Here is a 57671-nt window from a genome sequence, read left to right as displayed (position 1 = left end):
ACTTCTCTATATCCTTAGCAATTTGCTGATATTTCGTAAATACAGCTTTATATCTTTCATGGTTTTTCATATTTGGTTTGACAACCTGATCAATTGGTATATTCTCTTTAATTTGTTCGAATGATTCTACTTTACCAATTGCTACAAGTGCTGTCCAGCTTGCTCCCCATGCCGCTCCATGGTGAGTGTCAGCTAATTGAATTTCCTTGCCAAACACGTCTGCTAAAATTTGCACCCATAGAGGAGATTTCGATAATCCCCCATTCACGGAGATTGTCGTTGGAGCTCCGGCAATTTCCTCTAATGATTGACCGATTTGATACAAATTAAAAACGATTCCTTCTAGCACAGCTCGAACTAATTGTGGGCGGCGATGGGTGACACTTAAACCATAAAAATTACCTCTCGCATTTTGATTCCAAACTGGTGCTCGTTCACCGTTCACATATGGAACAAAAAGCAATCCATCTGCGCCAATTTCTACATTTTCTGCACCTGCTAAAAATTGTTCATGACTACCTCCAAATTCCATCATATCCTTCAACCATTGTAAAGCAATCCCGCCATTGTTTGTCGGACCACCAATGATCGAAGTGTCAGAAGTAAAGGCGTAACTAAAAGTTTCACCATTGTCATTTACTTGTTGACCGGAAATTAATTGTCGGATGGCACCACTAGTGCCGACGGTTACAGCAACTTCTCCAGGCTTAATGGCTCCATTTCCAAGATTAGCAAGCTGTCCATCTGCAGCACCAATTACTAATGGTGTGCCTTTAGGCCAACCTAACTCGGCTGCGATATCCTGGTTTAAGCCTTCAACAACCGCAGTTGGTCCAACAATTGTTGATAGTTGTGAACGTTTCACTCCAGCAAGATCTAATGCTTCGTCTTCCCAATCTAATGATTTAACATTCATTAAACCGGTTGCAGATGCCATTGAATAATCTATCACACGTTTACCAAACCATTTAAATAGTAGATATTCTTTCAATGACATAAAATAGACTGCCTGCTGATAAGGCTGATAATCATTTTCTTTCATCCACATTAATTTTAATAATGGTGACATCGGATGAATCGGTGTCCCCGTTTTACTATAGACACTCTTTTTAACAGCAGGATCCAGATTCGCTACTAATTCACTGCTTCTACCATCAGACCAGATCGACATATCTGATAGTGGTGTACCCTCCTTATCTACACATATCAATGAGTGCATGGCACAAGAGATACCTACTGCTAATACTTTTTTATCTTTCGTTTTCGCAAAAACATCTTTTAGTACTTCTCGAGTACTAGCTTCAATCTCATTTGGCTTCTGTTCGACAAAAGATGGCTCTGGATAATACGTTTCAATTAATTGTTCTGCTTCTACTTTTACCTTGCCTTGTAAATCGAATGCTACTGCTTTTACACTTGTCGTCCCGAAATCAAGACCGATTACTACTTCCTCCATAATATCCCCCTTCAACCAGCGAGTAAAAGCTTTGGAAAAATCCAAAGCTTTTACTCGTTTGCTATGATAGAGCGCGATTCATACTACCGCTTTTATAACCTACTAAATCCATTGTAACAAATTTATAGCCATAGCTCTGTAATTTTTCCGTTACTCTTTGGTGATTTGCTAATAATTCCTGCATATCTTGTGGTTCTACTTCAATTCGCGCAATGTCTTCATGGGTACGAACTCTTACCTGACGAAGACCAATTGTTTTTAGGAAGGCTTCAGATTTCTCCACTTTCGTCAACTTCGCCTTTGTAATAGTTTCGCCATACGCAATCCTTGAAGATAAACATGCAAAAGATGGTTTATCCCATGTTGGTAAGCTCATTTGTTTAGACAATTCACGAATTTCTTCTTTATATAAATCGGCTTCTTGTAATGGTCCACGTACACCTTGTTCCTTTGCAGCTCTCATCCCTGGACGATACTCGCTCATATCATCGGCAATAACACCATAGACAATGTTCTGAAATCCTTTCTCCTTCATAATGGGTACGAGATGATCGAATAAACTATTTTTACAGAAGTAGCAACGGTTTTTATCGTTTTCTGTATAACCAGGAATCGCTAACTCACTCGTTTCAATCACCTGATGTCTAGCACCAATATGCTCAGCTAGTCGTTTCGCTTCTTCTAATTCACTAGTTGGGTATGTTTCAGAGTCAGCCGTAACTGCCAGAACGTTATGGACACCTAATGTATCCACCGCTACTTTCAGCAAAAAGGTACTGTCTACACCACCGGAAAAAGCCACCACTACTTGCTTCATTTCCTGGAGAATAGATACTAACTTTTGATGCTTTTGTTCATGCATGTTCTATCTCCCTCCCATACGCGGTTTGTTAATAACTTAGTCACCATCTCTTTTTATTATATCGTCATGCTCCCAAATCCACCATCAACACGTAGTAATTCACCAGTAACAAAACCACTTGCTTTATCAGACGCAAGATAGACTGTTGCACCTTGTAATTCTTCTGGATCACCAAAACGTTTAATCGGTGTATGATTCATAATAGACTGAACACGATCTTCACTAAGAATTTTACGATTTTGTTCAGCAGGGAAGAACCCAGGAATAATCGCATTTACTCGAATATTATGTGGAGCAAATTCACGTGCTAAGTATTGTGTTACACTATTAATCGCTGCTTTTGATGCAGAATACGTAAACACTTTAGATAATGGCGTGGTAGATGATACAGAAGAAATATTAATAATACTTCCACCTCGCTGCTGTTCGACCATTTTCTTGGCAAAAATTTGCGTAGCAAAGACAATTCCTTTTAAATTCACATCCATAATTTTATCCCATTCTTCTGTCGTCAGTTCTAAATAGGGAGTAGTACTATTCATACCCGGCGCATTAAGGAGGATATCCCATCCACCAGACCATTCTTCAATTTCTGTTGCTACGCTTTCTACTGTAGAAAGATCGCTTACATCTGCCTTGAAAGCTTTTGCTTCACCGCCAGCATTTTCTATTTCCTTTACAACTTCCTCTGCTGTATCAAGGTTACGACCAACAATAGCAACTTTGGCACCATGTTCAGCTAATCCTTTTGCCATGGAACCACCTAACGTGCTATTACCTCCTAGTGCAACTGCTACTTTACCCGTCAAATCAAATAGTTTACTCATTAATATCCTTTCCCCTCTCCTGTTATTTTAGATTCCCTTCCTCATCAAATGACAAGTCATATAAGTCTGACAATTTCTCGATACTCTCATGCTTTTCTATATCTTCCAACATATTTTCTGATACTTCGATCTCACCGATTTCTAGTGTGTTTTTAATACGAACTACTCTAGCTTTGGTAAAATCTAAAATATTACATGTTTTAATTGCTGCTTGAATCGCTGTTTTGTCATTAGGCATGGCTGTCGAAATATGTGTTGGGCCAACAACGGTAGAAGTTAATCCGTTGGCATACGTTGCCTCACGATTCATTTTGTCTACTAATTTTTGTGTTGTAAAATCAGCAGTACCGACACCATTGGCATTCCCTTCTGTTTCTGGGGTCAGATCGAGAACGACCATTTTCGTTACATCAGGACCACCATACGCATATGGTGTTGGATAGCGACCAGTAATATTCGGATCCATACCATCACCACTGATGTTTTTACCGATTTCATCGATAATCAATACATCAATCTGGTCAAAGAAAAGCTTTGGTAGGGACTTTTTAGCAAGCTTTTGTAATTCTGGTTCCCGTTCTTCAATTTCTTCTGGTAATAGCACTTCTAATTTCGCTACTTTATCAAATGCATTTTCCACTGTCGCAACACTAAACATAATTGGCATTTGATCGAGAATAATTTTTGCCATTGCTGGTACGTGCTCTGCCATATGTTTAAAACCTAATTGATGACAAGCTTCTGCACCTTTTTGCTTCCCTAATCCAATACTAATCATTTTCATAATGCCACTTTCAACTGGGCCACGAAATGCAGTATGTGGTTTCACACGATTAATGACAACAATACCATCTGCCTCAGATGCTATCTTATCAATGTAAATTGGTAATCCATTTTCTAACTCATCAATTTTTATGACTTCCATTGATGAACGAATTTCTGCTCCAACCACTTCTTCTTTAACACCAAGATGCTCGAGAACCGCTTTTTGGCCTGGACCTGTTGCACCACCATGACTTCCCATACAAGGCACTATAAAAGGTTTGGCACCATGTTCTTTTAGAAAATCTATCGTCACTTTTGTCGTCTCCACCAGACGATCAAGTCCACGACTACCTACTGCAACTGCCACTTCCATTCCAGGTTTAATTTGATTCGCAATATCTTTTTGTTTCAATTGCTTATTCAATTCTGCACCTAAGTCATCTATTAGTTGATCATCAAAATATTGCTTCACTTTCATCATTTTAGGAATTGGAATATCTTGCACTAATTCATGTAAAATCCCCATCTGGTTCACTCCTTTTTTTGATTAAAATGATACCGCTTTATTATTTGGTTTAACACGCCATTCATTATTTCCCTCGTGCGCTATCAATCCGCCGTGTAACTGGCTACGCAAACAGTAACTGCGCAACATAGACGGTTGCTGTGACAGTAAGCATGCTTGCGATAGTGGAGAACAATACAGTTTGGGCAGCTAAGTCTGGATGGCTTTTGTATTCTTCTGCGATAACGGCACTGTTAACGGAAGTAGGCATCGCTGAAGCAATCAATAAGGCTTGTGCCATCATTCCATCCAATTGAAACAAACTAATAATGATAAATGCTACAACCGGACCACCAATCAAACGTAAGGTAATACTTGCATAAACTGTATATAGCCCCTTTTTAAACTTCATTCTAGCTACTTGTGCACCTAATGTTATTAATGCAAGTGCTATCATCGCATCAGCTATGTAATTGGCTGATACCCAAATTGGCTCAGGAATCGGAACCTCCCATGCATTCAACAAAACCCCTGAAAGCATCGCATATAACACAGGCATTTTAAAATAACCCATAGCCGCCTTCCATTTTCCATCTTTAGCTGCTCGCAAGGAGAAAATTCCATAGGAGAAAAGAAAAATATTTTGTAAGGTTAACACAATAACTTGAATCGACATGGCATAAGGATCAGCACGAAAAACTAAATCGTTTACTGGTACACCATAATTGCCTGAATTGAAAAACATCACACTATTAGCAAATGTTGTCCTTTTTCCTCCATTTATCTTCATTAACTTGGCAATGGTTATCGCTGCTAAATAGAGCAAAAAAACAAGTAATAAGAAGAACGCCAATACAAGTGCGAAAAGCTGGAGGCTAAAGGTTGCCTCATATAATCTCACAAAAATAAAACCTGGTACAACAAAATAAATATTTAATTTTGCTAAGGTTGCTAAATCCAATGTGAATTTAAGATGTAAATAAAACCCAATCGCTAATAAAATAAAAATAGGGAGAATTACATCTATAAAGATGACTAGAAACTCTGCCAAATGCTCACTCCCTTTTTATAACAACGTTGTTATTTTGATTTTATCACATAATTTTGGAAAAAGGAATATGATTTTTTGATTATAGTCAGTAGTTATTTTTTTCGAGAAAAAAGTAAGGTACGATGAGGTGTGAACGATTCGTCACTTTTTTCTTATGTAAGAAACGAAAAGGACTGCCCAAAAGTTATATACGATAACTTATGGAACAGCCTCTTCGAAAACCTCCACATTTTCTTTATGTTACCTTTATCGCTTGTTCTTGAGCTTTCAGACATAATTCAGCTGCTTTGAATGCGTGTTTTTGTGTCATCGCATTCTCAGTACGATGCATACAATCTTTAATCAATTCACCAAAGAATGGGAAGCCTACCTTTCCATTCAGGTCAAAGTGTTTTTCTCCTTCTTGATTCACAAGATAAAGCTGATTTCCACCTTTATCTGTTGCTAAATCAACATACTTGCGAATTTCGATCGTTCCTTCTGTACCAACGATAAACATTCTTCCATCTCCCCAAGTACTTAAGCCGTCAGGGGTGAACCAATCGACACGGAAAAATTGTGTAGCTCCATTATCTCCCCGTAATGTGGCATCACCGTAATCTTCCAACTCAGGGTAATCAGGATTATCATAATTGCCAACTTTACTGTGCAATACTTCTGCATCCTCACAGCCAGTATAAAATAAAAATTGCTCAATCTGGTGGCTACCTATGTCGCATAAGATGCCGCCGTACTTCTCTTTTTGGAAAAACCAATCTGGTCTACTTGGTGCATTTAAGCGGTGTGGTCCAAAACCGGTAACTTGAATCACTTTACCGATCGCACCCTGTTCGATTAGTTGCCCGGCAAAAACAGCACTCTCCACGTGCAACCGTTCACTATAATAAACCATATATTTTTGTCCAGTTTCTTCTACTACCTTTTTGGTTTCTTCTAATTGTTCAAGGGTTGTGAATGGTGTTTTGTCTGTGAAGTAATCTTTCCCCGCTCTCATAACACGATTGCCTAAGGTACTTCTCTCAGATGGAATGGCGGCGGCTGCAACAAGCTTCACCTCTTGATCGTCTAACACTTGTTCTAAAGACTCTGCTTGTTGGGCTTGTGGAAATTTTTTCAGAAAATTATCTACCTTTTCTTGATCTGGATCATAAACCCACTTTAAAGTAGCGCCAGCTTCCAATAGTCCATTACATTGTCCGAAAATATGTCCATGGTCTAAACCTGCTGCTGCAAAGACAAATTCCCCTTCTTTGACAACTGGATTCGGCTTTCCTTTTGGTGCATAATTCATACCATCTGCTTTACTCATTCCACTAACACTCCTTACATCTATTAATCTACTATCTATTGTAAGTGTTTTCAGGTAATTTTCCTAATAAAAACATTTATCATGGTGCTAAACGTCTTTAAACCCGCACTGATCATTGTCTCCCATTAAGTTTGATCATGAAAAAGGTTCATTTTCATTGTTTGTTTCGCATCTGAGGATTCCCGAATTAAATGAATCATTTCCATCGAAGTTTGCGCTTCTCTAGCATGAATATAATCATTACTATCCTGGATAATTGCTTGGTAAAATTGATCGATCAATTTTACATGGCTTGCTCCATAATAAAATTTCGTGCCTGGTAATTTTCGGTCTTCCACCAATCTCACTTCCTTACCATTATCATTCATCATCGTTAAAATACTGTCTTTTATCGTCAGTTTTGCGTGTTCAAAGATAACTTGCAACTCAACAGATGAGTTCTCGGCATGAGAATTAGTCGCAAAGAAGAGACCTGTTGCACCATTTTGATATTTTATATGAGCTGTTGCAGTATCCTCCACCTCATAACCATAATCTAGTAAACAATCGATTGAGCCTCGAATACTATCTATCTTACCGCCAAACCATTGTAAAAGGTCTAGTGTATGAATGGATTGGTTGATCATGACACCGCCTCCGGCCAATTCCATCGAACCACGCCATGGCTTTACGTCGTAGTAGGATTTAGGACGATGCCATGTGACAATTCCCTTTAACCCATTTAATTCCCCGTATTTACCACTAGCAATAATGGATGCCAGTTCTTCCACGGTTTCATTCAGTCGATTTTGAAGACTGACACATATTTTCACATCAGGGTGTTTCTCTTCCAACTCTACGATGGCACGGCTGTCTGTTACTTGATGTGCAAGAGGCTTCTCTAACATAACATGCACGCCGTTTTCTACCGCAGCTTTTGTTGCTGGATAATGTAAATAGTGCGGCAAACAAATATGAACACAATCAAGGACTATTTCGTCTAACATAGCGTGATAATCTGTAAAAAAAGGAACTCCTTTCACACTATTTTCTAATGATCGATCTATATCACAAACTGCTGCTAATTCAGCATGTGCATTTTCGTTAATCGCCTCTATATGAATCTTTGAAATATCACCGAGGCCAATAATTCCAACTCGCAGCACAATATCACACCCTTTGTCATGAATGAATGTTTGATCTGATTTCTTTCTCTCTTAATTTGTTTAATTCTTCTAGATATTGATTTTCATCAATTGGCAAGGTTATTTCTTTATTCAACCAGCTCGATAGGTGCATGGCATTTGCTAGTTCCACTCCATGAATTCCATCACTTCCTGGTGCAATCAATGGGGTTCCATCTAAAATATTGGCAGCGAAATTCTCTAGAACAGCAATGTGCTGCCCGCCCCACACACTATCAAAATTTAACACTTCCTCTTGATAAATTGCTCCCGGTCCTTCACCTTGGAATAATTTCGATACTTCTTGCATCGACATGGTGTCGCTCATTTCTTTTTCCGGTTTATTTAATCGTTTAATCGTTACTTTTTTACTGTCGTCCACAATAATTTTTCCTCGATCACCATGAATTTCTAAACGATCTGTCCCCATTACATCATGGGTACAAGTAATAAATACACCTGTTGCACCGTTACCGTAATCTAATATCGTTGTGACATCATCTTCTACAGGAATGTTTCGTTGGTAGCCATATTGTGCCTTCGTGTAGACTTTTTCTGGCATCCCGCAAATCCATTGCAATAAATCAATTTGGTGTGGTGCCTGGTTCACTAATACACCGCCACCTTCACCATCCCATGTCGCTCGCCATGAACCCGCATCATAATAACCTTGCGGACGCCACCAGGTCGTAATAATCCAGTTTGTCCTTCTAATATTTCCAATTTCTCGATTATCAATGATTTCTTTTACTTTTTGATAAAGAGGATTGGTGCGCTGATTAAACATAATTGCGTAAGTTACATCTGGTTTAGTTTTTGCGAATTGATTGATTTCCTTGACTTGTTTAGTATATACACCTGCGGGCTTCTCCAAGAGTGCGTGAATATCACGTTCAAGGGCTTCGATTCCCATCTCTGGATGTAAGTAATGTGGAACACAGGTTACAATCGCGTCAACATTTCCGCTATTTAACATTTCGATATAATCTTGATAAAAAGGGACTCCAGGAAATTCCTGATCTGCGCGTTTTTTCTTTTCAGGATCGTTATCACAGATAGCGCCAATCTCGATATTGCTAATACGACCTTCTTTGATCATATTTCCATAAGCTCCACCTTGCTGACCTAAACCAATAATCCCCAATCTCACTTTTGCCATTTGTTTGTCACTCCTTCTATATAGTGTTAGAAAAATAATAAAACGTTTTCAACTTTAACTTTACACCGTTGTAATATGATGATGCAATTTTCCTACTTCATCTCGAGAAGTGGTAAACAGATCATCGTCTCACTTTATTGTATGGTAAGCGTCAGATTAATAAAATAGCTCATATTGTTTTATTTTGGAATGATTTTGACTGAGAGTGTACTTGATTAGACAACTAGAAATTTTGGTTTCGCAATAAAAGAGTGGGATTTCGCAATAAAGATGCTTCATTTCGCAATAATCAGACGCGTTTTCGCAATAAAGGGGCTTCATTTCGCAATAATCAATCCACTTTTCGCAATAAAGAAAAGTAGTAACATTTGAACTGAAGCTGTTTATAAATTGTACGAAGGTTTACATGTGATATTTTTTATTTTTTTCTTATAATTTTCAAACTGTGTCCGATATAATAAATACCGTTTCTATTATTCATTCAATTAGATATTCTTACACATGGCATGTGATTAGCCATACTAACTCCTTTGTGACATGTTCCGTGTTTTCCACAAGGAGTTTTCTATTAATAAAGCATAAAACAATTTAAATAGATAAATAATAATGAAGGATATTTCCATCTACTTCCTGTATCACAGATTGCCTAAAAAATCATAAAAAGGAGTAACAAAAGTGCCGAACGAGACTTTTTTTAACTTGCCAAAGGAAAAGAAACAAAAATTACTAGACGCGCTTCATCAAGAATTTACGAAAGCTCCATTAGCTTCAGCGTCGATTGCTAAGATTATTGCATATGCGGAAATTCCCCGAGGCAGCTTTTATCAATATTTTACAGATAAAGAGGATGCTTATTTCTATATTTTTAATCAACAAACAAGTTTAGCTATGGAAAAATTTTTATGTATTCTTCAAAGTAATAATGGGGATCTATTTGACACTTGCATTGAATTTTACCGATTAATTGTGGAAGAACAATTTACTTTTTTCCGAAATGCACTATTAAACATGAATTCTAAAATTGAAGAGTCATTATCAGGTATTTTTGCTAGTAAGGAAAAGCTTGATCATTTTCATCAAGTGCAAAGCAAATTAGATTTAGCTTCTTTAAAAATTGAAAATGAAGAAGAATTATTTCAATTAATGAAAATGATTTCAGCTATTACATTTCATAATATTATTGAAAAGTTCTCGAAAGACCTTCCATTAGACGAATCGATTCATAATTACCAAGCACAATTACAATTCATCAAACATGGTGTACTACAGCAAGATGTTTGCTATAATAATAATGAAAATCAGCAAACTCCGCCGGTCCATTATTAAATGCTCATTAGAAGGAATCATATAGTAAGGTGTTTCATGAAATTGCCTAGTTTCTGAGTGCTCATACTCTATTAAATAATAGTATGAAATTGCACCATGATAAAGGACTAAGGGAGGGTATAGAAGGACATTGAAGGATATTAAACGTTTCCGAATACTTGGTATTATAGAAGGTGCATCACTAGTAATCTTACTCTTTCTTGCAATGCCATTAAAATATTGGGGTGGTTTACCAGAAATCGTTACTGTTGTCGGAAGTATTCATGGAGCTTTGTTTATTGTATACATACTCTTTACATTGTACACCACATTCAAAGTACGCTGGTCATTTATTTGGTTATTTAGTGCCGTTGCAGTCGCCTTTATTCCATTTGGAAATTTTGTATTAGACAGACGTATCCAAGCAAAGTATAGTTAGAGCGAGGGAATCGTTCTCGCTTTAACTATATCTTGTGAACTGCAAAATCGTTAACAGTTGATTGGACATATAGGTAGCACTATATTTAAACTCTTGGTTAATCCATTCCATAATTAACCCCCATATCGCATATGCCTGATAGCTCGCCAATAAATTGAGTTCAATTCCCTTTATTTCGTGCGCCTGTTCTACTACCTCTCTCATTAAATCTGTTAACTGTATGCAAATCCGGCTCTGTAATCCAACAAGTGCATTGGATTTTGCTATAATCGTATAGAAATCCGCGTGATTTTCTACATGATCAAATATTTTTATGGCAGACACATTTAAATTATTGATCGAAATCTTCTCCCCTTCTTTTAATGGTTCACGATAAGAATCAATTAAATCAACAATAATATCGTCTACCATTTCTTCTAATAATTCTTCTTTATATTGATAATGTTTATAAAAAGTACCACGGTTAACGTCGGCAGCTTGGACAATTTCTGTCACTGTAATTTGTTGAAGATTCTTCTGTTGTAACAGCGATATTAATGCATTCTTCAGAGCAATTTTCGACTTTCGCACTCTTCTGTCATGGTAATTATCCATCAACAATTCCTCTCCTTTTGTTTATTAATTTGCCAAACGTATACAAATTGGTAGAAAGCGTACAGTAATGAACAAATACACATCAATTGATGATTGTGTTCATTGTTTTTTCTATATTATACTGTAAACAAATGTTGATTAACAAACATCTGTTCAATAATGAGGAAACGTTATCAAATTATCAAGGAGGATTAAGAATGAAGTTAAAAGACAAAGTTGCTGTTATTACTGGTGCTGCTTCTGGTATGGGAAAAGCTATCGCGGAACGATTTTCAAGTGAAGGGGCAGCGGTTGTACTAGCAGATTTAAATGCTGATGGTGTGAATAATCTTGCCACAGAAATCGAAAAAAATGGTAGAAAAGCTAAAGCACTTGAAGTAAATATTGCAAATGCCAACGATATTGACCTGATGATAGAAACGGCTGTTCATGAATTTGGCACATTAGATATTTTAGTAAATAACGCCGGTATCATGGACGGGTTCGAACCGGTTGGTGAAATTGACGATGATCGTTGGGATTTAATTTTTGATGTGAATACAAAGGCTGTAATGCGTGCAATGCGTAAAGCTGTTCCTGTTTTCTTGGAAAAGGGACAAGGAATCATCATTAATACTGCATCTTCTGGTGGTTTAAATGGGGCACATGCTGGTGCTACCTATACAGCTTCTAAGCATGCTGTCATTGGTTTAACTAAAAATACAGCGCATATGTATGCACAAAAAGGGATTCGCTGTAATGCGATAGCACCTGGAGCAGTCCAAACAAACATCCAGGGGTCTATGAAAAATGTAAGTGAATTTGGTCTGGAGCGAGCAAAATTGTCCCAAAGTCTGATTCCCAACGTCGGAACTCCAGAAGATATTGCAAATGTTGCCCTATTTTTAGCATCTGAAGAATCTAAATTCGTAAATGGAACGACGATTACCGCTGATGGTGGCTGGACTTCTGCTTTCTAGATATAGTGAAATTATGTCCGTTTAAGACCGAGATATAAATCGTCATTTCATATGGTGATGGAATGGCGATTTGTCATGATTCCAGACTTTCGATCATAGGATGAAATAGCAGCTAAGAACGGAGGTCATGTTGATGAAAATTCAAGTTATACAAGGGGATTCTTTCTGGTACTACAGTCAATTATCCGGAATCCCTCTTCCTTTAATTATTGCTTCTAACCAGCAACTTAACCCTAATCAACTTATGATAGGGCAAGAGGTAAGCATTCCAGGCTACCAAGCTGTGGCCTATACGATACAAGCGAACGATACGTTATGGTCGATCGCTCAAAGCAATCAAATTCCAGTTGATCTTTTACTACGAATAAATCCAAATGTCCAACCTACACAACTTCAAATTGGGCAAACAATTAGTCTTCCTCAACGAATTACAACTCCAATTATTACCGATGTAAATAACTACACATACGAAAAAATGGTTACAGATCTCCAACGACTTATTGAACTTTACCCTTTTATCCAGCAACAATCGATTGGAAATTCGGTATTAGATAAAGAGATAATTGAATTACAAATAGGTAGTGGATCAAGGCAAAAACATATTAATGGATCTTTTCACGCTCAGGAATGGATCACTACCCCTGTTATTATGCTATTCCTGAATGATTATGCATTAGCATTGACCAATCATTCACCAATACGTGGGTTAGATATGCTAACCTACTTTGAAACGAATACGCTCTCTCTTGTACCGATGGTTAATCCAGATGGTGTTAACCTTGTCATCAACGGTGCAGAGGCTGCAGGATCACAACAAGATTTTGTACTGTCACTCAATAATGGAAATACCGATTTCTCGGGATGGAAGGCTAATATTAATGGGGTGGATCTGAACAATCAATATCCGGCATTATGGGAAACAGAAGCAGCCAGAAAACCGGATTCACCAGCGCCACGAGATTTCCCAGGTTACGAACCATTATCAGAACCTGAAGCAATTGCCATGGCTGATTTGGCGAGAGCGCGACCATTTGAAATAATGAACGCTTTTCATACACAAGGCGAAGTGATTTTTTGGGGATATCAAGGAATGGAGCCACCAGCCTCTGAAACGATTGTTCAAGAATATAGTAGTGTTAGCGGATATGAGGCCGTTCAATATGTTGATAGCTTTGCAGGATACAAGGATTGGTTTATACAGGAGTTTCGCAGGCCTGGTTACACTGTCGAGTTAGGATCAGGTATGAACCCACTTCCTATTAGTCAATTTGATGAGATTTACCAAGAAACATTAGGGATTATGTTGGCCACCCTTTATATGTGAAGAAAGCCGTGGTATCACCACGGCTTTACATATTATACAAATTTCACAATATCATCAAACGGACGTCTGCTTTTCTCTGGAGCATCCTGCACACGGTAGCCGAATGCTGCCATCACAGAAATCGAAAAGCTGTCATCGTCTAAAAGTCCCTCTTCACGAAGTAAGTCGTTCATTTCTTTCATTGGGAAACCTTCAATTGGACAAGAGTCAACACCTATTTGGGCAGCAGCTGTCATCATATTAGCCAGTGCTATATATGTTTGCTTAGATGACCAGTCTAGCATACGACGATCATCGACCAATAAATCAAAATCTTCTTTCTGGAAGTTTTCAATCATCGGTAATAATCCTTGTAATGCTTCATCAGGGTATTGATGTACGTTTTTATAATGGTCAAGCAGATATTCAGCATCATACTTCGTATCCTTTGCTGTTCGAGCTAAGAATATAACGAAATGACTAGCATCCATTACTTTCCCTCTTGCTCCCCATGACGTATTTTTAATTTTTTCGCGCAATTCCGGACTTTGAATAACTAAAAATCTCCATGGCTCGATACCAAATGAACTTGGAGATAAGTATCCTGTTTCAAGTATGAATTGGAAATCCGCTTCCTCTATTTTTTTATTCGGATCGAATTTTTTCGTTGCATGACGAAAATGCAGCGCATTGATGATATCCTTTTTAATTTGATTTTTATCCATATTCTGTCACCTCCAAATTACTTCCCCTTTATTATACGAACTCTAGGGAAAAACACATAATATTCTGCCTCATATATTCCTTAAATTCTTTTATACGACACGAACGAGTAGTGAAGCATAACTCCTCTCTTCCCTACCTCCAATTACAGCTTTATTTTCCACAACATTTTTTATATTTCTTTCCACTACCACAAGGACACGAGTCGTTTCTACCTATTTTCTTACTCGTCACGCTTGGTTTATTGACTGCCTTTTCACCAGGCAACGGTTGTAAGTGCTTGTCTTCTTGTGGACGTAATTCCATCGAGGTGTGACCCTTCAAGATCCACTCTCTTGTATTATTAAACAAGCCCATAACCTGATCCATAAACGGTTGTACTTCCGCAAAACTAGTGAATTCAAAACGTTCTGATAACCTACTGACTAAATCAGGTGGATTCAATCCTAGTTTGATATCCACCACACATTCTGACACGATCTCATCAGCATCTTCGTGATCTATCTCATAATTCTCTGTCAGAAACTTGACAAAACTTCGATAATGCTTATTTCGATCTACGAATGCGTCATCACTAGCTTTTAGGATTGCTTGTTTGGAAAAAGGATAGAAAGGTATATCCGGTCGCTTCTTATGTTCCTGTGCAACCCAACTTGGATTTAACACTAAAAGATCAGAGAAGCCGTACTGATCAAAAATAAGATCAGCATGGAAAGCTCTTGCTTCAAAGATTACGCTAATATAATCATCCATTTCCGTTGGATAATCCGTATAAGAGGCTATTAAATCAATCAGTTGGGAAACTTGCAGCGTACCATAATAATGTAACATCCCCAATGTTAGCTGATGCCATTCTTGATTTCTTTTTGCGATACGATGCACTTCTAAATGGTCGATTAAGCCTTGAAAGCTCACCATTACTTCATGTGGCATCAAAAATTGGTTTCCGTTCTCTATTTCGTATATAATGGCATGATCCAACAAGTAACTAATGTTTTCCATGGATATCTCTTCAGACTTGATCATACCGTTATTTGCCACCATCTTCTTTGCTATTTGTAATAAATCAAGATCCCACACTCTCGAATGGTGCTCAATCATCTGTGGGACAGCAATTGTTAATGCATCAATTAAGTCTGCTTTATTAAAGTGACTGATTCGCTTAACATTCCACACTCTTCTCATATGGTCTAGCTTTGCCTTTGTATAACTCTGAAGTACATGTTTCAGAGGTAATAACTCTAACTGGTTTTTTTTAATATCATCCATTATGCAACACTCCATTTTTAAAACAGTTCTCTTGTTTCTTGTTCAGAATTCTTATAAGTATTTGTCACTTGTGCTCAAATACTTATATCTTAAAACTTCAATTCAATATATCTTTAAGTTTTTCTTGAATCACTTGCTTTTCTCTACTACCAGTAGTTTTTAATCTTAATACTGGTATTTCGTATTTTTGTAAGATTTGATCCTTCATTTCATCTCGCTTTAATTGCTTCTTATTCTCTTCATGGAAGGCATGTCCATCCACCTCAATAACTAGAACGGGTGATTTGTCCATTTTATTAAAGATTAAAAAATCTGTGTGTGTTAATATATTCATAGCAAATGTATATTCATCATGAGATAACAGCTCCGTATCCTTAATCAACATTCTTAGTGGTTGATGCATAATAAAATCTAAACTTTGGAATGAATCTCCCCTTAAAAGTTGTTCTAACAAATGATTAATTAAATTCTCAGATTTATTTGCGGATACACTGCGGATTCCTTTCTCCATTTCCGCTAACTCATTGGCATAGTTCTTATATAATAGATCAAAGACAGAATATATTTTACTTTCTCTTATCTCAAAGTTGTTATATTTAATATACTTTATAAGATCACCTATATTGGTTCTGTGCCAGTTCTCCCCACTATCTGCTGTCACAACGACTAATTGATCAACAGCTCTCGAAATAGCAACATTAATTAAATTATCATCATCAGCAAAATCATTACTACGCATGTTGTTTAAAACAGTAGATAAAATAATAATGCTTTTTTCTCGTCCTTGATATTTATGTACCGTATCAACTTCCATTTCCTCGTCATTAATCGTAGTATGAATAGAATCTACTTGCTTACGAAAAGGAGAAATTATCCCTAACGATCCCTCATTTCCTTTAGTTACTTCTGGAATTATTTCTTCTTTAATCACATCTATTTGCCTTTGATTAACGGTACCTCTTGCATGATTTCCTTTTACTGTTTTATATAATAACAAAGGATTAGTGTGTGGTTCTTCTTCTGTAAGAATAATCAATTCATTGTTATAAAACTTTTGATTGCAAAAGTTGATTATTTTTGGATGACAACGATAATGTTCTCTTAGCAATGTTTTGGGTACATTTTTAAATAGCCCATCAATCGAAGCTAACAAAGAATACTCTGCATACTTATAAGCGTTAGGTAATTGGTAAGTGGCATAAATTTTATCTGTTTGTTCTTTTATATCATCTGTAACTACATTAGGTAATTGTTTTAAATCTCCTACGATAACGGCATTTTTAGCACTTGATAAAGCTAAAGATCCTGTCACAATATCTACTTGGGAAGCTTCATCGATAAGCACATAGTCGAATAGATGATTACTTGAGCAGTTTCGAAGTGAATGAGTTGTGCTTAAAATAACTGGATACTCCTTCATAAATTCGTTGAAATCTGTCCATAAAATATTTGGATTAAATATTGTCCTTTTTTTAACATTGTTATACCTTTTCTGTAGACTTGCTTTAAATAAATCCATTGATACTTCACTATATTCTTGCATAGCGTTCTTAAAATCATAGTCTTGTATTTGATCGGTTAATTCTTCTATTAAGTTTTTTAATTCAGATATTTTCAATTCATAATATAATTTCTGTAGATATGCTGTGATTTCTTCAGACGGCGCTTTGTAGAAGCTAAAATTGAAGAAGCGATACTTAATAACATTAAACAATTTATAAGATAAACTAAGTTTTCCCTTCTCTAATTGACTTTCATATTCGACTAACATTTTTAGTATTTTGTCTGCCTTCAGTCTAGATAACCTCCTGAAGTTAAACGAAATGTTAGTAGCTTCGTAGTATTCGTTAAAATATCTTTTCTCTACCTCGAAATCAGATAACTGTTGCTGTAATTTCGCTTTTTCATTTTGAAAATGTAACATTACACCTAAACTTTTTTGTTGTTCCTTTAACCTACTTTTTAAACTTTTGATTGTCTCTTCTTCAAGGGGCCAAGTTTCCATATTAGGGTAGTTTCCGGTTTGATTATTAAAGAATGTCTCCTTGTTTTCCTTGTTACCTAAATAAGCGCTAATAAATTCTAACTCATATTTTTGTAATTTTTCTCTTATATTAGACGTAGCAGAGTTATTATTAGATACTACTGCTACTGTTTTGTTATTAAAAATAGCGTTAGCAATGATGTTTAAAATAGTCTGTGTTTTCCCCGTACCTGGTGGGCCTTCGATAATGCTTAATTGATTATTGAAGGCCTTTTCCGTAGCTTGTTTTTGACTCTCATTAAATCCAAATGGAAAAATTAACTGATCTGCCAGTTTTCTTTGTTTGATATCTTTTTTACCTAAGTAAGTAGCCAGCACACTTTGAGGGCTAACTAGTACGAGCTTATTAAATTGTTTTTTCAGAAAAGATTCTTCCTCATCCTTTGTAGTCATCTTCTGAGCAAGTTCTCTAAGGTAATTCAACACCTTTTTGCTATTACTATTAGTCGTTTCTGATTCTTCTATGTGTAGTTCATTTCTCACGTACATTTTTTTAAAACCATTTTGGAAAACTAATTTTACTTTCTCTCCAAAGTCTAACATATGACTTATATTACTTAGAAGACGATCCTGATGGTAAATTAAATGATTCTGCAGTTCTAACACTCGAGGTTCACTTAAAAATTGAACATTTTGTTGCTTGTACATATAGACTTTTTGGTTATTCTTATATTTCACTTCCCACTGAGAATGATTCTGTCTACAAAATTCAAGCTGATCTGTTTTATCTTCACCTTTTACCAATACTAAATATTTTTCAGTGTCCATATCTCATTACTCCTTTTTCTAGCTCTCAGAAGTATTGCAATATTAAGTTTTCATAACTATCATTATTTAGTTTCTTATCTACAAAAGTGGATTTATGGTCTAATTCTTTTCTACTAACATAAGTTAGTGATAACCTTGTAATCCACTTGAGAACCGCACAGTTGAAATCTACATTAGCATTTAATTAACAAAATCTAAATTCTTCATTATTCTTCAAAGGTCTCACAAATTTCCCTTTAGTAGCCCAAACGAAGGTACTAGATTGGGAATTGCCTTATGAATATCACTTATACAGGATAACGTTCAAAAAATAACGATCGCCAAATCATTTTCCAACTTTACTTGTACAGAATAGAGAGCCTATCATCATTACTCCCTCTCATATAGTATAATTATACCATTTCTACCAAAAGTATAAATGCTAAATTTCTCTTCTATCAATTGCTCGTCAGCTACCAATCGTCTCTGCGTTGGACGTTCACCAACTTGCAATTAACGGCTTGCTGAGCACGCTTCTGAACAAAAGCGCAGTGCGCCCGCTTAAAAACGTTGCGACTTCAGGATCAACTGAGATAAAGGAATCACGGTGAGTTTTACGAACCGATGATGACTTATCGTAGGGCGATTCGTGAAGTCGCTTAGTTTTTGGCGCTCGAAGCTGGACGTGACTAGACAGGTCGCCGACATATTATCCACATCCGAAAAATTTATAATTTCCTAGACAATAAAAAACAGCCTTGGTTCTTCTACCACGACTGTCTAAAGTTTATATAAAATGAGACTTCAATCAGGGAAAGTTAGCGTCTGTTTAGTCCCCACTTCTTAGCTTCTGAGCTTAGTCCGAATCCATCACCAAAATCGAAAAGCTATCACCTTTTAAAAGCTCTCTTCACGAAGTAATTCATTTATATCTATCATTAGGAAATCTTCGATTGGATGAATCAACATGGATGTTAATTGCTATTGTTATCACCTCAGACTGTTAAATCATTTTCCGATTTTATATCTATTGCTTCTTGTAAAAGTCGTTGTAAAACTGCAGCAAATACAGCGATTACCATGGAAGCAAAGATAGGGACCATTCCGAATATGATAAGACCTGGAGCATCATCTTTCTCTGCCACAAGGTAAACGAACGGAATGATAACGACATACAAGCTGCTGATTGTGATAGCACAATTTTTTATATTCTTTAAAGCTTTAACAGATATTTGCGAGAAAGCTTTGTTTTTATCAATATAGATTAAAAGTCTAAAAGCCCAATACAATGCCATGTAAAATGGAATCGCTGATACATACATCCCTATTACAATAGGATATAGTAAATGAGCATAATCGGGATTTACTGGATTATTAGCTAACTGAACTAATCCAAATAGACACAAAGCTAGAACTGGAATTCCAATAAATAGAACAGCTATCTTTAAAAAAAGCGTTGAACCTTGTTTCACAAAAAGCACCTCATTTCATTATTCTTCATTTGAATTATAGCATATTTTTATCGTTTACCAATAAAAAATTACTGTTTTTTGTTATTTTTTTATTGTGATAAATATAAATTACACATATTAAAGATATAAAAAAGAGCATTCCTTTTTTGTAAAGAAATGCTCTAAAAACTATTCAAAAAGCATTAAAGATATGATGGTAGCTCATTACTACCTAAAAACACAGAGTACTAAAACTGATTATCAGATATGCTATTGATTATACATTGTCTCATTACTACCTAAAAACACAGAGTACTAAAACACTTCTTGGTCAAATCCGATACGTTCATCGGTCTCATTACTACCTAAAAACACAGAGTACTAAAACTTCCTTGCCTACCAATAATTAAATGGGGTAGTCTCATTACTACCTAAAAACACAGAGTACTAAAACCTATCTTTTAAAGAATCTTCCTGTCTGATCGTCTCATTACTACCTAAAAACACAGAGTACTAAAACAACAGCTATCTCTAACCCATCAACCATGGTGTCTCATTACTACCTAAAAACACAGAGTACTAAAACCTATCTTTTAAAGCATCTTCCTGTCTGATCGTCTCATTACTACCTAAAAACACAGAGTACTAAAACAACAGCTATCTCTAACCCATCAACCATGTTGTCTCATTACTACCTAAAAACACAGAGTACTAAAACCTGCTTATCTTCCTCCACTAATTCAGTTTTGTCTCATTACTACCTAAAAACACAGAGTACTAAAACAACATCTATCTCTAACCCATCAACCATGTTGTCTCATTACTACCTAAAAACACAGAGTACTAAAACAAGACCATCAACGTTTATTTCTATATAAATGTCAAGTTAATTATGTACAGTTTTGACTGTTTAAGAATGTACAATTTTAATCATTTTCTTTATCCAAATGATCTTTGATTCTGTAAGAATCACCTATGATATTTACCACTGTAGCGTGGTGTAAAACTCGATCTAAAATGGCATTAGCGAGTTTGGAATCTTGAAAGACCTCATCCCACTGCTTGAAATTAACATTGGTGGTCAGGATGGTGCTTTTCTTCTCGTACCTCATATCAATGAGTTGGAAGAAGAGTTTGGCATCTTCTTGATCAATAGGAAGGTACCCTATCTCATCAATAATTAATAGTTTATATTTCCTGTAATGTTTTAAGCGAGCTTCCAATCTATTCTCGGCCCGTGCTTTTTTTAGGTGCTGAATGAGTTCATGACATTTAATGAAATAAGTACTGTTACGATTCTTAGCTGCAGCTATTCCAATCGATGTCGCCAAATGTGTTTTACCAACTCCACTTGGTCCCAGAAAAACGATGTTTTCTTTATCTTCGATAAATCGTAATGTAGTAAAGTCTAGTATCTGTTGTTTATTAACCGACGGTTGAAACTCAAAGTCAAAATCCTTCACCTCCTTCAAGTGAGGAAAAGCTGCGACTTTGACCATGGAACGTACCATATTTTGCTCACGTCGATCTATTTCATGGTTTGTCCACTTAACGGGCGTTTCGACAAAAGATTGTTGGTTAGATACTGCTGTATCAATAATGTCATCAAGATGTTCATGCATTTGTTTTAGCTTCAAATATTCGAGATTTTTAACGAGTTGCTGGTAACTACTATTCATCTTTATAGACCTCCCCAATAGCCTCTAAATTTCTTTTTGACCAATCATCCGTATCAATACCTTCATGCGTATTCATAGATAAAACTTTTTCATAGTGTGATGGATCATAATTCAGTTTCATTTGACTAATGGGATGTCTAGCGATTAAGGCCGTGTTATAATAAACATGTATATGGTTATCATAAATTTGTAAACCAACGGTTTTTCCTTTGTATTCAGGTGGGACTGAATACTGGTTACTTTGATAAGTAATCATGCTCGATGGATTAACCTTTACAAGTTTATGAACGATTTTATATGAATCTCTTATAGACTTCCTGGGTAGGGGCTGTAGGAGATTCTTTTCTTGTTTAAAAGCCAATATAGGAATTTTTCCTGTTCCTTGGTGGTAGCTATAATTAGCACGTTCACTTAAGGATTGTACAAATTCATGTAACTCTTCATAGTTTAATTGACCTTGATAAGCATGAATTTCATCCAATAATTTCATGACATTTTCGGCTTTTCCTTTCGTTTGTGGTTTACCTGCTTCACATGGTTTAAGGTTAAATCCGAAATCCTTTGAAAAATGATCAAAACGTTCGTTGACCACACCTTTTGAATAAGATGTTCTCGGATGATCCATAACAGTTTTCATGTTATCTGTTAGTAGTATTTTAGGTACGCCACCTAATGACTCAAAGGTTTCGGTAAGAAAAGACATGAGAACACTCTGTGATTTAGATAGCGTCAGGTAAAAAGCTTTGAACCGAGAATGTGATAATAATAAAACCGCAACATTCACATAGATAATTTCTCCATCCCGTGTGATATACTTTATATTTTCTTTCCAATCAAATTGAGCTTGTTCTCCAGGTGGGGTTTCAAATCTCAACACCGGTTTAGCTGAAGGTGTTCGTTTTCCGTTGGAAAAATAAGATTGAAACTCGGGTTTACTAGATATATAACTTCTAAAACGAGATTGTGAGCAATCTAATCCATGATTATCTGTTAAGTACTGCCACAACACCCTCTTATAATAAAAGACTTGCGGTGAATCTTCTGAAAGAAGAAGGGATATCACGCCATAATAATCATCTATTTTAGATTTCCTCCTTCTGGACTTACTAGGAACATATCCATTTAAATACTTATCAACTGTTCGTCGATCGACTTTTAGTTGCCGTGCTAGTTCACTCTTATTAATTTTCATCCCAAGACTCTCCATCATTAGTTTATATTTGGATAAGTCTGTCAGACTATCCACTTTAAAGTCAGTTGTTAAATTAATCGATAAATGCATTCTCCTCACCTCAAATTAAGTATGCATTTATCGGTCAGGGTTGTACATTCTTAAATGATCATTTATGTACATTTATAAACTAGCATTTATATATTTCTACTTCTTCGTCTCATTACTACCTAAAAACACAGAGTACTAAAACAAATAAATATAATTTGTGGGTAGCTGTGAAGTCTCATTACTACCTAAAAACACAGAGTACTAAAACTTATCGGAAAGGCGTTTTATTTTTGGAGAGGTCTCATTACTACCTAAAAACACAGAGTACTAAAACAAACATTTAGGACAAAAATTATTCGATATAGTCTCATTACTACCTAAAAACACAGAGTACTAAAACAATGTATGATGCTTAAATTCTGCAATCTTTGTCTCATTACTACCTAAAAACACAGAGTACTAAAACCCTCCTTTAAATCTTATATTCTATGAATTCGTCTCATTACTACCTAAAAACACAGAGTACTAAAACCCTCCTTTAAATCTTATATTCTATGAATTCGTCTCATTACTACCTAAAAACACAGAGTACTAAAACGTTACCAGTTGCTTTTGTTTTTAAATCGTCGTCTCATTACTACCTAAAAACACAGAGTACTAAAACTGATAGTGGCACCGATGATCCTAATCCGGAGTCTCATTACTACCTAAAAACACAGAGTACTAAAACCCGACGAGGAGCGCCAAATATTCAAGCCGGGTCTCATTACTACCTAAAAACACAGAGTACTAAAACTTATCGGAAAGGCGTTTTATTTTTGGAGAGGTCTCATTACTACCTAAAAACACAGAGTACTAAAACTATACACGACACCTGTGTGATCCTTACCTGGTCTCATTACTACCTAAAAACACAGAGTACTAAAACCCATACAGGTTCGATACTCTGCGATACTTGGTCTCATTACTACCTAAAAACACAGAGTACTAAAACTATACACGACACCTGTGTGATCCTTACCTGGTCTCATTACTACCTAAAAACACAGAGTACTAAAACCCATACAGGTTCGATACTCTGCGATACTTGGTCTCATTACTACCTAAAAACACAGAGTACTAAAACTATACTATTCGCATACTCCATTACTACATTGTCTCATTACTACCTAAAAACACAGAGTACTAAAACCAAACAAAAGGACGAGAAGAACTTGGTTATGTCTCATTACTACCTAAAAACACAGAGTACTAAAACTACTAGTAAAGTGAACCCATCACGATTCATGTCTCATTACTACCTAAAAACACAGAGTACTAAAACGCATTGAAACGAATGCAACGTCAAGAAACGTCTCATTACTACCTAAAAACACAGAGTACTAAAACTAGAGTAATGCAACAATGGCAAATACCTGCGTCTCATTACTACCTAAAAACACAGAGTACTAAAACCTCTAATGAAAATATATCAAACTTTTTCATAAAGTTCCATTATATACTCATAAACCGGCTTATACATTTGGTTACCATCTAGATTTAGTGAAAATTTATATTTCATTTTATACATAAGTGAGCTAAATACATACAAATCTATAGATCTAAATAGTACCACCTCAGCATCCTCAAAGTTTGATAACTCGGGTTTCAACTCAAAAACATCAGCATACCTATATAAAATTGACATTATACTTTGCTGAAGGGCTGAATAATCAAAATTAACTGGACTATTCCACTCTAATTCTTCAATAAAATTACTGCTAAATATCTGCTTACTTTGAATAAAGTAATTCATTCCTGACATTTCTCTAGTTAAAAATTGCTTTGATTTAGTTATAACAAATACAGGTATTGTTTTACTGAATATTTGTAATAATTCATACATTTCTTTTTGTTCTCTTGGACTCAAATAAGTTTCGGGATAGAAGAAAAATACAATACCAGGTTGTTTTAAATTATTGAGTAAATATCTATTCAATATCGGTAACAATAGTTTGTTTTGATGCATAAATTGATTTGTCTCATTTAGCATGTTTAAACCAAGGTCTATTTCAAGTAATTTTATTATCGAATCATAAGTTAGTAGTTTCGGCCTTACTGGTAACTCAGATATAGATTGTTCTACTAAGTCTTCAAGTAATACATTAATATTGTTAATATATCCGTCCGCTTCAACATTATTTAAAAAGCTATGTTTCACCTGTCCTTTCAACAAGGATTTAGAACCCAGTTTTGTTTCTTCCAATAATGCATCATTTGTAAATGTAATAGCATGATATCGAGAAGTAGATAATTCTTCATAATCATTATCAATATCAAGTATCCTTAATTCATTTTTTACTTTACTTTTTGGTTGAAAATATTCTATTAAGGGTTGGATAAGTGATCTTTCATCAGTTGTGTAATTGACAAACAAAGAACTGTACTGACTTATATTAATATGATAATCATCAATATCTCTACGAACTAATAATCGTAGTTCCAAAAATACACCACCTTAAAATTCTATCGTTCTATTTTCGCCTAGTATATCTAAATTTTTATCCTCTTCACCAACTAGAACACTCATTTTTTCAAATTGTTTTTCTGTAATAATAATTGATCTTACATGACCGTCCCGCGGCAGAAAGCGTTTCACCAAGTTAATAGTACCTTCAGCCGCTTCTTTATTTAAACACGACTTAACATAAATAGAGTACTGCATCATTAAAAATCCATGTCTAATTAGTTCTTTACGAAATTTCGTATATGTTCTCCTTTGTTTTTTTGTTTCTACTGGTAAATCAAACATTATCATTACTCTCACAAATCTAAGACTCATGTAGGACTAGTTTTTCTAGACTGGGTAATTGAATCTTTTCTGACTTACCAGTTTCAAAGAATTCTAAAAAGGAGTCTATCGAAATTTCAATTGCTCTTATAAACGTTTGCATTTTATTATTTATTACAATTTTCGAATGTAACAAATTAATTAGCTGAATACGATAATCTTTTGTTAAATAGCCATCAGGTGGGTGTTTTACCACAAAGTAATCGATGATTGGTCGAAATGGTTCTATAATATCTGATGCTAAATTATGTGGGTTTCTCTCCCCTCTATGATATATACCGAGCCCAGAAATAAGTCCTTTAGCAACTATAGTTCGTGCTATTGCAGAGTGAGCAATAGCATAACCATAATTAAGTGCTGCATTTTCGATGTAATTTTGATTACTTCTCGTATAATTTTCATCGAAAAAGCTATTAAAATAGATTCTAGCAGCTTGCCCTTCCACGTTACTTGTATCCTGATTTTCAACTTTAGTAGCTAATTCATTTAATTTTGCAATTCTATTTTTTTCAATGTAATTCCTACGCATTACTTCTGCTTGATTGATTATTTTTCTTTGAATAATTTCCTTCCACAATATACCTTTTAAATCGTGTGTCCAGTTTAACTGTTTCATCATTTGTCGAAATTGTAGCGCGTGCCCAGTTACTGGTTGTATTACGCATTCGGGTAAATACTTTTGGTTGCATAACAATACTAGAATATTATTTTTAGATAACTCAATCATTAGTCGACTTGTTAATTTACAGGTAAGGTCTTCTATTATTATTGCAAAAATATCACGTAAAGGTATTTTTAATTCATCATCTGATTTCTTTACCTTCAAATTATCCAACTGTAATGACAACTGATCTACATTAGTAATATGAATGATCCTCCATCCCAACCATATCAGCTCCTTCTTTATTTATAAAAAGAGAATTTCAATTTTTCATTATTAATAATATACTTGTTCCCCAATACATCAGTTGCCAACTTGACGAAATGTGTTGTATTTCTTGATATTGTTTTAATAAGTCTTTTATTTTTTATATTGTGCTTTTCACAATATTCTTTGTATTCATAGTTTACAGTATTAACTTCAATTCTATTTAATTTATCATTGTTCACTCCTATTAACCTTAGTTCCTCACCATTAATCTCCATGATATCGTTCTTATACAAGCTAAAAACAAAATTCTCTTTTGAGTTTATTTTTTTCTCTTTTAGCTTCTGTTCATATATTTCCCTGTTAATATTATAGCCGTTTTTATTTTCCTTTAGGTCGTTATAGCGTATTGTTATAAACTTGTATAACCCATTTTCAAAATAGACATCCATTCTTAATGGTTTAATAGATAGAGTTATTACTTTTTTATTTTTGGGATTAAATTTATCAGACAAATCATGATATTCACTTAACTTAATGCCATAATATTTTATTGATTTAACAACTGGACCATTACCTTTTTTACTATATTTTGTTAAATATTCACCTGTTTCCTTATAAAATTGTTGTAATGGATTTTTCACTTCACTATATTGCTCAAAAATACGTTCTAATTTTTCATATGTTTGTTTATCATGTTGATACATCAATAAATCTTCAGGGTTTTTATTCATTATCTTTTTCAATTTATCATTATCTGCATCGTAAATATCCTTAATTTTATTGATTACATATTCTTGATCATCTTTAACCCTTGTTGAAAACAAAGTGTCATTCATTAACTGACGATTAGGTTTCATGTCAACTTTATGAGAATATTTATAACCTTTATAGTTTTTGATAGCTTTAATCTTATTAATCTTTTCTGTAAAAGCTGCATTAAATTGATCTTCAGATAAAACTTCACCAGTTTCTGCATCAAGCATGTTATCATTTGCATAAACTAAGTGATCCGCTTTAAAAGATTTTTTATACTCAAATATATGATTTGCCATTGCAACAATTAAAGCATCTTCCGCATGGTGCTTGAAATCTGCACCACGATCCTTATTAAAATCCCATAATTTTCTTAAATAGTTAGTAAACGATCCATTTATAGATTTGATTTTTACATTTTGGTTATTTGCCACAAAAAATTGTTGTAATGTATTCAAAATTTCCCTAGTAGCATATCTTGTGTCCACCAAGTTTCGATTGATAAAATCTTTTTGTACCGAAAACTTGTTTATATCACGTTCTTCCAGTAAATATTCTTTTTTCTTACGAGATACTTTTTGCGAAGACTTTGCTAATTGCAAAACATTTGCCTTGAATTTTTCATAAGTTACAGATGTTTTATTTGATCGAAAATATTGAAATGGTGTAAGGTTTCCTTTCTGTTGGTTTTCTTCTTTTCGTACTAATACTTTGTTATTTTGAGAGTCGTCAAATGAAACAGATCTAGGTATAATATGATCAATTTCATAATGTTGGGGATTGTTCATTAAATCTTCTATTGGAATTGGTTCAATAGAGTACATACAAAGACCATCTTGTAAGTGCCATAATCTAAGCATATTAAATAAACCTTTTGAAGGACTTAGATCCATTGCATCTAACTTTTCTCGAACTTGCTGAATAATCGTTGCATTCCTTTTATTCAAATCATTTAGAAATTTCTTTTTATCATCACTATTCTTTTCACGCGCTAATTCGACAACGATCTCACTTGGAACTCCATATTTTTTTATAACTGCATTGATAATTCGGACCGTTTGCTTAAAGGATCGTTTTACTACTGGAGAAAGGATGTATTCATCTATTTGGGAATAAGGAATGTATGTTTTATTTTCATAATTTACATCCTTAGGTTTATAACCTCTTTCCGTAATTAATTGTATTTGATTCTTAGAAGTTTCCCAAAGATCTGGTAATAGTTGATTTATCATTTTCAAGCTTAAAGAATGCGTTCCACTATAATTCAGATCGCTTATTTGCTCAATTTCTTCTTCATTTAAAGGAAAACCAATTCTTACAAGTTCTTGTTTGACATCATTTTTAGACTGAAAGATGGTAGCTAATTCTGCAATTTTATCTAATGTATCGATTGATTCTAAAATATTTGGCTTACTAGTTATTTTTTTAATGTCATGATAAGTAGATAAAGAAGTCAATAAAGCCTTTCCTTTCGTGTCGATACGAAATCCCTTTATATCGTGTTCATCTACTTTTAGTTCTTTTGCTATACGTTTTAAAGTAACTGATTTATATTGTTTAAATTGATTTTCAATCAACAATTCTTTTTCTTCTTTAGTTAATTTTGTATTTTCTTCTCGATTCAAAATGAGATTATTTAAATCATTTAATAAATTAAAAAGTTGTGCAGAATGAGACTCCTTAACAGCTCTTAATTCATCAGGAAAATAACTACACTTTCCCATCATATTTTCGTACCATTTTTTAATATCTTGATCCCAACCATATTCACTACCATATCCTGGTCCATCATAATATTCACGTCTATTTTCTAGTAGGTCTATATAACTCTCAATTAACTTACCTGTCACTTGTTTATTAAAAGACTTCTGTGTTTCTAATATCTTTTTAGCTTCTTTTACGTAATCTGCGGTTTGAAAACGATTTCGATGGCCGCGTATTTGTCCTTCTTTCTCTAATCTCTCCATCTGAATCTCACATATATATTTATTATCTAATAACTTTTTGTTCCTTTTAATCTGTTCATATGTAGATAACTCATTTTTACTAGTTTTATCATCTTCTGCAACATCTAAGTTATGTATCCCTCTTCTTTTAGCTAAATGAATTAATGCAATCGCTAATTCTTCATTTGATAACGGTTCCGTCAATCCTTTTACTCGAATATGATAAGGGGTTTCCTTATGATTTCGGTAATCTATTCTATCTTCTTTTCTCCATAACCTATGATTATCCAACAATTGGTAAACCCTTTCTATTCGATGACGTCTCCTTCTTAATAGCCTTCTTGTTCCACGGTAACTACGACGGCTTTCATTAAAGGTTTTGTCTGCTTCTGGAAACAAACGAACTCCAGCATCAATAATATTTTGATTTTGATCAATTATTCCCCAACCAACTGATCCAATTCCAATATCTAAACCTAATACATATGGTCGATTCATAGAATATACCTCCCAAATACAATTTAGTCCATTATAACCAAAATCGGACTTTTTTACTATTGTTTTGGCAAAAATATACAAAAAAATCACTTATCTTAAAAGATAAGTGATTTTTTTAGACCCTACTAGAGTCAATTCCGGCACTAAGGCCTTATTTTAGTAGGTTCTGTGTTTTTTGGTAGTAATACAACCCGTCGGTTATATTTGAGACATTTACAATTTACCATTTTCTTGTTTTTTTGTCAAGCCCTTACGGCAACTTATTCCCCGCAATCCGATACAAGTCATACCATTCTTCTCTTGTCAGATTTACTTCTGATGCTTTCGCAATATTTTGCAGGCGTTCTGGATTCATAGTACCTACAATAGGCTGCAATCTAGCTGGATGACGTAAGATCCATGCTATTGCAATCGCTGATTTCGTGACACCCTTTTTCTCTGCATACTCTTGTAATTTTTCATTTAATACAGGGAATTGATCATTATCAACGAATACACCTTCAAAGAAACCATGTTGGAATGGGGACCATGGCTGGATCGTCATATTATGAAGACGACTGTAATCCAACACTCCTCCATCGCGAACAATCGCTGGATCATGCTCCATATTTACATTTAGACCCGCATCGATCATTGGTGTAAACATCAAGCTTAATTGCAGCTGGTTAGCTACTAAGTCTTGCTCAACATATTTTTTTAGTAATTCGATTTGGGTCGGATTTTGATTACTTACCCCGAAGTGGCGAACCTTTCCACTTTGCTTTAACTCATTAAATGCTTCTGCCACTTCTTCTGGTTCAACAAGTGTATCTGGCCTATGTAATAAAAGCACATCTAAATAATCTGTTTTTAATCTTTTTAAACTGCCTTCCACTGAGGCAAGAATATGTTCTTTGGAAAAATCAAAAAAGCCGTCGCGAATCCCACATTTCGATTGAATCACCATTTTTTCTCTAATAGATGGGTTCATATTAATTGCATCAGCGAAAATTTCTTCTGATTTACCGCCACCATAAATATCAGCATGATCAAAAAAGTCTATCCCTAGTTCTAGCGCATTTTCAATCACACGATTTGCATCTTGCTTGGACAATTGGTCCATTCGCATACAGCCTAACGAAATTTCACTAACTTGCAAACCACTGTTACCTAATTCAAGCTTCTTCATCACTCTCACCTCTCCTATTCAATCTAGTCTCATTTTAGCATAGAGATATAATGTAAGCGATTATATTGCTTGATGATGATGGTTCTTGGTTACTGTATTACGTGGCACTGACAGATGAATATATACCGCTTCGCCTAAAGAAAATCGTTGTGATACATCAGTATGAACAGCCCATGTTTGGTCTGCTACTTCTAACGTATAGTGAATTTCTTTCCCTTGAAACTGTACACTAGTAATCAGTCCAGGTAAGCCACTGCCACTTTCATTCTCTTTAGATAATCTAAACTGTTCCGGCCGTACTGGATAAATGTTTTGTTCTTTCATAGCCGAAACGACACCTGTATCTGGCCAGCGGATATCGGAAGCTAACGAAGGGACAAAATGCTTCTCGTTCCAGACACCTTCTACTAAATTGGCTTTTCCTACAAAACGTGCAACGAATGGGGAAACTGGTTTCGTATAGATGTCACTAGGTGTACCGATTTGTTCTATCTCCCCTTGGTTCATCACAACAATGCGGTTTGCCATTGCCAATGCTTCACCTTGATCGTGTGTTACATAGACAATCGTTGCCTTTGTCAACTGATGTAAGGCTTGGATTTCACTGCGCATTTCCATTCTCAGTTCGGCATCTAGATTACTTAGTGGTTCATCCATCAATAATAATTCAGGTTGAGGTGCAATTGCCCGAGCTAATGCCACACGTTGTTTCTGTCCACCAGATAATTCGTTAGGCATCCGCTCAGCAAATGCCTCTAAATCCACCATTTTTAACACTTCGTTTATTCGTTCATGTTGATTCTTTTTTATTTCTTTTCTAACAAATCGATGATGCATTAATGGAAAACGGATATGTTCTTGCACATTTAAGTGCGGCCATAATGCGAAAGATTGAAAGACCATCCCGATATTTCGATGTTCAGGTGGTAATGTTTGCTGCGGATTACCCACTGCATTATTACCGATCACGATCTCTCCTTCACTCGGAGATAGAAAACCTGCTAATAACCGAAGTAATGTTGTTTTGCCACAACCAGAAGGGCCTAAAATCGCAATAAATTCCCCTTCTCGTACTTGCAAATTTATTTTTTTAAGTGCTTGAAATCCGTCAAATTCTTTACTTAGTTGATTAATTGCTATTGTCATTTGACGTTTGCCACCTTTCTGTTCCAAAAGTATTGAAGCACATATAATGTGATAAAACCAATTAAAATTAAAGCGATGATCAAACTGGAAAAGGCTGTTGAGTAAGTGGTATAACCAGATTGCTCAAAACTAAAAATAACTACACCGATTGTTTCGCTATTACTTGACCATAATAAAGAAGATACTGTTAATTCTGTTAATGCTGTGAGAAAAACCAAGAAAGCTCCACTTAGTACACTCGGTAATAACAGTGGAATTAGTATTTTTCGCCATTTCGACCAGCCATTCGAACCACTCACCATTGCCGCTTCTTCCATGGACACATCTACTTGCATAATAGCCGTAATACTTCCCCTTACCTGCAAAATTAAAAATCTAGTAACATAAGCGATAAAAAGTATTATCACTGATCCGTATATACCTGGATTCCAGCCAGGTACAGGCTCCATCCAAGCAAAAATCATCGCTAACGCCATTACGGTTCCTGGTAATGCATATGGTAAACTAATCGACATTTCTGAGAATTGACTCCAACGATTTGGTTTACGAACACGATAATAAGCAAAGGCCGTACCGATTACCACGCCAATAATAGTGGTTACTAGCGCTAGTTGCAAACTGTTTCCGATTGCTCGTTTTGCCTTTGGACTGTTTTCTAAGACAAATTGATAGTTTTTTAGGCTAATATTCTCCCATGTGAAGTCCAATCCATACGCTGATAATAAAGAAGTCATTAACATCGAAATAAATGGTACTAAACTCGTTAACAAGAAAAAGCTCCATAATAGCAACTCTATCAAGTTTTTAGCTTTACCAAGGTGCACGCGAGGCTTTTTGTCCTCTACTGTTGTCTCCAAACGTTTAGACTTTTTTAATAACAGCCATTGCACCAATGTACCACATAAAGCAATAATCCCAAGCAAAACAGAAAGTGTCGCTGCCCGTTGGAATGCTGACGGCCCAAAGCCAACTACTTGTTGATAAATATAAGTACTTAACACATCAATTTGTGCAGGTATCCCCAAAAATGCCGGAATACCAAAATTGTCAAGATTAGCAAGAAAAGCTAGGAAACCACCACTCGCTATTCCTGGGAGAGCCAATGGTACCGTTACTTTCAAAAAGGTTCTCCAGCCACTTGCACCAGATACACGTGCCGCTTGTTCTACTTCACGCGGTACCTTGCGAAATACACTTACAGATAGCAAGTACACTAATGGATAATGAGAAAACCCCAATACAAAAATGATCCCACCCATACTGTATAGATTAATAGGTTCTAGTGAAAAAGGTAGAACCGATACTAATTTTCCATAAAGACCATTTGCACCTAAAAATTGTGTCCATGCTAATGTCGATATATAAGACGGGATCACAAAAGGTAAAATAATAAACACCTGCATCCATTTCTTTGCACGTATATCTGTATAGGCAACGAGCCATGCCAGTAACACGCCTAATGTTACCGAAATGGTTGTGGAACCTAAGACGATCAGAATAGTATCCGTTAATACAGACCAAGTCTTGCTATCTTGTAATATATCGGTATAGTTTTGCAATGATAGCTGACTGTCTACTTGAAAACTTAGCAAAACCAATCGTAAAACTGGTACTAAAAAGAAAATAATAATCGCCAGTAAGGCAATAATTTTAATAAATTTCATCTTAAACAGAGAAGATAATGCACGATTCGGCATTATCTCCTTGGACATATTTTTCATTCTTGACTCATCCTATTCTCCAAACAATTCAGTAAAACGTTCTTTATCTTCTTCTCTTGCTTGATACAATTCCTTAATATCTGCATCCAATACATTCATCTCATCAATAGTCTTCAATCCTTCTGGTGCCTCAACACCTTCACGGATCGGTGTATAGCCAATGTCCTTTGCTAATTCTTGCCCTTCTTCAGAAAGGACAAAATCAACAAACGCTTGGGCTGCTTCTTGATTTTGCGCATCTTTCATAATACCAATTGGCTCTGTAATAACTGGAACCCCTTCATCAGGATAAACTAATGTAACCGGAGAACCTTCTGCTTCTGCACGCGCGACAATAAAGTCTACAACCATTCCGTAATCAACTTCGCCATCTGCTACTGCTTGCAATACTGCTCCATTTCCTTGGGTAACGGTCGGATTATTTGCTTGCAGATTTTCATAAAATTCCCAGCCAAATTGATCATTTCGGGTAAACACTCCTAAATTATATGCCGCTGCTCCAGAATATAACGGACTAGGCATTGCTAAATTATCTGTTGCCTCTGTTAAAGCATTCCATGAAGTTGGCAGTTCTGAAACATTATTGGTGTTGACAACCATTGCCGTTGACATTACTTTCGTTCCAGCATACATATGATCTGGGTCAACAAAATTATCTGGAATAGCTTCTAATTCAGGCGATTCATAAGCTTGCAGCATTTCTTGTTCCTTTAAACTTTCAAATGTTACTGCATCTGCTACAAGCAAAACATCTGCTTGTACATCACCAGCTTGCGCCTCTGCTTGTACTTTACTAATTACCTCTTCCGTGCCAGAACGATACGTAGAAACAGTTACATCTGGATATTGTTGATTAAAAGCTTCCACTAATTGCTCGGCATCAACATCAGGTTGGGATGTATAGAAGGATAATTCACCTGATACTCCGGCTTCTTCTCCGTCTCCCGATGTACTATCAGAACAAGCAGCAAGTAATAATAAAGTCATAAATAAAATTATAGAAGATTTAAATTTAAACATGGTATGATTCCTCTCCTTTACAGTTTGTCTGTTAATTAGTCTGTATTGATTATTGTACAGGCTGACTATTAATAACAATTAAACGGAATGTTTGGAATTTGTTAAGTACGCGTAAAGGAAGAATAAGGTAATCGTCTGGTTGGAGGGGGTTTTGACGAGAGAATGTAAATTTGTTTACATTTCTTTAAAACAATGGAGCTAATTATTTCATAGATGAAAAAGCTGACTGAAAGTAAAATCAGTCAGCTAAAACTAATCAATAGCTGTTTCTATAATAAAGGGGCTGTACCCTTTATTATAGTTTCGATTATGGTCTAAACAATGACTTAAATAGTAATAAGGTTATTCCTGCATCGCCAAATACAAAGCACCTTTCACTCCTGCTTCATCCGTCAATCCAGGTGATACGATATAACGATCGATTTCTTTTTCCGTTAAATATGGTGAACTGACATAGCCATTAAGCATTTCTAAAACATTTCTTCGGATCAAAGGAAAGAGTTGTTGTTGTTTCATGACGCCGCCACCCATAATAATCCGCTCTGGTGATAAAATGTAAATATAGCTCGTCAATGCTTGTGCTAAATAAAAAGCTTCCATTTCCCAGACTTTTTGATCATCTGCAAGTTCATGACCTTTCTTTCCCCATCTCTTTTCTAAGGAAGGGCCGGCAGCAACACCTTCGAGACAGTCACCATGATAAGGACAAGTACCTTCATAGGCATCTTCCGGATGACGACGGACTTTAATATGCCCCATTTCCGGATGGGATAATCCTTTTAATGTTTGTCCATGGAAATACGCTCCCGCACCAATACCAGTACCAACTGTAATATATAAGCAAGTATCTACATCTGTGGCATTTCCCCATTTCGCTTCTGACATTGCTGCTACGTTCACGTCCGTATCAATGATGATCGGGACACCTAAACCTTCTTTTAATTTGGCCCCTAAGGGATAATCCACCCAGTCTGTTTTTGGTGTTTTTTGTAATTGACCATACGCAGGACTGGTTTCATTAATATCAATCGGACCAAATCCTCCAAGACCAAGGCGTTTGATACCTTTGCCTTCAAAGAAAGCCAACACTTTTGGCACGGTAATATCAGGATGTTCTGTTGGAATAACCTCTTTTTCAAGAATGTCACCTTGATCATTACCTATGGCTAAAACAAATTTAGTTCCTCCAGCTTCAATTGCACCTAACTTCAACACGGTTACCTCCCTAAAACTTCTGCTTTAACGACCATAATGACAACTGACCTTGTGCTTGTACCTCTAATGTTGCATGATGAATATTAGCAAACATACGTGAGGTAAAGACGAGTTCCCCGCCATTAATAAATATTTCCAAAGAAGAATGATCTAGAAAAATACGAATATCGTTTATGTCATTCTCGACAATCCCTACTCGTTCTTCTTTTTCACCAGTATCGAATGCTGGTCGCGTTAGTTTGATAGTTCGATTTTTTTTATCAAAATCTATTGTAGCATAATCGAATATCGTAATATATCCTTTTTCGCTTGTCATTTCATCTAGTAGTATTTCGCTCGCTCTCGGAATTGTTTTGGCTATAGGTCCAAGTTCATGAACGATCAACTCATCCCGTAATTCGACGAGCTCTTCTACAGGCTTTTGACAGATTTCCCCATCCTTCCATTCTAGTTCTCTAGGTAATGTTAATTGATGAATCCAATGATGCTTTTTAGTAGGATGATATTCTTCTTTCTGATCAGGTACACCCATCCACCCGAATAACAAACGTCGACCTTTTTCATCTAGGGTGGTTTGTGGTGCATAAAATTCGAAACCGCGATCTAATTCTGTAAACTCGCCAAACGTAAAATGATCCTTCCAGTTCCCGATCACATAGCCGCTTTGATAGACATTCCGGTAGTTGATTCCCTCTGCTCTCAATCCTTGTGGGGAAAAAAGCAGTACATCTTGCCCATCTAGTGAGAAAAAGTCTGGGCACTCCCACATATATCCGAATCCATCTGCCAAGATACCTTTGTACTCCCAGTCTTGAAGATCTTCTGATTCATACCAAACAACAGAGCCTGTGTTATCTTCTTTTTGAGCTCCAATCACCATATAAAATTTATCGTTCTCTCTCCATATCTTTGGATCACGGAAATGAGCAGTGAAACCATTTGGTAGTTCAATTTGTACTCCTTTTTTATCAAAATGAATCCCATCTTTAGATGTTGCTAAACATTGGTATGTTTCCCGAACACCATTAGTTTTGACATTACCAGTGTAAAAAAGATGGAGTTGATCATCATGTGAAATGGCACTTCCCGAGTAACAACCATCTTTATCAAACCATTCACTTGGTGTTAAAGCGATCGGTTCTTGCTTCCAATCCACTAAGTTTGTGGATGAGAGATGTCCCCAGAATTTAGCCCCATGCTCGGTTCCAAACGGCATCCATTGGTAAAAAAGATGATAGATGCCATTCCATTGAATCCAACCGTTTGGATCATTGATAAGACCTACTGGCGGTGCTATGTGATAGGTCGGTCGGTAAGGATCAGAAGTGACGATCATCTGATATTTTTCTACTTCCTGTTGTGCTTTCTGTCGCAATTCTTGATCTCTATCCATTCGATTATCCCCTTGTAAAATTATTGTGGACATTTTTTCTTGATTTGACTCTTTTTTGCCCGTAAGATTCGTTCTTATGGAACTTTTATTTGTTTTCATTATTTTTTGTCCATAAGATTTAGTCTTACGGACACTTATTCTTGGTACAACTAATTTCTGTCTGTAAGATCCATTCTTATGGACAATTAAACTAGATTGGGCTATCTTTTGTCCGTAAGACCAGCATTTATAGACAAAAGACCGGAGCAATCCGGCCTTTTCTTATCACAGCTACTCTTATTTATCTTCCTTATACCCAAAGAAGTAGGTTAAACCAAATGCAATACCAATTGCCACAATGTTTACTAAAATATATAAGAATAATTGTTCATTTAAATAAAGTAATATACCAGGAATTACGGTGATGGCCATTCCGGTTGCCTGTAAATTAAATAATGTTGCGATAAAACCAGCGATACCTCCACCAATTAATCCCATTATAAATGGTTTACCATGACGTAGATTAACACCGAAGATGGCTGGTTCGGTAATTCCTAGAAATGCCGATAATGATGAAGGATACGCTAAAGCCTTCATTTTCTTTTGCTTTGATTTTACAGCAACTGCTAATGCTGCACCACCTTGAGCTGCAATCGATGCTGTAATAATAGGGTTGAACGGGTTGTAATTTAAGTTTTCCAACAATTGGATTTCTAAGAAATTAAAGATGTGATGAACCCCTGTGATAACGATGAGTTGATGGAAAAATCCAATGATTAATCCACTTAACCCTAGCGGTAATTCTAATAATGCCATTGTTCCATCAAAAATCCAATTTTCTACTAAGTGTAGTACTGGCCCTAATGCAAATAACGATAAGATAATCATAATTAGTAATACTAAAAATGGTGTTACAATTAAGTCCAATGCTTCTGGCACACGTTTACGAAAAAACTTCTCTATCTTAGCTCCGATTAAACCAGCAAAAAATGCTGGTAAAACGGAACCCTGATAACCGATTACTGGAATAAAGCCTAAAAAGTAAAGTGGTTCCGCTGCTCCTTCTGCTACTGCCCACGCATTTGGCAATGATGGTGAAACAAGCATTAACCCTAGTACTAAACCGATTACAGGTGTTCCGCCAAATACTCTAAAGGTTGACCATGCTACAAGAGCTGGCAGAAAGACAAAAGCTGTGTCTGTTAACACTTCAGTAAATAATAAAAAGTTATCCGAAATACTATCGGGTGTTAAACCAAATAATGCTAATACTTGTTCTTGCGTAATAAGTCCGCGTAACCCCATAAATAAACCGGTTGCAACAAGGACAGGAATAATTGGTACAAAAACATCACCAAATGTGCGGATAGCCCGTTGAAAAGCAGTACCTTGCTTTTTGGTATCTTCTTTCATTTCTGATTTGGATGAACCAGAAACACCTAGATTTGTCACCTCTTCGTAAATCCGATTTACTGTTCCTGTTCCAAAAATAATTTGGTATTGTCCCGAATTAAAGAAAGCTCCTTTTACTTTATCAATCTCTTCTACTTCTTCTACATTCACTTTCTCACGATCATGTACCATAATACGGAGTCTTGTTGCACAGTGAGCAATCGATTGAACATTCGCTTCTCCGCCTATGGCATGGATGACTTGTTTTGCTATCTCTTCATTACTTGCCATCTAAGATTACCTCCTCTATTTTAATAAAAGTGGGATCGATTCCACATCAGACAAAAATGATAACGAATGATATGGGATCGTTCTCACACATTCGTTAAAACAGATTATAAACTATTTCCTGTCAATCGTCTATAGGTATGGGTTAATTTTTTTGTTTTTTTGTAACCGTTTAATTGTCTCATGAGCAAACGAGTAATAGCGATACCAGCTTTTTCGTTCTGAAAATCAATCGTTGTTAGGACAGGCTCGATATATTTGGATAAACGCGATACACCCGTTGTTGCCATACCGATATCCGCTGGAATATTATAATGATTTTCTTTTAAATATTGCATCGCACCAACTGCCATATTATCCGTTACAACAAAGACAGCATCTGGTTTCTTCGATTGCTTCATAATTGTTTCCATCGCATGATAGCCAGAATCAATACTAAAATCACCATAAGTTATCCGTTCAGTTAAAACCGGTAGATTATGCTCCTTTAATGTATCAATATATGCTTTTTTCCTTACTATTCCTACTGCAGGGTCATCCTCCGGTACCCCAATAAAACTAATATCTCGGTATCCTTTCTCAATCATGTAGCTAATCATTTCCGCTGTTGCCTTGTAATCAGGATAATGTATCGATGTAGTTCCCGGCATGTCTTGGCCAAGTACAACGACAGGAACATCTGATTTCTTGATCTCCTCCACTAGAGCTTCGTCTGTATTGGTTCCTAATAAAATAATCCCATCTACATTTCGAGATTGTAATAGTCTGATAAAGGCAATTTCTTTTTCCTTTTCTAATAAGGTTTGCGTCAACAGCATTTGATAATCATTTTCCTGCAATACTTGATTAATACCGTCCACAACACGACTGGCTGTTTCAGTGCTTATTTTCGGTAAAATCACTCCAACTACACCCGTTTTTTTCGTTCGTAACGATTTGGCTGATTGACTCGGGAAATAACCGGTCTCTTCGATAACTTTATCAATTCGTTCCTGTGCTTCTTGGCTTACATAGCCATTTTTATTCAAGTGGCGTGAAACCGTTGAACGCGATACATTAGCTAGTCTTGCAATATCATTGATTGTTGTCATGACACTCTCCTTCACACTAATCCAAGCTTACTATTTCCCTTAGTATACCAAACAGCCAAAAAACAAAAAAGAAATAGTTGACATTTTTTCATCAATGCATATAATTTAGACAAAGGAAACTTTAGTGCGCAAGTCTATTTTTTTACCGTAAAAGTTTCCCTTGTAAAACTTTTTTAGGGGTGGAGAATTTATGATAAAAAAATGGTTATTAGGGATTGTTTTATGTTTAGGAATACTTAGTGCTTGTGCAACAAATGATGCAAGTAGTGAATCCGAAGAAATACAAGTCGTCACAACAATTGCGCAAATTGCAGATGTTGTAGAAAACGTTGGCGGAAACTTGGTAGAAGTGCAAAGTTTAATGGGGCCAGGAGTAGACCCACACTTGTACAATGCCGTACAAGGTGACATCGAAACATTAGAAAGGGCAGAAATCATCTTTTATAACGGTTTACATCTTGAAGGTCAGATGGATGAAATATTTGAACAAATGCAAAACCAAAAACCAACGATTGCAGTTGCTGAACAAATCGATTCAGCTAAACTATTGGCAGATCCTGAAAATGAGCAAGTCTATGATCCACATGTTTGGTTTGACATCTCGATTTGGAAGGATGTTGTGCAAGTAGTAGCTGACGAATTGAGCAGCTTAGACCCAGATAATGAGACACAATTCCAAGACAATGCTCAAACATACCTCGAAGAATTAACGGAGACAGAAAGATATGTTGAAGAACAAATTAATGAAATACCAGAACAAAGCAGAGTTCTCGTTACCGCTCATGATGCTTTTCATTATTTTGGCATTCGTTACGGATTTGATGTGGTTGGCTTGCAAGGACTCAGTACAGAATCAGACTACAGTGTCCATGATGTCAATCACATAGTTGATATATTGATTGATCGTGATGTAAAAGGTGTATTTGTTGAGAGCAGTGTCTCTGAACGTTCGATCAAAGCTGTAGTAGAAGGGGCAACAGAAAAAGGACACACTGTAGAAATTGGTGGAGAGCTTTTCTCTGATGCTATGGGGGAAGAAGGAACGGAGGAAGGAACCTATATCGGAATGGTAAAACACAACATTGACACGATTGTAGATGCACTAAAATAGGAGGGTTACTCATGTTAGCACTATCTGTTCACAACTTATCTGTGCAATATCAACAACAAAAAGTGCTGGAAAACGTTCACTTTCAGGTACCCAAGGGTTCGATTACTGGCATTATCGGACCAAACGGTGCTGGCAAGTCCACGCTAATGAAAGCAATACTAGGATTAGTTCCGATCACCGAGGGAAAAGTTGATGTTTTGGAACAACCTTTTACACAACAGAAGGATCTGATCGGCTATGTCCCACAACGTAGTGAAGTCGATTGGGATTTCCCGATCAATGCTTTAGATGTTGTTTTAATGGGGCGTTACAAACATTTCAAACGATTTAGACCGATTTCCAAGCAAGAAAAAGATTTAGCAATGTCATTTTTAAAAGAAATTGGAATGGAAGCATATGCGAACAGACAAATTAGCCAGTTATCTGGCGGACAACAGCAGCGGGTTTTCTTAGCTAGAGCACTTGCGCAAAACACACCGATCTATTTTATGGATGAACCTTTTGCAGGTGTTGACGCGGCAACAGAAAAAATGATGATTCAACTGATGAAACAATGGAAAAATGATGGAAAAACGGTCATCATCGTACATCACGACCTACAAACCGTCCAGGAATATTTTGATCACGTTCTATTATTAAATAAAAAGACAATCTGTTGTGGTAAAACGCGTGATGTCTTTCATCCGCAAAATATTGAACGAACATATGGAGGCAGCTTAACTTTTCCACCTTCTATTGCGGGGAATTCACTATGATAACGGAATGGATGACATTATTAGAAAGCCCGAACTTTCGCTGGGTCATGATCGGTAGCTTATTATTAGGATTTTCTAGTGGAGTAATTGGCTGTTTTGTCTATTTACGCAAGCAAAGTTTAATTAGTGATGGGATGGCACATGCAACATTACCAGGAGTGGCCTTTATGTATATTTTGTTTCAAAACAAATCCCTACCAGTATTGTTAATAGGTGCTACCGTTACAAGTCTTTTAGCAACTTCTTTTATTCAAATGATTATCCAACAAACGAAATTGAAAACAGATGCGGCAATCGGAGTGATTCTATCCGTTTTCTTCGGGTTTGGGATTTTATTATTATCCTACATCCAGCAAAATATGTCCGGAAACCAAGCAGGAATTGATTCATTTATTTTCGGGCAGGCAGCATCCATTGTAAAAAATGATGTCTATACGATTGGAGTAGTTTCCCTACTTGTTTTGCTACTTACTCTCATCTTTTTTCGTGAATTTCATTATACAACATTTGATTTTACCTTTGCTAAAGGAATTGGCATCCCAGTAAAATGGATCAATGTTTTACTCTTCTCATTGTTAGTAGCTGTCATTGTCATCGGGATTCAAATGGTAGGTGTCGTATTAATCGTTGCATTATTAATAACCCCTGCCCTTGCTGCAAGGTACTGGACAGACAGTATTGGCAAAATGACAGTCATTAGTGGGACATTCGGGGCAATATCGGGATTGATTGGCACGATATCGAGTAGTGTGATCCAAGATTTACCGACTGGACCAATGATCGTCTTAACGGCTTCTATTCTATTCTTTATATCATTAATATTTGGCTTTACAAAAGGGCTGGTCGTTAGGAGGTTGGTAAGATGACAACCTATACGATGTGGATTATTATTACCGGATGTCTTGTAGGGTTCACTTGTGGCATAAGTGGTTCGATTCTTGTGTTGCGAAAAATGGCTATGATAGCAGATGCGATCAGCCACACCGTCTTATTAGGGATTGTGCTCGCTTTTTTCTTTACCCAGTCGATATCAGGTTTCCCTATGTTAATCGGTGCATTGGTAATCGGGTTATTTACGGCTATCTTTATTGAAATGCTACATCGAACAGGAATTCCATCTGATGCTGCTATTGGTGTTGTATTTACCTCGCTTTTTGCACTTGGCGTTGTACTGATTTCATTTATCGGAAACCAAGTTCATTTAGATGTTAAACATGCATTGATGGGAGAAATTACGTTTGTCCCTTGGAATCAATTAACGCTTGCTGGGGTAAGCTACGGACCTGTTGCTGTTTGGATGCTTAGCATTGTTTGCATACTTAATATCGTAATGATTATCATCTTCTATCGTCCGATCAAAATCTCTACATTTGATCCAGCTTATGCAAAGTTAATTGGTATTCCAGTTGGTTTTATTCATTACATGTTAATGTCGATGGTCTCACTATCTACCGTTGCTTCCTTTGATAGTGTTGGCGCGATATTAGTTGTAGCCATGTTAATTGTTCCTGGAGCAACCGCTTATCTTTTAAGCGAGCGATTTATAGTAGTGATTGTGCTGAGCGGACTCATTGGCATTTTGTCTGCTATTAGTGGCTACCTAGTCGCTAGCTTCTGGAATGTATCGATTGCAGGTGCGATGGCCACTATGACTGGTGTTTTCTTTCTATTGGCATTTTTATTTAGTCCAAAACAAGGAGTACTCGTCAAAAAAATGCAACATAAGAAGGCCCGTGTTTCCTAGTAAGAGATTAGCGAAACTAATATTTGCTTGATATAAGCATTCCAATGATTAATAATAAACTAAAGATAAAATGATGAAGGGATGCTTGTCGCATCCCTTTTTTTATATTATTGACAAGTAAAAATAATCCACCAATCCATAGAATACCTGCCACCATATGAATCCATACTAATAGTGAGTTCATGATCGCCCGCCACCTTCTAACTTACTATTGTAGCGGACCGATTACATCTAAGAATTGATCTATATCACAATAATGGAGGTATATTAATGGAATGGTTTCTTATTCTCGCGATTTTGACAGGTAGTTTGATTGTTTTGCTGATGCATTGGGGGTTATTTTTACTGCAAGTGGTATTCGCTGTAGTGGTTACAAGCTTTCTTCCGACAGACTGGTTCTGGGGAGCTTTGATCATCCAAGTGATTTTTGGGTTATGGATAGTACGCCAAACGTTTCAAGCCGCATGGTATCAGTACCAACTAGAACTGGAAAAAACACAACGCATTCCCCAGCATTATACCGAAGGAGGCAAATCAGGTATTAAGAAAACCTTTTTATAATAAGCTTATTTGGTAAAATTCTGCTATAATATGTTAGTCAATAATCAAAAAGGAGTATTACTAACATGTTAAAGCAGTTTTTTTCTTATTATAAACCGCATAAACGACTGTTTATCATTGATTTTTCAAGTGCTGTCATTGTCGCGATCTTAGAACTCGCCTTTCCCATTGCCGTACAGTGGTTAATAGATGTATTATTACCTGAACGTGATTGGAATCTAATTGTGACAGTCAGTATCTTGTTATTTGCAGTCTATCTGCTCAGTACCTTCTTACAATATGTTGTCAGTTACTTAGGACACAAACTGGGAATCAATATTGAAACAGATATGCGTGAGCAGTTATTTACACATGTACAACGTCAGTCATTTCGTTTCTTTGATAATACGAAAACTGGTCATATTATGAGCCGAATCACGAATGACTTATTTGATATTGGTGAATTGGCACACCATGGTCCGGAAGACTTTTTCATTGCGATTATGACTTTTACCGGAGCATTTTGGATTATGTTCACCATTAACCCAACACTTGCTTTAATTGCATTAGTGATGGTGCCACTGTTAGTTGCTTTAGTAACATATTGTAACATCGCCATGAACAAAGCATGGCACCAAATGTACCATAATATTGCTGGTGTAAATGCCCGTGTCGAAGATGCTGTATCTGGTGTAAGAGTCGTTCAATCTTTTACAAATGAAGATTTTGAATTAAAACGATTCAACCATGATAACGGCTTATTCCGCAAAGCAAAAATTAAAGCATATAAAGTGATGGCAGGAACACATTCCAGTATTTATATGATGACTCGTTTTCTTACGTTAATTGTCCTTATTGTTGGGGCATGGTTAAACTTTAATGGCAATTTAACCTACGGAGAATTAGTCAGTTTTGTTCTTTATACCAATGTTTTAATTAAACCAGTGGATAAGATAAGTGCATTGTTAGAATTGTACCCGAAAGGAATGGCAGGATTCCGGCGCTTTCAGGAAATTCTTGCAAAAGAACCAGAAATTAAGGATGATCCTAATGCTGTTACTGTCGATAAACTAACTGGTGATATTAAATTTAATCAAGTCGATTTTTCCTATGATGATCAACAACAAGTTTTAGCAGATATTAATTTACAAATCCATCCTGGAGAAACGGTTGCATTTGTCGGGCCTTCTGGCGCAGGGAAAACAACAATTTGCTCATTAATACCAAGGTTTTATGACGTAAATGGCGGATCGATTACGATAGATGGAATAGATATCCGGAAAATGACGAAAAAATCATTACGCTCGCAAATCGGTATTGTACAACAAGATGTCTTCCTTTTTACCGGAACTGTGAGGGAAAATATCGCCTACGGTAATCAAGAGGCAACGGATGAAGAGATTATCGATGCTGCCAAAAAAGCACATCTGGATCAGGTGATAGCTGAATTACCAAATGGATATGACACCCAAATTGGTGAGCGGGGCTTAAAACTTTCTGGCGGTCAAAAGCAACGATTAGCGATTGCCCGTACGTTCTTAAAAAATCCACCTATATTAATATTGGATGAGGCAACATCTGCATTAGATACGGAAACAGAACGAATGATTCAGCAATCATTCGACCAGCTTGCCGAAAACCGTACGACATTAGTGATTGCCCACCGATTAGCAACCATTAAAGATGCTGATCGAGTTGTAGTTGTAACGAATGAAGGTATTGTCGAAGAAGGAAGCTACCAGGAGCTTTTAACCAAAGATGGAGTTTTTGCACGATTGCATAAAATTCAATATGAAAAAAATCAAGACTAAGTGTATGAAGCACTTAGTCTTCTTCTTGCCAAAATAAATCGTCTAATGTTTTATTTAATGTTTTACATATCGATAAACACAGCTGCAGACTTGGATTATATTTCCCCTGTTCAATCAAACCTATCGTTTGCCTCGTAACACCAACTTTTTCAGCTAGTTCGGCCTGAGATAAATCGTGCTCCACTCTTGCTACTTTCAGCTTCAAGTTTTTCATGATTCGTCATCCTCTAGTTGTTTGTCTACCGCTTTATCACTGCGATGTTTGGCAGCCGTATAACTGATGACCAATACTAGCACTAGAATCGGAATATAAAACATCATGGACGTTGCAAACGTTAGAAAGAAATAATAAACCCTTTCTAGTGGAGTTTCTGCATAGTTGACAGCACTGTTAATTCCGAAGAACAGCCCTAATGCTATTCCAGTTGCAACACCTATAACAATCGTTTTCGTCTGATAGCTCCACTTACTTTTACTATCATGCATTTCCACTTCTGCAGAAAACAACCCTTTTTGTGATGCTCGAACAGAATAATAAATACCTGCTGCGAAAAAAATAATCATTTCGGTTACCACATGCTCCATCTCAAAGCCGTAAATAAAAAATTTAGATATCACCGATATGAAGCAAATAGCAAAAATCAAAAGATAAATTTCCCGATATATCTTATTTTGTTCATGAACAACTCGCTCATCTTGGATTTTGTTTTTCAATAAGTTCATTACTGTACCTCCTGTTATATTATACTTTTATTATACACAATATTTTACTTTACGCAATATATATTTTACATAAAGTTAATTATATGGTTCGTTCCCTCGAGAGATTTCCTTATGGACACTTTTTCTGATTTTAGCTTTCTTTTGTCCTCGAGAGCGGTTCTCGTGGACACTTTTTCTGATTTTAGCTTTCTTTTGTCCTCGAGAGCGGTTCTCGTGGACACTTTTTCCGATTTTGGCTTTCTTTTGTCCTCGAGAGCCATTCTCGTGGACACTTTTTCCGATTTTGGCTTTCTTTTGTCCTCGAGAGCCATTCTCGTGGACACTTTTTCCGATTTTGGCTTTCTTTTGTCCTCGAGATCTGTTATCGTGGACACTTTTTCGATTTTGGCTTTCTTTTGTCCTCGAGAGCGATTCTCGAAGAACTCGTTATCTACATTCCAAAAATTCACAAATTCTTAGACAACAAAAAAACGACGAAATTATTCGCCGCTTTCAATAAACTCTTCAAGTTCCTCTGTTTTTTGTCCGTCCGTTTGATATGCAAGTCCAAACGTTTCACCTTCGCCGTCTTTGTTGATCGCAACGTCAATGTCATTCAATAATTGCTTTGTATATTCGATAGCTTGATTCATTCTTTTGCTTGGTTCTTCCCAATCCTTCACGGCTTCACGTTTGTTTGCACCATATTTTTCAGGGTCAATGTGTTCTGTCCGCTTATGGTGCCCTTCTTCAATTATGCCCACCAGTTTTTGTAAATTATCAAAATCCTTTTCAAGCGAAACACCTTCGACTTGAACAACGTCCAGACCTCTATCCAACGCCATTGCTTCCAAATAATAATAATACGCTTCATCGTATCCCGCTTGGATCAATTTTGAATCTTGATCAGGAGCTTCGTGAAAAATTCGATTCGCTTCTTCTATATAATCTTTCACATTTGTTTCCATATCGTATATCTTGCCTTCTTCTAATTCAGTGACGTCTTTCCACTCCTTTTCGTTGACAACTTTGTTATTTTCCACCTCGTGAGCAACGATTTTTTTCGATTCGGACTTCGCTTCTTTTTCCGAACCACAAGCTGACAAAAGCAAAACAGAAACAAGGATTGTTAAACCAATTATTTTTTTCATTAAAATCATCCTATTCGAAATAATTCTATAACGTGGATTATCTATCCTACTGAATACAAATCAAAAGACAGGAAGTTTTCCGCCTTCCCATCTTATTTAGCAACTGATACAATCCAAAAATTATTAAGAAAGAACTCCCCGTTTGTCGGAAGTCCTCTGTTTGTTCACTTAACCTTTTCCTTTAAGAGTACAATAGATAACATTGCCCCTAGCCATGCTGACAATCCACATAGTAGAACGAAGACAACTGACTTAAACTGAAAATCGGGAACTGCAAATTCGAATATTGCTAGTACGACTATCACGAAAAATATCATAAATAGCGTTTGATAAGAGTTTATTTTCTTATTCATTTCCACCTACTCCTCTTCCTTATTAAGATATTTTTGTACCATTTTCCACGGTTTCATCAGGTCTGAGCAACACCACATCGTCTGTTCCTGGTATTCCGCCTAGTACTAACACCTCTGATTTAAAGCCGGCAATTCGTAAAGGTGGAAAATTAACTATTGCTGCTACTTGGCGTCCGACTAACTGCTCCGGATTATACCTTTTCGTAATTTGTGCTGAAGACTGTTTTACACCTAACTCACCAAAATCAATTTTCAACTTAATCGCTGGTTTTCTCGCTTCTTTAAAATCTGCCGCTTCAATTACAGTTCCAATACGCAAATCTAACTTAGAAAAATCATCAAATGAAGCCAAGTTTATCACCTCAGTTATTATTGTCCTTTTTTACGTCATTTTTCGATATTATTTTTATCATACCATTTTCTTACTATTTTTGCCAAAAGCAACAGTTTTAAAATTTGATACTTAGGTCCCAATCGGATATAGTAGAAGTCTCTATATCAACTTTTCTATCATAGTTTTAATAGATTTCAATGATTTTGACACAAATTTTTTTGTTGTCAAAAATCTGCTTATAAGATAAAATACAATATATAGATGATTCGTAAGTCAAAAATATCTATATATTGTATTCACGACATCAATACTGCGAAATCCTAATTTTTCGCAGTTTAGTTAACTACATAGATTATTCAGTTTTAATCGCTCCATCATGAGCGCTTTTATTATGTAATTGGAGGTTTTTTCATGACAACAGAAGTTAAATCTATTAAACAATCAGTCACCAAAGCTCTACAAGAAGCAGAAGAAAAGTATGGATTAGATACGAAAGATATACAGCAACGTATCGAAGAATCTACAAAATCTGACAAAGAGTCAACCCAGGAAGCTTTATTCTATTCATTAAACCGCATCTCGATGGATCAGCCTAAATGGACTTTTGTCGCGGCTCATTTCCATTTAACACAATTATATGAAGAAGCAGCACAAAACCGTGAGTATGAATCTACTCAAAAATACGGTGATTTATACAAATTAATTCAACTACTAACAGATAAAGGAATTTATAGTGCCGACATCCTTACCCATTATAGCAAAGAAGAAATAAATCAGCTACAACAAGTAATTGATCCAGAAAAGGATGCACTCTTCAACTACATAGGACTTTTTCTATTAGCAGATCGCTATCTAGCAAGAGATCATGACCGTAACTTATATGAACTGCCACAAGAACGATTTATGATTATTGCCATGACATTAATGCAAAATGAAGCACCTGAAAAACGTGTTGAATTAGTGAAGGAAGCTTATTGGGCATTAAGTAACCTATATATGACAGTCGCAACACCAACCTTATCCAATGCGGGTAAAAGCTATGGCCAGTTATCTTCTTGCTTTATTGACACCGTAGACGATTCATTAGATGGCATTTATTTAAACAACTGGGATATCGCTCGTCTTAGTAAAGATGGCGGTGGTATCGGCATCTATTACGGTAAAGTTCGTGCCCTAGGTTCAGATATTAAGAGATTCAAAGGCAACTCATCTGGTGTTGTACCATGGATTCGTTTAGTGAACGATACAGCAGTTAGTGTGGACCAATTAGGCCAACGTCAAGGTGCCGTAGCAATCTATCTGGATGTTTTCCATAAAGATATTATGAACGGTTTCTTAGACTTAAAAACAAATAATGGTGATGAACGTCGTAAAGCACACGATATCTTTACAGGTGTAGCTATCCCAGACTTATTTATGGAACAATTACGAGAAACAGATGCACAAGGTAAAAGTATCGGCGAGTGGCATACATTCTGCCCACACCAAGTAAAACAAATCATGGGCTGGAAAGACGAAAATGGAAATCCACTTGGTCTTGAGGATTTCTATGATGAAGAAGACAACAAATATTTTACCGAAAAATACTGGGAAGCAGTCAATCACCCGTTACTTCCTAGAAAAACATACCGAGCAATGGATATTATGGCTCGTATTATGGTTGCACAATTAGAAACTGGTACACCATACATGTTCTATCGTGATGAAGTAAACCGTCAAAACCCAAACAAACACAAACGTGGTGTTGGTAAAACATCGATTTATTGCAGTAACTTATGTACAGAAATTGCACAAAATATGTCGCCGACAACCATCTCGAAAGAATATCAAGATGAAGAAGGCAATATCGTAATTGTTCGTAAACCAGGTGACTTTGTTGTATGTAATTTATCATCGATTAACTTACCAAATGCAGTTCGCGAAGAAGTATTGGATCGATTAATCTCGATACAAGTTCGTATGTTAGACAATGTTATTGATCTTAATACAATTACGGTCGGTCAAGCACAAGTAACAAACAAAAAATATCGTGCTGTCGGTCTTGGTACTTTCGGCTGGCATCATCTACTTGCATTAGAAAGCATCCATTGGGAATCTGAAGAAGCTGTCGAGTATGCTGATAAAGTTTACGAAGATATTGCTTATTACACGATTAAAGCATCTATGGAATTAGCAAAAGAAAAAGGTGCTTACTCTGAATTTGAAGGATCCGAGTGGCAAACTGGTGTCTATTTCGAAAGAAGAGACTATCACTCAGACCGTTGGAACAAGTTACGAGAAGAAGTGGCATCAAACGGTATTCGCAATGGCTGGTTAATGGCTGTAGCACCAAACTCTTCTACAGCAAAAATCGGTGGCTCCACAGATGGAATTGATCCATTGTATGCAGTGGAATTTGCCGAAGAGAAGAAAAACTTCAAATTTAAAGTGACAGCACCAGATTTAGATCATGTCACTTATAACTATTACCGTCGTGCACGTCACGAATTGGATCAAGTTTGGAGTATTAAACAAAACGCGAAAAGACAACGTCACATTGATCAAGCAATCAGCTTTAATTTCTATGTGCGTCATGATATTAAAGCAAAAGAATTATTAAATTTACACATGGCAGCATGGGAAAACCGTCTGAAAACAACTTATTATGTTCGCAGTACTTCCCAGACAGAAATCGAAGAATGTGAAGCATGCCATAGTTAATCATCAGGATGTATGGAATGCCGCCCACAGAAGTGTGGTATCGGCATTCACTATCCATATTTTATTCTAATGTGGGAGGACCGGAAATGACACAAGTCGATCAATCTTTAACTAAAATCAAACTTTTAAACCCTACTTATCCAAATAAAGCAACTGGCATTATTAATGGTGAGTCTTCAGGTCTATTAAACTGGAACGATATTGCTTATCCACAAATGTATGACTTATACCAGACCTTATTGGCCAACTTTTGGAAAGCGCAAGAGATCAATATGCAAGATGACATCAAACAATGGGATAACTTATCCGAAACGGAAAAAGATGTTTTCTTACGTATTAATACACAGCTTGCATCCTTAGATAGTTTGCAAACACCGACAATGACACATGTAATGGACTATGTAACAGATTCTAGCTTCAAAGCGATATTCGCTGTTATTTCACAGCAGGAAGCCGTTCACAATGAGTCCTATTCATACATTCTAAGTTCTCTTGTACCTTTACGTGAACAAAATGAACGTTTTGATCAGGCTAAGGAAGATCCAATTGTCCGTAAACGAAACCAGTTAATTTTGGATAGCTATGAAGCGTTCCGTGAAAATCCGACGCCTCAACGTTTATTTGAATTAGCGATTAACTCTATTAATTTAGAAGGTATCTATTTCTATGCAGGTTTTGCCTTCTTCTATCATTTGGCACGTCAGCAAAAAATGTTAAAAACGAGTACGATGATTAGCTATATTCAACGTGACGAAATGCAACATGCTTATTTCGTATCACAATTCGTCCGTATTCTACTTACGGAAAATCCAGAGCTTAATACCGAAGAGAATATTCAATTTGTCTACCAAACAGTTGATAAGGCAGTACAGCTAGAAAAAGAATGGGCAGATTACATTTTGAAAGATATTGAAGGTATTGACCTTGATGAATTCCATGGCTATGTCGAGTATTTAGCTAACAAACGGTTCCGCCAAATCGGTTTGGATAACTATTATCCTGAACGTGACAACCCAATGGAATGGATTCATGTCTTCAGTGATGAAATGATGAACGAAACGAAATCAGACTTTTTTGAGCAAAAATCTCGTACTTATACGAAAGTATCATCATCTAATGGCTTTGACGAACTTTAATAAGGAGGCTTTTCACGATGAAAGCTGCGATTATCTATACATCTGTAACTGGTAATACTTCTACTCTAGCAGAAATCATTTGCGAAAAAATGAATAACCATCATATCGAAACCGACTTAATCCCTGTTGATGAGTTTCATCCACAATTACTATACAACTACGATATCGTTACAGTTGGAACCTACTCTTGGGATAATGGTGATCTGCCGATGGAAATGGAAGAAGTTTTTGAAGCATTTGAAGAGGAAGAGGTAAACCATATTACTACTGGTGTATTTGGTACAGGAGATAGCTTCTATCCTTATTATTGTGGAGCGGTTGACATGTTTAGAGATATGCTTTATGTTCACACAAATCTTGCCGTTACTTTAAAAGTAGAATTAACACCACAAGACGAAGATCTTCATAGATGTGAAAAATTTTGTGATCGATTAGTAAGTGAATTAGCAGTAGTTTCATAGCTTTAAAGGTTGATGTTGTAAAAAACATCAACTTTTTTTAATGAAAGGAGAATGACATAATGTTGGAATATATACTAATCTTTTTAAGCGCTGCAGTACCCTGGTTTGAGATAGCGTTTGTTATTCCTCTGGGGATTCTATCAGGCTTAAACCCCATTCTCGTTATATTCGTTGCATTCATTGGAAATATGACAACGATAATAGCTTTGATTATCGGATACGATAAATTCAAAGGATGGCTGGCAAAAAGGAGCAAAAAGAAAGAATCCACACGGCAGGCTAGAGCACACACTCTTTGGGATAGGTACGGCCTGCCTGGCATGGTATTGCTTGGACCTATCTTAATTGGCTCTCATATTGCTGCTTTTATCGGCATGACACTTGGTGCAACCAAACGTTCAACATTCGTATGGTCTTCCTTTAGCATCGGAGCATGGTCATTAGCAATTGGGATATTAACCGCTTTTGGATTTAACTTCTTCAATAAATAAATCAAAGTGAAAGGTTACTTCTTATAAAGAATGTGGTCAGTGTCCGAGCTTCACTGACCACACTTTTTTCTTCTCTATTCAACCATCTCAATATTTATCGGATATACATAAGGCTGATCGGGTTCTTTAATGGTTTCCACCTCTGTTGCTTTGATTATCGGTATTGGAGCGCCTTGATAATTTGTTAATTGAATCGTCCCTGTTACGTTTAACCATGTATTATCTTCGATGTTTCCCGCCTGATCAAATTCGGTTAAGAAACCGATCAATCCAGCATCTGCCACACAATGTGTAATTAAAAAACGACCGATTACTAATTGCTGTTGCGAAAAACCTTCTTCTCGATAAACGAATCCTGAAAAAGTTACCTTGGTCCCTTGTAACTGCTCAGCATGCGCCATTATTTCTTGATAATACGTGGAAAAGAGCGTTTCATCCATTTCTATATGTGCCTGTTTCAAAATATCAGAGCGCAATTGATCATATTCAGTCTTTGGAATCTTATTTTGATAGACATTCGGATCTATCGGATTATCATCACCTGCTGGTTGTCCTAAATCAGGAGGAGCTTCATTTGAAGTCGGTGTTTCAGCTAGTTGACCTTGTAACGTTTCCTCTTGTTGAGATTGACTTGTCAGCGATAGTGTCGCACCTTTATTTTTCGCGATCGATGCATCCAAGCTCGATAGTGGTAATAACATACCAGTTGCAACAGGAAAAACAATAACTAGATAACTAAAAACTTTTTTTAGGTTCATTGGCTGATCACCATGATCATGATGGTGGTCATGATCATGGTGGTGATGTTCTATTTTTGCTCCGAATGTAAACACTCGATGCATTTGAACTAGAAATAACAATAAAAATAGTGATGCCCCCATTTGACTTAAGGTTTCATATTTTGGGTTAATCAACTTTAAGATGTCACCAGTAACATGTAATCTAAAAATAAAGATCGTGAAAAATAAAAGAATCGTAGCGCGTAATAGCTGTTGTCCATTTAATTTCATGCTGCTGCCCCCCTTAAATAAAGCCTTGCAACAGGCTTATCATAATGAAAACTGTCACTGTTACAATAACAACAAAAATCAACACAAACCTAGTCTTAAAAACACTTAACATCATCAAAGTATTTTTTAAATCTATCATCGGTCCATAAATGAGAAATCCTAAAATAGAAGCTTGTGGGAAGACATTGGAGAAAGATGCACCGATAAAAGCATCTGCTTCCGAACATAATGACAGTAAATAAGCTAATCCCATCATAACGACAAGCGATGCAACATGACCCTCCCCTATACTAACTAACAAATTGGTAGAAACATATACTTGTACAAATGAAGCTAAAAAAGCACCAATAATTAAATATTTCCCCATATCAAAAAATTCATCCACTGCATGTAATAACGTTTTACCCACCTTGTCCAAGAAGGATTGACTACCACTAGCACTGTCTGCTTGACAACTGGATACTGTTGCTACACTTGTTTTCAACTGATTACTTTGAAATAGAAAGCTAATCAAAATACTGATAACAAGTGCAATAAGGAAACCTAGTCCCATCCGTAATAGCGCGATTTGCCAATCATTTCCGAACGCCATATATGTAGAAAAGATCACGATTGGATTGATTAAAGGACCTGTTAATAAAAAACCTATCCCTGCATAAATCGGTACACCCTTTGAAATCAGTCTTCTAACAATCGGAACAATCCCACATTCACAAGCAGGAAAAAGACCACCTACAACACAACTCATAAAGACAGCAGCATATTTATTTTTAGGAATCCACTTTTTTAACTGATCTTCAGTAATAAATATTTGAATAATTCCTGCGATAATGACACCTATTAAAACAAACGGTAATGCTTCTATTAAAATACTTAAAAAGATGGTATTCAGATGATAAAAAGAATCTGGTAACTCGATGATGGAGAGAGAATCACTAAAGGCAAATACATATACAACCATAATAAACAACAATAGAATAGCAGAATCAATAATAAGTGAAGGTAAACTTTTTTTCATAATATTCTCCTTTTTGTTTTCATCTACTATTTTATATCTATGTATTAAATAGTATTCTAGAATCATTTCGGCGAAATAAATCGTAATGATTTCGATTACTTATCACCACCAAACCAAATGCGATAATCTAGGAAAAAATCATACTTATTCTCCATATAAATATGATACAATGTTAAAAGGTTTTTTAGCATATACTACTAAAACCTATTCCAATGAAAAACAACAGTGATAACGGACACTAATATCATGATATAACTCCCACTGTAAGAAGACTCAAGATATAAGAGAAGGAGGAAATCTCTATGGAGCAAGATAGTGAATCATCACGTGCGACGGGAAATTCAACAATTACCCAATTAACATTTCGCTTAGGTGCATTTGGCGCAGCTGTTCCGCTATTATTTTTCGTCATATGGGCGATTACCACTAGTGTATTACAATTATCTTCTGAAATTGGCCTTGTACTAGGTGCTATTTTCGGAATTACCTTGGGTTTATTTTTCTGTAAAAGTAAATGGGCAGATTATGCGCAAGGATTGTTTGATGGTCTCGCTCAACCAATTGGTGTAGTAGCAATGGTTGCATGGTTCTATGCCGGCATGTTTGCGCAAGTATTGCAAGTTGGCGGATTGGTCGAGGGTCTCGTCTGGATCGGTATGATTACCGGGTTCACGGGAGGTCTTTTCGTTGGATTGACCTTTATATTGGCTGCCACATTCTCGACAGCTGTTGGTACAGGTTATGGTACGACAGTTGCTTTTTGTACATTAATGTTCCCTGCCGGTGTGGCAACAGGAGCAGATCCAACCATTTTATTTGCAGCGATTCTTGCTGGAGCGGTATTCGGGGATAACCTTGCACCTGTGTCAGATACAACGATTGTTTCAGCGACAACACAAGATGCCGACGTACCTGGTGTTGTAAAAAGTCGTTTTAAGTATGCAATTGCTGCCGCTATTCCTACATTGATCATCTTTATTATTTTTGGTGGTGGTGGTTCAATCGAAAACCAAGCTAGCATTGAGGCTACCACCGACCCTAAAGGATTATTAATGCTAATACCATTTGCTGTTGTATTATTTTTAGCTATATCAGGACATCATATTATTACCTCTTTAACATGGGGAATTTTAGTTGCAGTTGTTATGCTAATAGTATTTCCTGTAGGCTCGTTTAGTGATGTCATCAGCTTTAATCCTGACTCAGATAATATCGTGGAAGGTGCACTTATTAATGGAATTACCGGATATATCAATATGGCAATCTTAATTTTATTAATTGTAGCTGCAGCACACTTATTACGATTAGGAGGTACTATGCAAGTAATTACCTCTGTACTTGTTAAATGGATTAAAAATTCTGTTCGACGTGCAGAGATTTCCATGTGGGCAATCGTTGCTTTGTTAAACAGCGCAATTACCATTAACACGGCAGCCGAAATTGCAGCGGCACCTTTTGTTCGTGAAATCGGGGAAAAATATCAGATTCACAGTTACCGCCGTGCAAATATGCTCGATGCTATAACTTCTGCCTTAGGTTATATTTTCCCTTGGGGAGCACCAGTATTACTTGGTTGGTCCACGATCACTATGATGCAGGAAACCTACGAATGGCTGCCAATTGTTTCACCGACAGCAGTTTTTCCATTTGTTTTCCAAGGCTGGTTCTTAGTGATTGTTATGCTAGTTGCAGCATTAACAGGATGGGGATTACGTTATCAAGGTAAAAATGGCGAAGAATTAACTGAGCCACCTCAATAAGTGATCGTTTGCGAGACGATAGATGAAATAGCACGAATAGTAAGGCTTGGCATGAATAGATGCCAAGTCTTTTATATAAGACAAGAAAATATAAAATCAGTGCAATGACCGTGTTAAGCGAAGTAGTTATTTTGACATGTTTTATGTGTATTTGCCAACGCTCCGACTAATTACTTCGCTATGAGAGGTGCAACAACTATTGTTATGAGTAATAGGTTGATTTTTACAATGGACAAGTTGAAAATTGCTATTTGTGAGTAAAAAACAACCGCGTTACCTCTTGCTAGTATTGTAGAGCATAATCATAGTGAAGGCAGCCCACTTTCACTCCTGTGGGAATGGTTTGACCTGAAGATCCACTTTTTCGAGCGGGTTTTGCTCGAAAAAGTTAGGTCGAGTAAGCGGGAATACCTTTATAACTTTAAGTATTCCTCACTCCTCACAGAACCGT

At 36.3% G+C, this 57671-nt stretch carries 51 protein-coding genes and 2 CRISPR repeat arrays (1 of these 53 running past the window's edge); of the genes, 15 read left to right on the top strand and 36 right to left on the bottom strand.

Annotated elements, in window-relative coordinates; all coding sequences use genetic code 11:
* The 8 genes from GH715_RS05530 to GH715_RS05495 all read right to left on the bottom strand — a co-directional run.
* A protein-coding gene (locus GH715_RS05530; protein ID WP_153834588.1) for a gluconokinase crosses the window boundary here: on the bottom strand, positions 1-1456 show its 5' portion. Its footprint begins 8 nt before the window's first position; only the first 1456 of its 1464 coding nucleotides appear in the window; the start codon lies at positions 1454-1456; its stop codon lies beyond the left edge, outside the window.
* A 61-nt stretch (positions 1457-1517) separates the two neighbouring features.
* Positions 1518-2318 carry an ATP-dependent sacrificial sulfur transferase LarE gene (gene larE, locus GH715_RS05525; RefSeq protein ID WP_153834589.1) on the bottom strand — a complete coding sequence of 267 codons (801 nt, stop codon included), beginning with the start codon at positions 2316-2318 and terminating at the stop codon, positions 1518-1520.
* Between the two features lie 56 nt (positions 2319-2374).
* A complete protein-coding gene (locus tag GH715_RS05520) occupies positions 2375-3145 on the bottom strand; it encodes an SDR family oxidoreductase (protein ID WP_153834590.1) in 771 nt (256 codons plus the stop codon).
* 22 nt (positions 3146-3167) lie between these two features.
* Entirely contained in the window at positions 3168-4436 is a 1269-nt protein-coding gene (locus GH715_RS05515; protein WP_153834591.1) for a nickel pincer cofactor-dependent isomerase, group 22, read from the bottom strand.
* A 103-nt stretch (positions 4437-4539) separates the two neighbouring features.
* Positions 4540-5466: an AEC family transporter gene (locus GH715_RS05510; protein WP_153834592.1), complete on the bottom strand. Its 927-nt coding sequence runs from the start codon at positions 5464-5466 to the stop codon at positions 4540-4542.
* Positions 5467-5701: 235 nt separating this feature from the next.
* Complete coding sequence (locus GH715_RS05505; RefSeq protein ID WP_153834593.1) at positions 5702-6775, bottom strand: Gfo/Idh/MocA family protein; 1074 nt, start codon at positions 6773-6775, stop codon at positions 5702-5704.
* A 125-nt stretch (positions 6776-6900) separates the two neighbouring features.
* Complete coding sequence (locus GH715_RS05500; protein WP_163578469.1) at positions 6901-7920, bottom strand: Gfo/Idh/MocA family protein; 1020 nt, start codon at positions 7918-7920, stop codon at positions 6901-6903.
* A gap of 16 nt (positions 7921-7936) precedes the next feature.
* A complete protein-coding gene (locus GH715_RS05495) occupies positions 7937-9097 on the bottom strand; it encodes a Gfo/Idh/MocA family protein (RefSeq protein WP_153834594.1) in 1161 nt (386 codons plus the stop codon).
* Positions 9098-9796: 699 nt separating this feature from the next.
* Between GH715_RS05495 and GH715_RS05490 the strand changes: the two genes are divergently transcribed.
* Positions 9797-10423: a TetR/AcrR family transcriptional regulator gene (locus GH715_RS05490; protein WP_205601836.1), complete on the top strand. Its 627-nt coding sequence runs from the start codon at positions 9797-9799 to the stop codon at positions 10421-10423.
* A 130-nt stretch (positions 10424-10553) separates the two neighbouring features.
* Entirely contained in the window at positions 10554-10841 is a 288-nt protein-coding gene (locus GH715_RS05485) for a DUF3817 domain-containing protein (protein WP_153834596.1), read from the top strand.
* Positions 10842-10862: 21 nt separating this feature from the next.
* Here the strand turns inward: GH715_RS05485 and GH715_RS05480 are convergent, their stop codons facing one another.
* Positions 10863-11435: a TetR/AcrR family transcriptional regulator gene (locus tag GH715_RS05480; protein WP_153834634.1), complete on the bottom strand. Its 573-nt coding sequence runs from the start codon at positions 11433-11435 to the stop codon at positions 10863-10865.
* A gap of 197 nt (positions 11436-11632) precedes the next feature.
* Here GH715_RS05480 and GH715_RS05475 point away from each other — a divergent pair, with 197 nt between their 5' ends.
* Entirely contained in the window at positions 11633-12394 is a 762-nt protein-coding gene (locus GH715_RS05475) for an SDR family oxidoreductase (RefSeq protein WP_153834597.1), read from the top strand.
* A 133-nt stretch (positions 12395-12527) separates the two neighbouring features.
* Positions 12528-13718 (top strand): M14 family metallopeptidase, encoded by a 1191-nt coding sequence (locus tag GH715_RS05470; RefSeq protein ID WP_153834598.1) that lies wholly within the window; start codon positions 12528-12530, stop codon positions 13716-13718.
* A gap of 32 nt (positions 13719-13750) precedes the next feature.
* Here GH715_RS05470 and GH715_RS05465 read toward each other — a convergent pair whose 3' ends face one another.
* The 18 genes from GH715_RS05465 to GH715_RS05380 form a co-directional block, all read right to left on the bottom strand.
* Positions 13751-14422, bottom strand: coding sequence for an NAD(P)H-dependent oxidoreductase (locus GH715_RS05465; RefSeq protein ID WP_153834599.1), 672 nt, complete (start codon positions 14420-14422; stop codon positions 13751-13753).
* A 151-nt stretch (positions 14423-14573) separates the two neighbouring features.
* The gene (locus tag GH715_RS21750; protein WP_276208099.1) at positions 14574-15689 is read right to left on the bottom strand and encodes a YecA family protein; all 1116 of its coding nucleotides are present in this window, start codon (positions 15687-15689) and stop codon (positions 14574-14576) included.
* A gap of 97 nt (positions 15690-15786) precedes the next feature.
* The gene (locus GH715_RS05455; protein WP_153834600.1) at positions 15787-18501 is read right to left on the bottom strand and encodes an AAA domain-containing protein; all 2715 of its coding nucleotides are present in this window, start codon (positions 18499-18501) and stop codon (positions 15787-15789) included.
* A 974-nt stretch (positions 18502-19475) separates the two neighbouring features.
* Positions 19476-19952 carry a DUF2975 domain-containing protein gene (locus GH715_RS05450; RefSeq protein ID WP_163578468.1) on the bottom strand — a complete coding sequence of 159 codons (477 nt, stop codon included), beginning with the start codon at positions 19950-19952 and terminating at the stop codon, positions 19476-19478.
* 198 nt (positions 19953-20150) lie between these two features.
* Positions 20151-20781: direct repeats of the CRISPR family, unit length 36 nt; unit sequence GTCTCATTACTACCTAAAAACACAGAGTACTAAAAC.
* Positions 20782-20857: 76 nt separating this feature from the next.
* Positions 20858-21610 (bottom strand): IS21-like element helper ATPase IstB, encoded by a 753-nt coding sequence (gene istB, locus GH715_RS05445; protein ID WP_153834601.1) that lies wholly within the window; start codon positions 21608-21610, stop codon positions 20858-20860.
* Positions 21603-22892, bottom strand: a complete 1290-nt coding sequence (gene istA, locus GH715_RS05440; protein WP_153834602.1) for an IS21 family transposase — start codon at positions 22890-22892, stop codon at positions 21603-21605. The genes istB and istA overlap by 8 nt, the downstream gene beginning before the upstream one ends.
* A gap of 106 nt (positions 22893-22998) precedes the next feature.
* Positions 22999-24287: direct repeats of the CRISPR family, unit length 36 nt; unit sequence GTCTCATTACTACCTAAAAACACAGAGTACTAAAAC.
* A gap of 16 nt (positions 24288-24303) precedes the next feature.
* Positions 24304-25317, bottom strand: a complete 1014-nt coding sequence (locus GH715_RS05435; RefSeq protein ID WP_153834603.1) for a hypothetical protein — start codon at positions 25315-25317, stop codon at positions 24304-24306.
* A gap of 12 nt (positions 25318-25329) precedes the next feature.
* The gene (gene cas2 / locus GH715_RS05430; RefSeq protein WP_228760258.1) at positions 25330-25629 is read right to left on the bottom strand and encodes a CRISPR-associated endonuclease Cas2; all 300 of its coding nucleotides are present in this window, start codon (positions 25627-25629) and stop codon (positions 25330-25332) included.
* Between the two features lie 13 nt (positions 25630-25642).
* On the bottom strand, positions 25643-26548 hold the full coding sequence (gene cas1 / locus GH715_RS05425; protein ID WP_153834604.1) for a type II CRISPR-associated endonuclease Cas1: 906 nt from the start codon (positions 26546-26548) through the stop codon (positions 25643-25645).
* 17 nt (positions 26549-26565) lie between these two features.
* Positions 26566-29730, bottom strand: a complete 3165-nt coding sequence (gene cas9, locus GH715_RS05420; RefSeq protein ID WP_153834605.1) for a type II CRISPR RNA-guided endonuclease Cas9 — start codon at positions 29728-29730, stop codon at positions 26566-26568.
* Positions 29731-29980: 250 nt separating this feature from the next.
* Entirely contained in the window at positions 29981-30898 is a 918-nt protein-coding gene (locus tag GH715_RS05415) for an aldo/keto reductase (RefSeq protein WP_153834637.1), read from the bottom strand.
* A gap of 60 nt (positions 30899-30958) precedes the next feature.
* The gene (locus GH715_RS05410) at positions 30959-32044 is read right to left on the bottom strand and encodes an ABC transporter ATP-binding protein (RefSeq protein ID WP_153834606.1); all 1086 of its coding nucleotides are present in this window, start codon (positions 32042-32044) and stop codon (positions 30959-30961) included.
* The gene (locus GH715_RS05405) at positions 32041-33765 is read right to left on the bottom strand and encodes an ABC transporter permease (protein WP_153834607.1); all 1725 of its coding nucleotides are present in this window, start codon (positions 33763-33765) and stop codon (positions 32041-32043) included. The genes GH715_RS05410 and GH715_RS05405 overlap by 4 nt, the downstream gene beginning before the upstream one ends.
* A gap of 12 nt (positions 33766-33777) precedes the next feature.
* Positions 33778-34785, bottom strand: a complete 1008-nt coding sequence (locus tag GH715_RS05400) for an ABC transporter substrate-binding protein (protein WP_153834608.1) — start codon at positions 34783-34785, stop codon at positions 33778-33780.
* Positions 34786-35127: 342 nt separating this feature from the next.
* On the bottom strand, positions 35128-35997 hold the full coding sequence (locus tag GH715_RS05395; RefSeq protein WP_153834609.1) for an ROK family protein: 870 nt from the start codon (positions 35995-35997) through the stop codon (positions 35128-35130).
* Positions 35998-36010: 13 nt separating this feature from the next.
* Positions 36011-37393 carry a glycoside hydrolase family 32 protein gene (locus GH715_RS05390; protein WP_153834610.1) on the bottom strand — a complete coding sequence of 461 codons (1383 nt, stop codon included), beginning with the start codon at positions 37391-37393 and terminating at the stop codon, positions 36011-36013.
* A gap of 276 nt (positions 37394-37669) precedes the next feature.
* Positions 37670-39055 (bottom strand): sucrose-specific PTS transporter subunit IIBC, encoded by a 1386-nt coding sequence (locus GH715_RS05385; protein WP_153834611.1) that lies wholly within the window; start codon positions 39053-39055, stop codon positions 37670-37672.
* A 104-nt stretch (positions 39056-39159) separates the two neighbouring features.
* Positions 39160-40143, bottom strand: a complete 984-nt coding sequence (locus GH715_RS05380; RefSeq protein ID WP_153834612.1) for a LacI family DNA-binding transcriptional regulator — start codon at positions 40141-40143, stop codon at positions 39160-39162.
* Between the two features lie 190 nt (positions 40144-40333).
* Between GH715_RS05380 and GH715_RS05375 the strand changes: the two genes are divergently transcribed.
* From GH715_RS05375 to GH715_RS05360, 4 genes are read left to right on the top strand one after another with little or no spacing between them, the layout of a single operon-like run.
* Complete coding sequence (locus GH715_RS05375; RefSeq protein ID WP_153834613.1) at positions 40334-41254, top strand: metal ABC transporter solute-binding protein, Zn/Mn family; 921 nt, start codon at positions 40334-40336, stop codon at positions 41252-41254.
* A gap of 11 nt (positions 41255-41265) precedes the next feature.
* Complete coding sequence (locus GH715_RS05370) at positions 41266-42009, top strand: metal ABC transporter ATP-binding protein (RefSeq protein ID WP_153834614.1); 744 nt, start codon at positions 41266-41268, stop codon at positions 42007-42009.
* Positions 42006-42875 carry a metal ABC transporter permease gene (locus GH715_RS05365; RefSeq protein WP_153834615.1) on the top strand — a complete coding sequence of 290 codons (870 nt, stop codon included), beginning with the start codon at positions 42006-42008 and terminating at the stop codon, positions 42873-42875. Before GH715_RS05370 ends, GH715_RS05365 begins: the two co-directional genes overlap by 4 nt.
* On the top strand, positions 42872-43753 hold the full coding sequence (locus GH715_RS05360; RefSeq protein ID WP_153834616.1) for a metal ABC transporter permease: 882 nt from the start codon (positions 42872-42874) through the stop codon (positions 43751-43753). The genes GH715_RS05365 and GH715_RS05360 overlap by 4 nt, the downstream gene beginning before the upstream one ends.
* A gap of 16 nt (positions 43754-43769) precedes the next feature.
* Here GH715_RS05360 and GH715_RS05355 read toward each other — a convergent pair whose 3' ends face one another.
* Positions 43770-43937: a hypothetical protein gene (locus tag GH715_RS05355; protein ID WP_153834617.1), complete on the bottom strand. Its 168-nt coding sequence runs from the start codon at positions 43935-43937 to the stop codon at positions 43770-43772.
* Between the two features lie 86 nt (positions 43938-44023).
* Between GH715_RS05355 and GH715_RS05350 the strand changes: the two genes are divergently transcribed.
* Together GH715_RS05350 and GH715_RS05345 are read left to right on the top strand one after the other, a co-directional pair.
* A complete protein-coding gene (locus GH715_RS05350; protein WP_153834618.1) occupies positions 44024-44314 on the top strand; it encodes a hypothetical protein in 291 nt (96 codons plus the stop codon).
* Between the two features lie 65 nt (positions 44315-44379).
* A complete protein-coding gene (locus tag GH715_RS05345) occupies positions 44380-46104 on the top strand; it encodes an ABC transporter ATP-binding protein (RefSeq protein ID WP_153834619.1) in 1725 nt (574 codons plus the stop codon).
* A 13-nt stretch (positions 46105-46117) separates the two neighbouring features.
* Here the strand turns inward: GH715_RS05345 and GH715_RS05340 are convergent, their stop codons facing one another.
* From GH715_RS05340 to csaA, 6 genes are all read right to left on the bottom strand, one after another.
* Positions 46118-46318: a helix-turn-helix transcriptional regulator gene (locus GH715_RS05340; RefSeq protein ID WP_018931280.1), complete on the bottom strand. Its 201-nt coding sequence runs from the start codon at positions 46316-46318 to the stop codon at positions 46118-46120.
* The gene (locus tag GH715_RS05335) at positions 46315-46827 is read right to left on the bottom strand and encodes a DUF6773 family protein (protein WP_153834620.1); all 513 of its coding nucleotides are present in this window, start codon (positions 46825-46827) and stop codon (positions 46315-46317) included. The genes GH715_RS05340 and GH715_RS05335 overlap by 4 nt, the downstream gene beginning before the upstream one ends.
* Positions 46828-46892: 65 nt before the next feature.
* Positions 46893-47201: a hypothetical protein gene (locus tag GH715_RS05330; RefSeq protein ID WP_163578466.1), complete on the bottom strand. Its 309-nt coding sequence runs from the start codon at positions 47199-47201 to the stop codon at positions 46893-46895.
* Between the two features lie 105 nt (positions 47202-47306).
* Positions 47307-47957, bottom strand: coding sequence for a hypothetical protein (locus GH715_RS05325; protein ID WP_153834621.1), 651 nt, complete (start codon positions 47955-47957; stop codon positions 47307-47309).
* A 164-nt stretch (positions 47958-48121) separates the two neighbouring features.
* Positions 48122-48310 (bottom strand): hypothetical protein, encoded by a 189-nt coding sequence (locus GH715_RS05320; protein WP_153834622.1) that lies wholly within the window; start codon positions 48308-48310, stop codon positions 48122-48124.
* Between the two features lie 22 nt (positions 48311-48332).
* A complete protein-coding gene (gene csaA, locus GH715_RS05315; RefSeq protein ID WP_018934553.1) occupies positions 48333-48662 on the bottom strand; it encodes a chaperone CsaA in 330 nt (109 codons plus the stop codon).
* A 393-nt stretch (positions 48663-49055) separates the two neighbouring features.
* Here csaA and GH715_RS05310 point away from each other — a divergent pair, with 393 nt between their 5' ends.
* The 4 genes from GH715_RS05310 to GH715_RS05295 all read left to right on the top strand — a co-directional run bounded on the left by GH715_RS05310 (position 49056) and on the right by GH715_RS05295 (position 53432).
* Positions 49056-51344 (top strand): ribonucleoside-diphosphate reductase subunit alpha, encoded by a 2289-nt coding sequence (locus GH715_RS05310; protein WP_153834623.1) that lies wholly within the window; start codon positions 49056-49058, stop codon positions 51342-51344.
* An 86-nt stretch (positions 51345-51430) separates the two neighbouring features.
* Positions 51431-52480, top strand: coding sequence for a ribonucleotide-diphosphate reductase subunit beta (locus GH715_RS05305; RefSeq protein WP_153834624.1), 1050 nt, complete (start codon positions 51431-51433; stop codon positions 52478-52480).
* A gap of 17 nt (positions 52481-52497) precedes the next feature.
* Complete coding sequence (locus tag GH715_RS05300; protein ID WP_153834625.1) at positions 52498-52941, top strand: flavodoxin domain-containing protein; 444 nt, start codon at positions 52498-52500, stop codon at positions 52939-52941.
* A 59-nt stretch (positions 52942-53000) separates the two neighbouring features.
* Positions 53001-53432: a small multi-drug export protein gene (locus GH715_RS05295; protein ID WP_153834626.1), complete on the top strand. Its 432-nt coding sequence runs from the start codon at positions 53001-53003 to the stop codon at positions 53430-53432.
* Positions 53433-53506: 74 nt separating this feature from the next.
* Here the strand turns inward: GH715_RS05295 and GH715_RS05290 are convergent, their stop codons facing one another.
* Together GH715_RS05290 and GH715_RS05285 are read right to left on the bottom strand one after the other, a co-directional pair.
* On the bottom strand, positions 53507-54442 hold the full coding sequence (locus GH715_RS05290; protein WP_153834627.1) for a TIGR03943 family putative permease subunit: 936 nt from the start codon (positions 54440-54442) through the stop codon (positions 53507-53509).
* Between the two features lie 13 nt (positions 54443-54455).
* Positions 54456-55460 carry a permease gene (locus tag GH715_RS05285; RefSeq protein WP_153834628.1) on the bottom strand — a complete coding sequence of 335 codons (1005 nt, stop codon included), beginning with the start codon at positions 55458-55460 and terminating at the stop codon, positions 54456-54458.
* Between the two features lie 302 nt (positions 55461-55762).
* On the opposite strand from GH715_RS05285, the gene GH715_RS05280 reads away from it, so the two are divergent.
* On the top strand, positions 55763-57220 hold the full coding sequence (locus GH715_RS05280; RefSeq protein ID WP_153834629.1) for a Na+/H+ antiporter NhaC family protein: 1458 nt from the start codon (positions 55763-55765) through the stop codon (positions 57218-57220).
* Positions 57221-57671: the final 451 nt, after the last annotated feature.

Origin of the sequence: Gracilibacillus thailandensis (assembly GCF_010994055.1) — a bacterium.
GTDB lineage: Bacteria > Bacillota > Bacilli > Bacillales > Amphibacillaceae > Gracilibacillus > Gracilibacillus lacisalsi.
This window is presented reverse-complemented; position numbering and strand designations above follow the sequence as displayed.

Excerpts from the sequence above, each read along its gene's own strand:
- GH715_RS05320 (WP_153834622.1), bottom strand. The coding sequence starts at position 48,310 with ATGAATAAGAAAATAAACTCTTATCAAACGCTATTTATGATATTTTTC.
- GH715_RS05280 (WP_153834629.1), top strand. The coding sequence starts at position 55,763 with ATGGAGCAAGATAGTGAATCATCACGTGCGACGGGAAATTCAACAATT.
- GH715_RS05520 (WP_153834590.1), bottom strand. The coding sequence starts at position 3,145 with ATGAGTAAACTATTTGATTTGACGGGTAAAGTAGCAGTTGCACTAGGA.
- GH715_RS05345 (WP_153834619.1), top strand. The coding sequence starts at position 44,380 with ATGTTAAAGCAGTTTTTTTCTTATTATAAACCGCATAAACGACTGTTT.
- GH715_RS05380 (WP_153834612.1), bottom strand. The coding sequence starts at position 40,143 with ATGACAACAATCAATGATATTGCAAGACTAGCTAATGTATCGCGTTCA.
- GH715_RS05400 (WP_153834608.1), bottom strand. The coding sequence starts at position 34,785 with ATGTTTAAATTTAAATCTTCTATAATTTTATTTATGACTTTATTATTA.
- GH715_RS05475 (WP_153834597.1), top strand. The coding sequence starts at position 11,633 with ATGAAGTTAAAAGACAAAGTTGCTGTTATTACTGGTGCTGCTTCTGGT.
- GH715_RS05355 (WP_153834617.1), bottom strand. The coding sequence starts at position 43,937 with ATGAACTCACTATTAGTATGGATTCATATGGTGGCAGGTATTCTATGG.
- larE (WP_153834589.1), bottom strand. The coding sequence starts at position 2,318 with ATGCATGAACAAAAGCATCAAAAGTTAGTATCTATTCTCCAGGAAATG.
- istB (WP_153834601.1), bottom strand. The coding sequence starts at position 21,610 with ATGAATAGTAGTTACCAGCAACTCGTTAAAAATCTCGAATATTTGAAG.
- GH715_RS05495 (WP_153834594.1), bottom strand. The coding sequence starts at position 9,097 with ATGGCAAAAGTGAGATTGGGGATTATTGGTTTAGGTCAGCAAGGTGGA.
- GH715_RS05295 (WP_153834626.1), top strand. The coding sequence starts at position 53,001 with ATGTTGGAATATATACTAATCTTTTTAAGCGCTGCAGTACCCTGGTTT.
- GH715_RS05290 (WP_153834627.1), bottom strand. The coding sequence starts at position 54,442 with ATGAAATTAAATGGACAACAGCTATTACGCGCTACGATTCTTTTATTT.
- GH715_RS05285 (WP_153834628.1), bottom strand. The coding sequence starts at position 55,460 with ATGAAAAAAAGTTTACCTTCACTTATTATTGATTCTGCTATTCTATTG.
- GH715_RS05370 (WP_153834614.1), top strand. The coding sequence starts at position 41,266 with ATGTTAGCACTATCTGTTCACAACTTATCTGTGCAATATCAACAACAA.
- GH715_RS05385 (WP_153834611.1), bottom strand. The coding sequence starts at position 39,055 with ATGGCAAGTAATGAAGAGATAGCAAAACAAGTCATCCATGCCATAGGC.
- GH715_RS05310 (WP_153834623.1), top strand. The coding sequence starts at position 49,056 with ATGACAACAGAAGTTAAATCTATTAAACAATCAGTCACCAAAGCTCTA.
- GH715_RS05375 (WP_153834613.1), top strand. The coding sequence starts at position 40,334 with ATGATAAAAAAATGGTTATTAGGGATTGTTTTATGTTTAGGAATACTT.
- cas9 (WP_153834605.1), bottom strand. The coding sequence starts at position 29,730 with ATGAATCGACCATATGTATTAGGTTTAGATATTGGAATTGGATCAGTT.
- GH715_RS05470 (WP_153834598.1), top strand. The coding sequence starts at position 12,528 with ATGAAAATTCAAGTTATACAAGGGGATTCTTTCTGGTACTACAGTCAA.
- GH715_RS05365 (WP_153834615.1), top strand. The coding sequence starts at position 42,006 with ATGATAACGGAATGGATGACATTATTAGAAAGCCCGAACTTTCGCTGG.
- GH715_RS05405 (WP_153834607.1), bottom strand. The coding sequence starts at position 33,765 with ATGAAAAATATGTCCAAGGAGATAATGCCGAATCGTGCATTATCTTCT.
- GH715_RS05350 (WP_153834618.1), top strand. The coding sequence starts at position 44,024 with ATGGAATGGTTTCTTATTCTCGCGATTTTGACAGGTAGTTTGATTGTT.
- GH715_RS05325 (WP_153834621.1), bottom strand. The coding sequence starts at position 47,957 with ATGAAAAAAATAATTGGTTTAACAATCCTTGTTTCTGTTTTGCTTTTG.
- GH715_RS05340 (WP_018931280.1), bottom strand. The coding sequence starts at position 46,318 with ATGAAAAACTTGAAGCTGAAAGTAGCAAGAGTGGAGCACGATTTATCT.
- GH715_RS05505 (WP_153834593.1), bottom strand. The coding sequence starts at position 6,775 with ATGAGTAAAGCAGATGGTATGAATTATGCACCAAAAGGAAAGCCGAAT.
- GH715_RS05335 (WP_153834620.1), bottom strand. The coding sequence starts at position 46,827 with ATGAACTTATTGAAAAACAAAATCCAAGATGAGCGAGTTGTTCATGAA.
- GH715_RS05515 (WP_153834591.1), bottom strand. The coding sequence starts at position 4,436 with ATGGGGATTTTACATGAATTAGTGCAAGATATTCCAATTCCTAAAATG.
- GH715_RS05415 (WP_153834637.1), bottom strand. The coding sequence starts at position 30,898 with ATGAAGAAGCTTGAATTAGGTAACAGTGGTTTGCAAGTTAGTGAAATT.
- cas2 (WP_228760258.1), bottom strand. The coding sequence starts at position 25,629 with ATGATAATGTTTGATTTACCAGTAGAAACAAAAAAACAAAGGAGAACA.
- GH715_RS05305 (WP_153834624.1), top strand. The coding sequence starts at position 51,431 with ATGACACAAGTCGATCAATCTTTAACTAAAATCAAACTTTTAAACCCT.
- GH715_RS05410 (WP_153834606.1), bottom strand. The coding sequence starts at position 32,044 with ATGACAATAGCAATTAATCAACTAAGTAAAGAATTTGACGGATTTCAA.
- GH715_RS05300 (WP_153834625.1), top strand. The coding sequence starts at position 52,498 with ATGAAAGCTGCGATTATCTATACATCTGTAACTGGTAATACTTCTACT.
- istA (WP_153834602.1), bottom strand. The coding sequence starts at position 22,892 with ATGCATTTATCGATTAATTTAACAACTGACTTTAAAGTGGATAGTCTG.
- GH715_RS05480 (WP_153834634.1), bottom strand. The coding sequence starts at position 11,435 with ATGGATAATTACCATGACAGAAGAGTGCGAAAGTCGAAAATTGCTCTG.
- GH715_RS05455 (WP_153834600.1), bottom strand. The coding sequence starts at position 18,501 with ATGGACACTGAAAAATATTTAGTATTGGTAAAAGGTGAAGATAAAACA.
- GH715_RS05465 (WP_153834599.1), bottom strand. The coding sequence starts at position 14,422 with ATGGATAAAAATCAAATTAAAAAGGATATCATCAATGCGCTGCATTTT.
- GH715_RS21750 (WP_276208099.1), bottom strand. The coding sequence starts at position 15,689 with ATGGATGATATTAAAAAAAACCAGTTAGAGTTATTACCTCTGAAACAT.
- GH715_RS05360 (WP_153834616.1), top strand. The coding sequence starts at position 42,872 with ATGACAACCTATACGATGTGGATTATTATTACCGGATGTCTTGTAGGG.
- GH715_RS05390 (WP_153834610.1), bottom strand. The coding sequence starts at position 37,393 with ATGGATAGAGATCAAGAATTGCGACAGAAAGCACAACAGGAAGTAGAA.